Origin of the sequence: Catenulispora pinistramenti, assembly GCF_018274385.1 — a bacterium.
Taxonomy (GTDB): Bacteria; Actinomycetota; Actinomycetes; order Streptomycetales; family Catenulisporaceae; genus Catenulispora; species Catenulispora pinistramenti.
Genome location: NZ_JAAFYZ010000018.1, coordinates 1 through 57671, shown reverse-complemented (window position 1 = coordinate 57671; position 57671 = coordinate 1). Strand labels below are relative to the sequence as shown.

At 69.5% G+C, this 57671-nt stretch carries 49 protein-coding genes; 25 read left to right on the top strand and 24 right to left on the bottom strand.

All coding sequences use genetic code 11. From position 1 onward, the window contains the following. The first annotated feature begins 24 nt into the window (after positions 1-24). The 3 genes from KGQ19_RS08050 to KGQ19_RS52640 all read left to right on the top strand — a co-directional run bounded on the left by KGQ19_RS08050 (position 25) and on the right by KGQ19_RS52640 (position 3581). On the top strand, positions 25-1098 hold the full coding sequence (locus tag KGQ19_RS08050) for a hypothetical protein (RefSeq protein ID WP_212008461.1): 1074 nt from the start codon (positions 25-27) through the stop codon (positions 1096-1098). Between the two features lie 63 nt (positions 1099-1161). Beyond that, positions 1162-3027: a hypothetical protein gene (locus KGQ19_RS08045; RefSeq protein ID WP_212008460.1), complete on the top strand. Its 1866-nt coding sequence runs from the start codon at positions 1162-1164 to the stop codon at positions 3025-3027. Positions 3028-3242: 215 nt separating this feature from the next. Continuing rightward, positions 3243-3581: a nuclear transport factor 2 family protein gene (locus tag KGQ19_RS52640; protein WP_368862072.1), complete on the top strand. Its 339-nt coding sequence runs from the start codon at positions 3243-3245 to the stop codon at positions 3579-3581. Positions 3582-3703: 122 nt separating this feature from the next. Here the strand turns inward: KGQ19_RS52640 and KGQ19_RS08035 are convergent, their stop codons facing one another. Together KGQ19_RS08035 and KGQ19_RS08030 are read right to left on the bottom strand one after the other, a co-directional pair. Next, entirely contained in the window at positions 3704-5389 is a 1686-nt protein-coding gene (locus KGQ19_RS08035; RefSeq protein WP_212008458.1) for a carboxylesterase/lipase family protein, read from the bottom strand. A gap of 131 nt (positions 5390-5520) precedes the next feature. Next, the gene (locus KGQ19_RS08030) at positions 5521-6942 is read right to left on the bottom strand and encodes an MFS transporter (protein WP_268907747.1); all 1422 of its coding nucleotides are present in this window, start codon (positions 6940-6942) and stop codon (positions 5521-5523) included. 20 nt (positions 6943-6962) lie between these two features. On the opposite strand from KGQ19_RS08030, the gene KGQ19_RS08025 reads away from it, so the two are divergent. Continuing rightward, the gene (locus tag KGQ19_RS08025) at positions 6963-7103 is read left to right on the top strand and encodes a hypothetical protein (RefSeq protein WP_212008456.1); all 141 of its coding nucleotides are present in this window, start codon (positions 6963-6965) and stop codon (positions 7101-7103) included. Positions 7104-7205: 102 nt separating this feature from the next. Then, on the top strand, positions 7206-8294 hold the full coding sequence (locus KGQ19_RS08020) for a DUF5937 family protein (protein ID WP_212008455.1): 1089 nt from the start codon (positions 7206-7208) through the stop codon (positions 8292-8294). Positions 8295-8444: 150 nt separating this feature from the next. Here the strand turns inward: KGQ19_RS08020 and KGQ19_RS08015 are convergent, their stop codons facing one another. After that, on the bottom strand, positions 8445-9011 hold the full coding sequence (locus KGQ19_RS08015; RefSeq protein WP_212008454.1) for a TetR family transcriptional regulator: 567 nt from the start codon (positions 9009-9011) through the stop codon (positions 8445-8447). A 122-nt stretch (positions 9012-9133) separates the two neighbouring features. Here KGQ19_RS08015 and KGQ19_RS08010 point away from each other — a divergent pair, with 122 nt between their 5' ends. Beyond that, the gene (locus KGQ19_RS08010) at positions 9134-10060 is read left to right on the top strand and encodes an SDR family oxidoreductase (protein WP_212008453.1); all 927 of its coding nucleotides are present in this window, start codon (positions 9134-9136) and stop codon (positions 10058-10060) included. Between the two features lie 195 nt (positions 10061-10255). On the opposite strand, the gene KGQ19_RS08005 is transcribed toward KGQ19_RS08010, so the two are convergent. Next, the gene (locus tag KGQ19_RS08005) at positions 10256-11833 is read right to left on the bottom strand and encodes a purple acid phosphatase family protein (RefSeq protein WP_212008452.1); all 1578 of its coding nucleotides are present in this window, start codon (positions 11831-11833) and stop codon (positions 10256-10258) included. 270 nt (positions 11834-12103) lie between these two features. Between KGQ19_RS08005 and KGQ19_RS08000 the strand changes: the two genes are divergently transcribed. Next, positions 12104-12838: an alpha/beta hydrolase gene (locus KGQ19_RS08000; RefSeq protein ID WP_212008451.1), complete on the top strand. Its 735-nt coding sequence runs from the start codon at positions 12104-12106 to the stop codon at positions 12836-12838. Positions 12839-12971: 133 nt separating this feature from the next. Here KGQ19_RS08000 and KGQ19_RS07995 read toward each other — a convergent pair whose 3' ends face one another. Continuing rightward, a complete protein-coding gene (locus tag KGQ19_RS07995; RefSeq protein ID WP_212008450.1) occupies positions 12972-13592 on the bottom strand; it encodes a PadR family transcriptional regulator in 621 nt (206 codons plus the stop codon). Positions 13593-13751: 159 nt separating this feature from the next. On the opposite strand from KGQ19_RS07995, the gene KGQ19_RS07990 reads away from it, so the two are divergent. Further along, entirely contained in the window at positions 13752-15383 is a 1632-nt protein-coding gene (locus KGQ19_RS07990) for a purple acid phosphatase family protein (protein ID WP_212008449.1), read from the top strand. A 62-nt stretch (positions 15384-15445) separates the two neighbouring features. Here KGQ19_RS07990 and KGQ19_RS07985 read toward each other — a convergent pair whose 3' ends face one another. The 5 genes from KGQ19_RS07985 to KGQ19_RS07965 all read right to left on the bottom strand — a co-directional run bounded on the left by KGQ19_RS07985 (position 15446) and on the right by KGQ19_RS07965 (position 20552). Next, complete coding sequence (locus KGQ19_RS07985; RefSeq protein WP_212008448.1) at positions 15446-16960, bottom strand: ArnT family glycosyltransferase; 1515 nt, start codon at positions 16958-16960, stop codon at positions 15446-15448. A 122-nt stretch (positions 16961-17082) separates the two neighbouring features. Continuing rightward, a complete protein-coding gene (locus tag KGQ19_RS07980) occupies positions 17083-18180 on the bottom strand; it encodes an SIS domain-containing protein (RefSeq protein ID WP_212008447.1) in 1098 nt (365 codons plus the stop codon). Continuing rightward, positions 18177-18620, bottom strand: a complete 444-nt coding sequence (locus tag KGQ19_RS07975; RefSeq protein ID WP_212008446.1) for a GNAT family N-acetyltransferase — start codon at positions 18618-18620, stop codon at positions 18177-18179. Before KGQ19_RS07975 ends, KGQ19_RS07980 begins: the two co-directional genes overlap by 4 nt. A gap of 4 nt (positions 18621-18624) precedes the next feature. Then, positions 18625-19806, bottom strand: coding sequence for a glycosyltransferase family 4 protein (locus tag KGQ19_RS07970; RefSeq protein WP_212008445.1), 1182 nt, complete (start codon positions 19804-19806; stop codon positions 18625-18627). Between the two features lie 50 nt (positions 19807-19856). Beyond that, positions 19857-20552, bottom strand: a complete 696-nt coding sequence (locus KGQ19_RS07965; protein ID WP_212008444.1) for a TauD/TfdA family dioxygenase — start codon at positions 20550-20552, stop codon at positions 19857-19859. A gap of 228 nt (positions 20553-20780) precedes the next feature. Between KGQ19_RS07965 and KGQ19_RS07960 the strand changes: the two genes are divergently transcribed. Next, positions 20781-21719, top strand: a complete 939-nt coding sequence (locus KGQ19_RS07960; protein ID WP_212008443.1) for an LLM class F420-dependent oxidoreductase — start codon at positions 20781-20783, stop codon at positions 21717-21719. Here KGQ19_RS07960 and KGQ19_RS07955 read toward each other — a convergent pair. The 6 genes from KGQ19_RS07955 to KGQ19_RS07935 all read right to left on the bottom strand — a co-directional run bounded on the left by KGQ19_RS07955 (position 21700) and on the right by KGQ19_RS07935 (position 29877). Further along, the gene (locus KGQ19_RS07955; RefSeq protein WP_212008442.1) at positions 21700-23523 is read right to left on the bottom strand and encodes a condensation domain-containing protein; all 1824 of its coding nucleotides are present in this window, start codon (positions 23521-23523) and stop codon (positions 21700-21702) included. The genes KGQ19_RS07960 and KGQ19_RS07955 overlap by 20 nt on opposite strands. Before the next feature lie 40 nt (positions 23524-23563). Then, positions 23564-23692: a hypothetical protein gene (locus KGQ19_RS50925; RefSeq protein WP_268907745.1), complete on the bottom strand. Its 129-nt coding sequence runs from the start codon at positions 23690-23692 to the stop codon at positions 23564-23566. 39 nt (positions 23693-23731) lie between these two features. Further along, a complete protein-coding gene (locus tag KGQ19_RS07950) occupies positions 23732-25570 on the bottom strand; it encodes a carbamoyltransferase family protein (RefSeq protein ID WP_212008441.1) in 1839 nt (612 codons plus the stop codon). Further along, positions 25563-27800: an iron-containing redox enzyme family protein gene (locus KGQ19_RS07945; RefSeq protein ID WP_212008440.1), complete on the bottom strand. Its 2238-nt coding sequence runs from the start codon at positions 27798-27800 to the stop codon at positions 25563-25565. The genes KGQ19_RS07950 and KGQ19_RS07945 overlap by 8 nt, the downstream gene beginning before the upstream one ends. Positions 27801-27871: 71 nt before the next feature. Continuing rightward, on the bottom strand, positions 27872-28912 hold the full coding sequence (locus tag KGQ19_RS07940; protein WP_212008439.1) for an SGNH/GDSL hydrolase family protein: 1041 nt from the start codon (positions 28910-28912) through the stop codon (positions 27872-27874). Between the two features lie 98 nt (positions 28913-29010). Continuing rightward, entirely contained in the window at positions 29011-29877 is an 867-nt protein-coding gene (locus KGQ19_RS07935) for an isocitrate lyase/phosphoenolpyruvate mutase family protein (RefSeq protein WP_212008438.1), read from the bottom strand. Between the two features lie 412 nt (positions 29878-30289). On the opposite strand from KGQ19_RS07935, the gene KGQ19_RS07930 reads away from it, so the two are divergent. Both KGQ19_RS07930 and KGQ19_RS07925 read left to right on the top strand, forming a co-directional pair. Next, the gene (locus KGQ19_RS07930) at positions 30290-31141 is read left to right on the top strand and encodes a class I SAM-dependent methyltransferase (protein WP_268907744.1); all 852 of its coding nucleotides are present in this window, start codon (positions 30290-30292) and stop codon (positions 31139-31141) included. A gap of 92 nt (positions 31142-31233) precedes the next feature. Further along, entirely contained in the window at positions 31234-32112 is an 879-nt protein-coding gene (locus KGQ19_RS07925; protein WP_212008436.1) for a TauD/TfdA family dioxygenase, read from the top strand. Positions 32113-32165: 53 nt separating this feature from the next. On the opposite strand, the gene KGQ19_RS07920 is transcribed toward KGQ19_RS07925, so the two are convergent. After that, positions 32166-33167 (bottom strand): LLM class flavin-dependent oxidoreductase, encoded by a 1002-nt coding sequence (locus KGQ19_RS07920; RefSeq protein ID WP_212008435.1) that lies wholly within the window; start codon positions 33165-33167, stop codon positions 32166-32168. A 736-nt stretch (positions 33168-33903) separates the two neighbouring features. On the opposite strand from KGQ19_RS07920, the gene aepY reads away from it, so the two are divergent. From aepY to KGQ19_RS07905, 3 genes are read left to right on the top strand one after another with little or no spacing between them, the layout of a single operon-like run. Beyond that, positions 33904-35049: a phosphonopyruvate decarboxylase gene (gene aepY, locus KGQ19_RS07915; protein ID WP_212008434.1), complete on the top strand. Its 1146-nt coding sequence runs from the start codon at positions 33904-33906 to the stop codon at positions 35047-35049. Further along, a complete protein-coding gene (locus KGQ19_RS07910) occupies positions 35046-36191 on the top strand; it encodes an iron-containing alcohol dehydrogenase (protein ID WP_212008433.1) in 1146 nt (381 codons plus the stop codon). Before aepY ends, KGQ19_RS07910 begins: the two co-directional genes overlap by 4 nt. 44 nt (positions 36192-36235) lie before the next feature. Then, on the top strand, positions 36236-36988 hold the full coding sequence (locus KGQ19_RS07905) for a hypothetical protein (protein WP_212008432.1): 753 nt from the start codon (positions 36236-36238) through the stop codon (positions 36986-36988). Positions 36989-37086: 98 nt separating this feature from the next. Here KGQ19_RS07905 and KGQ19_RS07900 read toward each other — a convergent pair whose 3' ends face one another. Genes KGQ19_RS07900 through KGQ19_RS07885 form a run of 4 tightly spaced genes read right to left on the bottom strand, consistent with a single transcriptional unit; the run spans position 37087 to position 41122 of the window. Then, positions 37087-38520 (bottom strand): amino acid adenylation domain-containing protein, encoded by a 1434-nt coding sequence (locus KGQ19_RS07900; RefSeq protein WP_212008431.1) that lies wholly within the window; start codon positions 38518-38520, stop codon positions 37087-37089. Then, entirely contained in the window at positions 38510-38755 is a 246-nt protein-coding gene (locus KGQ19_RS07895; RefSeq protein ID WP_212008430.1) for a phosphopantetheine-binding protein, read from the bottom strand. Before KGQ19_RS07895 ends, KGQ19_RS07900 begins: the two co-directional genes overlap by 11 nt. Then, on the bottom strand, positions 38752-40065 hold the full coding sequence (locus KGQ19_RS07890) for an ATP-grasp domain-containing protein (RefSeq protein WP_212008429.1): 1314 nt from the start codon (positions 40063-40065) through the stop codon (positions 38752-38754). Before KGQ19_RS07890 ends, KGQ19_RS07895 begins: the two co-directional genes overlap by 4 nt. Then, on the bottom strand, positions 40055-41122 hold the full coding sequence (locus KGQ19_RS07885; RefSeq protein ID WP_212008428.1) for a hypothetical protein: 1068 nt from the start codon (positions 41120-41122) through the stop codon (positions 40055-40057). Before KGQ19_RS07885 ends, KGQ19_RS07890 begins: the two co-directional genes overlap by 11 nt. A 329-nt stretch (positions 41123-41451) precedes the next feature. Here KGQ19_RS07885 and KGQ19_RS07880 point away from each other — a divergent pair, with 329 nt between their 5' ends. The 5 genes from KGQ19_RS07880 (at position 41452) to KGQ19_RS07860 (ending at position 47124) form a co-directional block, all read left to right on the top strand. Then, on the top strand, positions 41452-42858 hold the full coding sequence (locus KGQ19_RS07880) for an MFS transporter (protein ID WP_212008427.1): 1407 nt from the start codon (positions 41452-41454) through the stop codon (positions 42856-42858). 75 nt (positions 42859-42933) lie between these two features. After that, the gene (locus tag KGQ19_RS07875) at positions 42934-44292 is read left to right on the top strand and encodes an LLM class flavin-dependent oxidoreductase (protein ID WP_212008426.1); all 1359 of its coding nucleotides are present in this window, start codon (positions 42934-42936) and stop codon (positions 44290-44292) included. 23 nt (positions 44293-44315) lie between these two features. Beyond that, positions 44316-45164 (top strand): thioesterase II family protein, encoded by an 849-nt coding sequence (locus KGQ19_RS07870; RefSeq protein ID WP_212008425.1) that lies wholly within the window; start codon positions 44316-44318, stop codon positions 45162-45164. Positions 45165-45177: 13 nt separating this feature from the next. After that, the gene (locus tag KGQ19_RS07865) at positions 45178-46791 is read left to right on the top strand and encodes a condensation domain-containing protein (protein WP_212008424.1); all 1614 of its coding nucleotides are present in this window, start codon (positions 45178-45180) and stop codon (positions 46789-46791) included. 78 nt (positions 46792-46869) lie between these two features. After that, complete coding sequence (locus tag KGQ19_RS07860; RefSeq protein ID WP_212008423.1) at positions 46870-47124, top strand: phosphopantetheine-binding protein; 255 nt, start codon at positions 46870-46872, stop codon at positions 47122-47124. Positions 47125-47757: 633 nt separating this feature from the next. On the opposite strand, the gene KGQ19_RS07855 is transcribed toward KGQ19_RS07860, so the two are convergent. Then, positions 47758-48237 carry an Hsp20/alpha crystallin family protein gene (locus tag KGQ19_RS07855; protein ID WP_212008422.1) on the bottom strand — a complete coding sequence of 160 codons (480 nt, stop codon included), beginning with the start codon at positions 48235-48237 and terminating at the stop codon, positions 47758-47760. Between the two features lie 185 nt (positions 48238-48422). On the opposite strand from KGQ19_RS07855, the gene KGQ19_RS07850 reads away from it, so the two are divergent. From KGQ19_RS07850 to KGQ19_RS07830, 5 genes are all read left to right on the top strand, one after another. Beyond that, entirely contained in the window at positions 48423-48578 is a 156-nt protein-coding gene (locus KGQ19_RS07850) for a hypothetical protein (protein ID WP_212008421.1), read from the top strand. A 96-nt stretch (positions 48579-48674) separates the two neighbouring features. Next, the gene (locus KGQ19_RS07845; RefSeq protein WP_212008420.1) at positions 48675-48881 is read left to right on the top strand and encodes a hypothetical protein; all 207 of its coding nucleotides are present in this window, start codon (positions 48675-48677) and stop codon (positions 48879-48881) included. A 78-nt stretch (positions 48882-48959) separates the two neighbouring features. Beyond that, positions 48960-50564: an FMN-binding glutamate synthase family protein gene (locus KGQ19_RS07840; protein ID WP_212008419.1), complete on the top strand. Its 1605-nt coding sequence runs from the start codon at positions 48960-48962 to the stop codon at positions 50562-50564. A gap of 75 nt (positions 50565-50639) precedes the next feature. Further along, the gene (locus tag KGQ19_RS07835) at positions 50640-50936 is read left to right on the top strand and encodes a CsbD family protein (protein WP_212008418.1); all 297 of its coding nucleotides are present in this window, start codon (positions 50640-50642) and stop codon (positions 50934-50936) included. Between the two features lie 626 nt (positions 50937-51562). Beyond that, positions 51563-52432: a class II glutamine amidotransferase gene (locus tag KGQ19_RS07830; RefSeq protein WP_212008417.1), complete on the top strand. Its 870-nt coding sequence runs from the start codon at positions 51563-51565 to the stop codon at positions 52430-52432. A 99-nt stretch (positions 52433-52531) separates the two neighbouring features. Here KGQ19_RS07830 and KGQ19_RS07825 read toward each other — a convergent pair whose 3' ends face one another. Together KGQ19_RS07825 and KGQ19_RS07820 are read right to left on the bottom strand one after the other, a co-directional pair. Continuing rightward, complete coding sequence (locus KGQ19_RS07825; protein ID WP_368862071.1) at positions 52532-52813, bottom strand: MerR family transcriptional regulator; 282 nt, start codon at positions 52811-52813, stop codon at positions 52532-52534. A gap of 1077 nt (positions 52814-53890) precedes the next feature. Further along, the gene (locus KGQ19_RS07820) at positions 53891-54844 is read right to left on the bottom strand and encodes a YsnF/AvaK domain-containing protein (protein WP_212008415.1); all 954 of its coding nucleotides are present in this window, start codon (positions 54842-54844) and stop codon (positions 53891-53893) included. Positions 54845-55356: 512 nt separating this feature from the next. Between KGQ19_RS07820 and KGQ19_RS07815 the strand changes: the two genes are divergently transcribed. Beyond that, entirely contained in the window at positions 55357-56934 is a 1578-nt protein-coding gene (locus KGQ19_RS07815; protein ID WP_212008469.1) for an alpha,alpha-trehalose-phosphate synthase (UDP-forming), read from the top strand. Positions 56935-57671: the final 737 nt, after the last annotated feature.

Sequence of the window (57671 nt, the reverse complement as noted above, 5' to 3'; positions counted from 1 at the left end):
AAATTCCCTGAGAGGCCCAGCACAGTGATAGACGAGCTCTCCGAGAACTGCCACGAGATGCTGCTGCGTCTGGCAGGCCGCGTAGCCGACAAGGCGCTGGCCGACGCCCGGTCTCTCCTGGCCGCGGAGGGACCGACCGCCCCGGCTCCGCTGATCGCGCGGGCCGTCACGGACGCGCGGGCCGCCCTCACGCCTGAGGACCACGCACTGATCCTCAGGGCACTGGCCGAGACGGGGGCGGACCCGGCCGTGCTGGACGGCGTCGCCACCGAGCCGGGCGTCCCGGCACCGGCGTTCCTGTTCGCTCCGGCGCCGATGAGCGTCCTGCGGGAGATCGGCGAGCGCGTCTCGGCGTCGCTGGACCTGACCTTCGGGTCGGACGCGATGCTCTCCGGCGACCTCACCGACGCCCTGGACGAGGCGGCGCAGACGGCCGCCGACGAGATCAAGGGACTGGTCGGGCTCTGGCGCACGTGGCGGTTCGCCGCGGACGGCGGGGACGACCCGGCGCCCCGGCGCGTCTACCTGGCCGAGGTGCGGCCGGACACGGCGCCGTGGACCGCCGCGGCCGAGCTCCAGCAGGTGCTGGCCGCGCACGGGGAGACGGACCCGCAGGTGGAGGCCTTCGCCTCGTGGCGCCCGGTGTTGCCGTACCAGGCCCATGCCCGGTCCTACTCCGCCCTGCTGTGGGCGGCCGCTCCCGGGCGTCCGTTCAATTCCGCCAAGGTCTTCGACACGATCGACGCGGCCACCGGCGTCGGCACCTTCGACGAGGCGCACCCGGTTCTGGAGGACGACGAGCGAGCAGTCGTCCTGGAGTACCTGGACTCGGGAATCGCGCTGGCGGTGACCGACGGCCGCATCGATGACGTCCTGGATCCCGGCCGCCGGGGCAGCGTCCCGCTGAGCCTGCGCACCGACGGCGAATGGATCTGGACCGACACCGTGCGGTACTACCTGGAAGAGCACGGACTGGCCCCCGACCCGGACCTGCTGACGCACATCTCGGACCGGGACGAGGCGCAGCCGGACGCCCTCGACGGCGTCGTGGTCTTCAGGGCCCTGACCCACCTGCAGCGAGTCCCGGCCGCCGGCTAGCCACCACCCGCCGCCCCGAACGGCGCATCGGCCGCCCTCCCCAAAGATGTGAAGGACCTCACGATGACACCTAGCGCGCAGCAGGCCGTTGCGTCGGCGAACAGCAGCGTCGGACTGGCCGCCGTCGGGCTCATGCTGGTCGTACTCACCGTCGGCTGGGCGGGCTTCGTCTACTTTCTGCGGCGTTCGCGCAATGAGACGCGCCGCACGACTGCGAGCCCGCGCCCGGCGGCCCCGACGGAAGCATCCTCGGCGAGCGCGAAGCCCGCGGACACTGCGGACACCATCGCCCTCCATCGCCCGACCGCGGACGAGGAGCAGGTGGTCGCGCCGCGCGTGGTTCCCTTGGGGCAGGCTTCGCCGACCCGAGGGGTGACCGCCTCGCTGAGCCAGACGCCGACACCAATGCCGGTGCCAGTGCCAGATCTGGAGCAAACGCCGAACGAGGCACCGGTGCCGGACGAAGCGCCGATCCTCGCGGAAGCCGGGGCCGAGCCCGGGTCCGAAGCCGAAGCCGAGCCCGAAGCCGAGCCCGAGCCCGAGCCCGAAGCCGAGCCCAGGTCCGAAGCGGAAGCCGAGCCCGAAGCCGAAGCCGAGTTCGAGCCCGCAGCCGCAGCCGAGCCCGGGTCCGAAGCCGAAATCGAGCCCGAAGCCACAGTCGAGCCCGAGTCCGAGTCCGAGTCCGAGTCCGAGTCCGCAACCGAGCCCGAAGCCGCGGCCGAGTCCGAGGGCCAGACCGATACCGTCCCGCAGCCCGTCGCCGCCGCGAACCTCATCGAAATCCTGCTCCCCGAATCCGAAGACACCGCTGCCCGGCCCGCACCAGAACCCGAACCCGAACCGACACCGTCCGGCGCATCGGCCTCCGCATCACCGGCCCCAGCGCCGACGGCCGGCGGTCCGGCCTCGGCCCCCCATCCCCCAGCAGCGCGCCGCAAGCGCCGCTCGGTGGCGGTGGCCGGCGTCGTCGCGGTTCCCGTCCTCGTCGCGATACCGGTGATAGCCGGCCTGAGCACCAGCGGGAACAAGTCGGCGCAGACGGCCCTGGACCATCCGGCCGCGAACGTCTCTTCCTCGGCACCGGGTGTCGGCGCCCCCTCCTACGGAGCGTTCGGGCCGGCGACCGACGGGCCCACTGACATCGTCCTCCCGTCCTCCTCGTCGCAGGGGTCCCGGCCCAAGCCGACGACCGGCACGGGCAGCGCGACATCAGGAATCCCTTCGCCCACCTCCGGGTCAGCATCGGGTGGCAATCTCAATCTCGGCCCCACGTCGGCTCCGACCTCCGGCCGCCAGCAGCCGTCGAGCCGTCAGCCCACGAGCGTCCCGGGCCACTCGGTGCCGCCGACCCAACCCTCCAGCGTCGGCATGCCGCCGCCGCCCCCGGTCACCACCTCGACCACTCAGGGGCCCACCTACTACGGCATGTCAGGGATCGGATGCCCGGCGGACAGCAGCCACGGTGTCTCGACGATCGGCTCCGGATCGGCCTCGGGCTGGAGCACCGAGGCCTCCGGCGGCTGGAACCAGGCCGGGTGCAACGGCCGCTTCTCCACCATGCCGATGAACGGCAGCGGCACCAAGTACGATTCGGTCAACTCGGTGACCTGGTGGTTCCACACCGGCCCGGTCGTCAGCGGCAGCTGCACCGTCTCCGTCTACGTCCCCAACGACGGCACCCCGAAGCACTCGGCGGGCTCTCCGGCGCTGTACCAAGTCTTCAGCGGGGCGAACAACCAGACCAACGTCGGGTCCTTCACGGTCCAGCAGCCCTCCTACCGCGGCCAGTGGACCTCCTACAGCCAACAGTGGTTCCCCACCAGCGACGGCACCATAGGGGTGCGGCTCACCGACGAGGGAATCGACTGGGGCTCCGGGGCCGGCGACCAGCTCGGCGCGGCGTCAGTGCAGGTCACCTGCCGCGGCTGATCCTGCGGGAAAGTATGGGGATGGTGGAGCGGACCGAAGCGGATCCGATCGAGCATGAGGATCGATGGATCCTGAACCTTCGAGGTCTGAGCGTCACCAGGATCGGCGTCGATTCTCAGCTGACGCTGGCCCTGGGGCTGGATGTGACCTGGCAAGTAGTCCTTGAGGCACCGTTCCAGCTCTCGCCGGGGTCGGTCCATCTGCCCGACCATGCGATGATCATGGACATGACCGATCCCCGTGAAGCCGTCGAGCAGCAACTCGCCGCCTACAACAGCCACGACCTCGACGCATTCGCCGCCACCTACGCCGAGGACGTCGTGGTCAATCGGCGTGATGGCAGCCGGCTCCAGGGCCGTCCGGCGCTGCGCGACCAGTACGCCGGACAGTTCGCCGAAGGCCGCTGCCGAGCCGAGATCCTGGCGCGGATCAGCGAGGGAGACTGGGTCGTCGACCACGAACTCGCCCACGGCCTGGCCGACGACCCGATCCGGGTGCTGGTGGCCTACCGGGTGCGTGACGGCCTGATCGACCGCGTCGACTTCCTCGGCTGAGGACCACGCTGAGCACCACGCTGAGCCGCACGGCGAGCACCACGCTGGGCACCACCGTCCGGACCGGCGAGGAGTCCGTGTCCGGCCGGTCCGGCGTCTCAGGACCTCAGGACCTCAGGACCTCACGACGCCCAAGGCGCGGTCCGGTTGACCGAGTCCCAGAACTGGCAGTTGTGCTGCGTCGCGATCGAGCCGGCCGGGACGAGCGTGCTGTCCCCGCCCGCTCGCAGCGACATGACCGGGTTGCCGGGTACTGAGAACAGCGCCCAGGGCGGCGTGCCGGGTGTGGTCGGCACGCCGGTGCGCGCGAAGCCGGTCCATTCGGACAACACCTGTTCCTGGAGCGCGAGTTGGTTCGGGTCCAGGGTTCCGGGCACGTCGTGGGCGAGCCGGTTGATGGCGCTGTGGTTGGCGCCGAGCGGCTGCGTCTGTCCCGGCGAGTCCGCGTCGTCGTCCTCGTAGGCGTAGACCGGGACGGCTCTGGCCAGCTTTGCGTAGCTTTCCAGGGACGGGCACACGCTGAAGGCGTCGGCCATCACTGTTCGGTAGGCGATGAACGGAGACGGCGACGGGTAGTGCTGCACCGGATAGAGCCTCAGCACCGTGGATGCCAGCGGGCCGAACTGCTGCCGCACCAGTTGCTCGTACTGCGCGGTCGTGTCGGCGACGACCGGGTGGCCGGGGGTGTTCGTGTAGACGCCGCCGTTGAATTCGTCGCGGCCGACCCCGATGACCACCTTGACCCGGTTGACCCGGCCGAGGGCGAACGCCTGGCTCGCCGACATGGTCAGCGTCGTGCCGTTGACGATCGGCCCGATCGCCCCGCCGCCGAACGGATCCAGGCCCTGACCGCCCTTCTCGACCAGGGTGTCGGCCGGCAACGCCCGCAGGCACGCGGCGACGTCGGCGGCGTTCCCGCAGCCGGCCTTGGCCGCGAACCGCGCGCCGAGGCCCTGCGCCTGGGCCTCGTCCGGCAGCGTCGACTTGCAGTCCGCGGGCCACCAGATGGTGTTGACGTCGAAGTTGTAGTACCCGCTGATGCTGATGCCCCGCTGGAACAGGCCGTTCGCGGTCGGCGAGGCGATCTGGTCGCAGACGCTGGCCCCGCCCGCCGACTCGCCGAAGATCGTCACGTTGCCCGGGTCTCCGCCGAACCCCGCGATGTTGTCCTTGACCCAGCTCAGCGCCGCCTGCTGATCCTGGAGCCCGAAGTCGCCGCTGTGCGGGCCGAGCGCCTGGTCGGCCAGGAACCCCATGACCCCCAGCCGATACCCGGCATACACGTAGATAGCCGGCCCGGCACCGACGAAATTCGTCCCGTCGTCATCGCGGGCCTCGCCGAGGAACCCGCCGCCGTGGATCTCGAACATCACCGGCAGCCGCTGCCCCGGCCGCGTCCCCGCCGGCTCCTGGACTTCCAGGAACAGGCAGTTCTCAGTGGTGCCGGGCTGCACCTGGCCCGGCGCCGTGTAGCTCGGCGCGAGACATCCCGGCCCGCGCTGGGTGGCCTGGTAGGTCGCCGTCCACGGCTGCACCGGCTGCGGCGGCGTCCAGCGCAGCTTCCCCAGCGGCGGGGCCGCGTACGGGATATCAAGGTACGAAGTCTGCCGGCCGGCGGTGATGCCGCACACCGGACCGCTGCCGGTCGGCACGAGGGTCCCCGCGGAGCAAGCAGGCGGCGCGGTCGAGGACTGGACCGGACGCGCGGCCGAATAACTGAGACCGGGCATCACGGCCACGGCGACCATCGCGACGGCGGTGACGATGCCGGCGATATAGGGCCGACGCCAAACGGTCCAAGCGTGCACGATGTGCTCCTCAGGACGCGAGGTCGATCGTCACTGAAGACACAGCGACTATTGACAGTATGTCATGGTTCGATGACTTTTGAAGGCTCGACCCTGGACCGCGCACACTCAGGCCTCTGACATCCGAACCATCACCGGGGACGCCGGTCCTTGATGCGCTCGGAACGGTAGCCGCCGGCGTACAGCCGACGCCCGAGTTCGGCCTGCTCGACCGCTCGTGCGCGGCGCCGAGCAGCCCATTCCCCGTATCTCCCGCGGTTGCCGACCAGGCCGGCACCTTGCTCCTGCCGTCCGGATTCGTGCCGGCCGGAACCGTCCCGCCCAGAATCTTGCCGTCCGGAATCGGTGGGAGCGTGGCGCACGATCACCGCGGCGCCGATGAGCGTCGCGACCGCCAACGGCAGCCAGAGCGCGGCCGGGGAGATGCTGAGGGCGAGGGTGATCGCCAGCGGGGCGATCGCCCTGCCGAGGCCGAGCGAGAGCTGCCAGCGGGCCAGTGCCGTGCCGCGCAGATGCGGTGGGGCGGCGTCGATCACGAGCGCCGTCCCCACGCCGGTGTAAAGCACCTCGCCCAGCGTGTAGAGCACTGACACCACGGCGATCGCCATCGCGCCGGCGGCCCCGTGTCCGGCCTCGGCGACCAGGAAGCCGAGGTAGGACGCGGCCAGGACCGCTCCGGCGATGCCGAACACGTGGCGACGCGGGCGGCGGGACATCCAGACCACGACGGGAAGCTGGATCAGGATCACCATCACCGTGTTGGCCACGAAGATGCCCGAGGACCAGGCCGGCGCGGCGGCGAGCTGGGTGACGATGACGACGGGGAGGGCGACTTCCAGGATGTCGAAGCACAACGCGAAGGGGAGGTTGCCCAGGTTCATGATCGTCAGGCGGTGCAGGACCGGCCGGTCCGCCGGGCCGATGGGTTGGCCGCGGCGATCCGCCCGCTGCCCGACCCGCAGCTGCCCGACCCGCCGCTGCCCCGACGGGACCTGCTCGTCCGGGAGCCGGACCGTCGCGATCAGCACGCCCGACACCAGATACCCGACGGCGGTCGCCACCGCCAGCCAGCGCATGCCCACCGCGCCCGAGCCCAGGGCGACGGTCGCCAGCAGCGCGCCGGCGCCCAGACCGGCGTTGCCCAAAGACCGCAGCGCCGCCAGGACCGCGTCCCGCTCGTAGCCGACGGCCAGACTCGACACGACGGCGCCCTGCGCCACCGGTCCGGTCTGGTTGCCGATGCCCTGCAGCAGGCACGCGCAGATGAAGCCGGCCGGGCCGGGAATCGCCAGCAGCAGCACCAGACCCAGCACTCGCAGCGCGATCGTGGTCACCACCACCGTGCGGCGGCCTCCGGCATCGACCCAGCGGCCGGCCAGCGGCACCAGCGCGAGCCCGGCCACGAATCCCGCCGACAGCGCCAGACCGGCGCGGCTCGGGCTGAGGTGGCTGATGGTGACCGCGTACAGGAGCAGGAACGGCCGGATGAGCCCCGCCCCGAGCGCGGACACCGCGGCGGCGAAGGCGTAGCGCCCGCCGCCGAGTCCGCGCAGCAGCCGGACGGTGGAGAGCTTTGACGGCGGAGCCGGAACCGGCCCGGTCGCGGCCGGTGGTGCAGGCGGTGCGGGTGGTCCAGGCGGTCCAGCAGGTTCAGCAGATCCAGAAGGTTCGGCAGATCCAGAAGTTCCAGGTGGCGTGGGGTTCGCAGCGGTGAGCATGCAGCCACCATGGAAGCCCTAGCCGCCCGGACCGTATGCGGTTGACGGTAATCGTCAACCGTCGCGGCGAACCGGCGCGCGCCTGCGACGATTCCCCTATGAGCGTGAGCATCGATGTGACCAACGTGTCCGCGGACCAGTACCTGTTCGCGCCGTCCCCGTTGGCCGAGCTCGGTTCCGCCCTGCACCTGCTCGTGGAGCCCGCGCACCACCAGGCGCAGAACAGCTGGGTCACCGCCGCCACCGCCGGGATCGCGCCGGACCTCATGGACCGTATCGTCGTCGCGGACTACCTGTGGCGCACCTCGCGTTCGGACATGCTGCTGCCCGCCGAGCCACAGGCGACGCTCGCCGCCGAACTCGACATCCTGGACGCGCTCGAAGACGAGACCTGGGTCCGCAATGCCCTGATGACCAGCAGCTGCGGTGTCGTCCCGATCCGCGACGACCTCGACTCACCGCTGGTCGACGACACCGCCCGCAAGGTCGCCCGCGACCGTGCCGCCGCGCGGGGTCCACGCGCGCTGGACTTCGTCGACCACATCCTCACCCGCCCGGCCGCCGCCCGGAGCTGGGTACGCCGCCTGCTCGAAGACTGCGACACCGGATTCTTCGCGGACGCCTGGGCCCGGGTCGTCGCCCGGCTCGCGGCGGACGCCCGCCACAAGCGCGACCTGCTGGCCCGGCACGGGCTGGAGGCGATGCTCGCCGCGGTGTCGCCGGCGCTGACACTGACGGCCTCCGGCGATCGCATCGTCGTCGACAAGCTGCAGGACCGGACCGCCTCGGCCAGCGGACGCGGACTGACGTTCCTGCCCAGCGCGTTCTCCCACCCGCACCTGCTCGTGGTCCACACCGCCGGCTGCCGACCGGTCCTCAACTACCCGATCCTGGCAGGCCTGGACGAAGCAGCCGTGTCCGTCACCGGAATCCAGGACCGGCTCCACGCTCTGGACCATCCGCTGCGGCTCCGGCTGATCCGCAGCATCCTGCGTACCCCGCAGACCACGGCACAACTCGCCGAGACCTGGAAGGTGAGCGCCCCGGAGGTCTCGCGGCATCTGGCCGTGTTGAAGAACGCGGGCATCCTCACCACCAGACGGCAGGGACGATATGTCCTCTACGAAGTGGACATCGCCCGCAGCGCCCGGCTCGGCATCGACTTGATCGAGGCACTGCTGCGCTAGTACCGATCGACCGCCCGGACGGGGTCATCAAAGCGATCATCAAAGCGATCCAGGACATGATCGCCGAAGTCGGCCGGACCTGACCCGGAACCACCGCCGAGGACCCCCTGGCCGTGAGTACCGCCGCCGGATTCGACGTCGCCGCGGCCGTCAGGCGCCCGCGGTCACGACCTTGAGCTCGTCGAACGCGTCCCGGAGGAGTTGCGGGAGCTCCGGCTGTCCGGCGTCTTCGAGCCAGTATCCGAACGTGACCTTGAAGACGGCGATCCCCGTTTCGGCGGCCAGGCTCGCGGTCCGGTCACCCACGCCTCGGCCGCGCAGCGTCTCGGCGAGCGCGGCGGCGATCTCGGCGAGTTCGGCGAGCTCCCGCTCCCGCAGTTCCGGAGTCGCGGCGATGACGACGTGCCGATTCCGGGCGCGCTCTTGGAACTCCTGCAGGACGGCCGCGCCAGCCTGGATCCCGGCCGCGACAGCGGCCAGGGGGGCCAGGGATTCCGGCGTCTCGGCGGCCGCTTTCACGATCAGGTCCCGCATGGCGTCGGCATCGGCGAACAGCACGTCGCACTTGTCGGTGAAGTGACGGAAGAAGGTCCGCTTCGTCAGCCCCGCGCGCTCGGCGATCTCTGCCGCGGTGGTCTGCTCGAAGCCGCGCTCCGCGTAGAGCTCCTGAGCCGCCTGCTCCAGTCGGCCGCGAGCGTTCGGCTCCCATCGTCCCATCCCCGCAGTCTAGTCATGACACTCGGAGTCATCACCTGCTACGGTAATGACACCAGGTGACATCACTCCTGTCCGCCGCGCGCCGCGTGGCCCCGGCGGCCGTTCATCCCGGAGGTTCTCCCATGCGCGTTCTCGTTACCGGCGCGTCCGGCCACATCGCCGCCGCCGTCATCCCCGAACTGCTCGGCGCCGGCCACCAGGTCGTCGGGCTGGCCCGCTCCGAGGCCTCGGCCGAACTGGTCGCCGCGCGCGGGGCCGAGGTCCGCCGCGGCGACCTCGACGACCCCGACAGCCTGCGCGCGGCCGCCGCCGACGCCCAGGGCGTGATCCACCTGGCCGCCAGGTCCCTGCGCGACGGCGACTTCGCCGCGGTACTGGCCGCCCACCTACGCGCCATCGAAGTCATCGGCGACACGCTCGCCGGCACCGATCAGCCCTTCGTGGTCGTCGGCGGAACCCTGATGCTCCCGTTCGCCGGCATCACCGGACGCCCGGGCACGGAGCAGGACGTACTGGAAACCGGACCGGGAGCCGCCCCCGAGGCCGCGATCATGGCGCTGGCCGGCCGCGGCGTGCGCTCCTCGGTCCTGCGGCTCCCGCCCGTCGTGCACAGCACGCTCGACCGCACCGGCTTCGTCCCGACGCTCATCGCCACCGCCCGCGCAAAAGGCGTGTCAGGCTACGTCGGGGACGGCGCCAACCGCTGGGCCGCCGTACACACCCTGGACGCGGCGCGCGCCCTGCGCCTGGCGCTGGAGAAGGCAAAGCCCGGCTCGCGACTGCACCCGGTCGCCGACACCGGCATCGCGTTCCGCGAGCTCGCCGAAGCCATCGGCCGGCACCTGGACCTGCCGGTGAAGTCCATCCCCGCCGAGGACGCGGCCGAGCACTTCGGCGGCATCGGCGCGTTCGTCGGAGTCGACAACCCCGTCTCCAGCACGCACACCCGGCAACTGCTCGGCTGGGAGCCGACCCATCCGGGCCTCATAGCCGACCTGGACGAGGGACACTACTTCGCCGGGTCGGCCGCAGACCGGCAGGCGCGCTAGACGATGACTGCCTTCGCCGAGGGCCGGAAGCCGGATCAGACATGTCGGCCATCTCAGTGGCCTGCCACAGCAGGTTGTCCTAGGAGGTGATCCAGGAGGTGCCGAAGACCTCCGCGAACGACAGCGGGATGTTCTGGTGCCCGCCGACGCCATCGATGCCGTCATTTTGCCGCCCTACCGACCGGTCACTCCCGTCTACCGCTGCTGATGTACCGCTGAGAGCCGCGTGAAGTCTCGGTTCGCTACGTGGTTCCGGTCGGTAGCCGAGCCCAGCGTGTAGGCCGGATACAGACCCAGGTACTCACCGCTGGTGGTCTGGCTCCATTGCCGGGCCAGGGCGCTGGAGGACTTGTAGAAGTTGGCCATGTATCCGCCCTCGTACACCTTCAGCAGCGCGAACCCTCCCGGATACTCCTTGGTCGCGGCGACTTCCAGGAAGTCGACCCCGGCCGCCACCGGCGAGGTGGTACGCAGGTTGCGGTGGGTGTGACCGGCGTGGTGCAGGAACACGCCCGGCGTCCTGGCGTACAGCGCCTGCAGCCGGGACGCGTCGGGACGGGCCAGGTCGAAGGCCGGGCCGGCGATCGTGGACACCGCGGAGGCGTCGGTGACCGGATGGTGGCCGAACACCAGCGTCGGGCAGTGCCGGTCGTCGGCCAGGGTCTCGGTCAGTTCCGCGAACTGCGCGTCGTCGAGGGCACCGCCGGGGGTGTTCAAGGTCGTGGTGTCCAGGCCGATGATCCGCAGACCGGCCAGGTGCGTGCTGGTGAGCCGGCCCTGCGGCAGGTCGTAGACGGTCGGCAGGCAGTCGTTGTATCCGGTGTCGCCGACCACCGGGCACGTCTGATACCCGGCGCCGGTCTTCGGCTGGTCATGGTTGCCGCGGGCGACCACATACCGGCCCGCGTCCAGCCGGCCGGCCAGGGTCAGGCGCCCGAACCGGTCGAGCAGCTGCTTGGAGCCCGACAGCTCGGCCGGCAGCGCGGCCGAGCTGAGGTCGCCCGCGACGAGCAGCACATCGGCGCCGCGCCGGCCGGCGTCGGCGATCATCGACTCCGCCATCACCTCCGGATACGGCGGCAGACCCGGCACCTGGCTGAACCCGGGCGGGAAGTCCGCCGTGGCCAGCCCGCTCACGGTCTCCCCGATGTGCAGGTCGTTGGCCAGCGCCAGCGAGAACAAGTGCCGACCGCGCGGCGGAACCAGGGTCGTGACCTGACCCGGGGCGGCGGACTGCACGACACCGGAGGACAGCAGCTGCGCGAGAATCGCCAACAGCTGACCGTTGGTGGGGTTGGGCGGGATGACCAGTCCCCCGGCCGGAAACGTCAGCTGCGGCACCATACGCGGCGTCGCCGGCACCCCTGCGGACAGGGCCTGGTAGTAGTACGTCGCCCCGGGCCGCAGCCCGTCGACCTCCACCTGGTGGTAGGCGGTGTCGCCGTGCCGCTGCACCGCGAGCCGATCCAGGCGATCCGGGTGCGTGCCGTACCGCACGGCGCCGTCGCAGGCCACCGCGGCCGGCTCCTGGCCGGGCTGGTACGGGATCGCAGGCGGCGGCGCGGCGGCGGTGTACCAGGTCAGCACAAAACCGGTATCGGTGACGGTCACCATCTCCAGGTCCTGCGGAAACACCCCCTGAGCGGCCGCGGCGGCGGCTGGTGCGGGCAGCAGGCCCGGCAGGACCATTCCCGCTCCGGCTCCCGCGGCGGCGAGCCGGGCAAGGTCGCGACGGGTGAGACCACAGCAGTCCTGCGCAGCCGGATCAGTCATGGCAGCGAGCATGACAGAAGCCTGTTAATGGGTCGAGGATCCGCGGCGAACAGTCTCGGAAGACTTGCGCTTCCTGGTGGCGGCAGTCCAGCTTGACCAGGGCTGGGTCGGGGTGGACGGCGATCGCTGCTAGAGTTCCGGAAGCCGTGCGACATGATGAGGAGGTGGTACCCGTGAACGCGACATCGACATGGGTGCTCCCCTCTGGGGTCACGGCCGGGCGATAGGTCGTCCGGGAGCGCCATCTCCGCACTCCCGAAAGGCACGACCATGCAGTTCACCTCTGAACAGCGTCTTGACGGCGACATCACCGAACGCCGCTTCACCCTCGGCGAGATCCCCGGCATCCTGTGGACGCCCCCATCGGCGTCGCCGACACCGCTGATCCTGCTCGGACACCCCGGCGGGCTGGGACTGGACAGGATGTACCCGCGGCTGGCGGCGCGAGCCCGGTACGCCGCGGCGAACGGCTTCGCCGCAGCCACCATCGAGCTCCCCGGAAACGGCGACCGGCCCGTTCTGGACGTCGTCGCCCAGGCCCGCGCCGACTTGCGGCAAGCCCTGGCCGCCGGCGAACCGGTCAGCGACGACATCATCGACCGGCTCGTCCTACCGCTGGTGGAACAGGCCGTCCCGGAATGGCAGGCCACCCTGGACGCACTGCTCGCGCTGCCGGAGATCGGCGGCCCGGTCGGCTTCGCGGGAGGAGTGATCGCCATCGGCATCCGGCTGGCGACGATCGACCCGCGCATCGTGGCGGCCGATCTCTTCGCCGGAAGCTACGTACCCCGGGCCACGCTCGAGGAGGCCCGCCAGATCACCATCCCACTGCACGTCCTGTTGCAGTGGGACGACGAAGGAAACGACCGGCAGACGGCACTGGACCTGTTCGACGCCTTCGGATCCAAGGAGAAGACCCTGTGCGCCAACATGGGCGGCCACACCGGCGTTCCGCAGTCAGCGGCTGATTCCGCCGCCGCCTTCTTCGCCCGGCACCTCAAGTGAGGCCGGGCCGTAAGGCCGACAGACGGTAGGCGCTGTCAGCCGCTTTTCGAGGACACCTCCCAGCCCCGCACGACCGCGGAGGCTGGGAGGTACCGATGGGATCCACTGATCAGCATTCATCGGTCCAGCATGCTCACGCATCCTCGGCGAGCAGCTTGTACAGGGCCTTGCGAGCCTCAACGAGGATCGTGGTGGCCTTGGCCTTCTGCTCCTCGGTGCCGACCTGCGCGACCTGGCGGGCGGCGGTGCCGATCTGGTGGACGCCGTCCCTCAGCGCCATGTGGGCTTCCGGCACGCCGGTGCCGAAGTTCTCCCACGGCCGGTTGTCCGGAGCCTCGGCCACGGCGGCCCGGCCGGCCTCGGTCAGCTCCAGCAGCCGCTTGCCGCTGGTCGCGTCGGCGGTGACCTTTCCCTCGTCCTCCAGCAACTGCAAGGCGGGGTAGAGGGCACCCGGGCTCGGACGCCACAATCCGCCAGTGCGGGTCTCCAGTTCCTGGATCATCTCGTAGCCGTGCATGGGGCGCTCGGCCAGCAGGGCCAGGACCGCCGCGCGCACGTCGCCGCGCCGGGCCCGTCCGCCCCGCCCGCCGCGGAGCTCGCCGGCGTCGTCCCAGCGGCTGCGCGACTCCCCTCGGCGTCCCCAGCCGCCGGGCGGTCCCCCGAACCCACGGTCCGAACGCTCGAAGCGCTCGCGGCCCTCGCCGCGGCCTCGGCCACCGCGTCCGCCACGTCCTCGGTACTCGTCGCCATACATGATCGGGTTCCTCTCGCTTACTGTCTGGATGCGATAAAGATATATCTAGATCCATCTAGATACAACTCGATAGCCCCGCGAGAACCGGTGACCGCGCCGGCCACCCAGCGTTCATCCGGCGAACATTTCCTGACTACGCCGCGTGACTACCATCCAGCCATGACCCCCAAGATGACGCCTGAGCAGGCCGCGAGCCTGTCGATGGCCGAACAACACGAATGGTTCCAGCAGCTCACCGCCGGCCGCCGTTCGCTGCTGCGCGGCGGGCTGGTCGGCGCCGGCGTGCTGGCCGCCGGCTCCGGCGTGCTCTCCGGCCGGGCCGACGCCGCCGTCGCGAGCAGCGCGAGCGTCGCGGGCGCCGCGAGCACCCCGACCGTGCCGACCCGACCGACCGCCGCGCCCCTGCTCGCCACGGCCGCCCGCCCGGCGGGCCGCTCGGTCGTCCCGTTCGGCCGTCACATCTCCTACGGCGCCGACCCGACCACCCAGATCTCGGTGGTCTGGCAGGTCCCCGCCGCGGTCACCAATCCCTACGTCCGGATCGGCTACTCGCCGCTGGACTTCGGCGAGAAGATCAAGGCCCAGCTCTCGGTGCTCAGCACCCCGTTCACCGACATCAGCGCGGTGGACTCGGTTCCGCTGGTCCACCCGGCCGCCGTCGAGCAGTACTACATACAGGCCCGTATCAGCCATCTGCTGCCCGGCCAGACCTACTACTACGCCGTCGGGCACGACGGGTACGACCCGGCCGCGAGCCCCCACTTCGAGCCGGCCCGCCCCTTCACCACCGCGCCCTGCGGACAGCCGGACTACACCTTCACCGCCTTCGGCGACCAGGGCGTGAGCTACGACGCGGTCGCCCTGGCCACCACGGTCCGGTCCCAGAACCCGGCCTTCCACCTGCACGCCGGCGACCTGTCCTACGCCAACGACGGCGGCAGCGGCCAGATCACCAACAGCTACGACCCGCGGGTCTGGGACTCCTTCCTGGTCCAGAACGAGCTGTTCGCCGCCTCGATCCCGTGGCAGCCGGTGGTCGGCAACCACGAGATGGAGCCCTGGTACTCCCCCGACGGCTACGGCGGCATCTTCGACCGCTTCGCCCAGCCGACCGAGCACCAGGCCTACTACTCCTTCACCTATGGCAACGTCGCGTTCATCGCCCTGGACGCCAACGACGTGACCTACGAGTACAAGGCGAACTTCGGCTACAGCCAGGGCAAGCAGACCGCCTGGCTGAACAAGCAGCTCGCCGCCCACCGCGCGAACCGCGCCATCGACTTCATCGTCGTGTACTTCCACGAGTGCGCGTACTGCACCGCCGACGCCCACGCCTCCGACGGCGGTGTGCGCGCCGCGTGGACCCCGCTGTTCGACCAGTTCGGCGTCGACCTGGTCATCAACGGCCACAACCACGTCTACGAGCGGACCGACCCGCTGCGCGGCGGCACGGTGACCACGGCCGCCCCCACCGGCTCGACGGTCCGGTCCAAGACCTACGGCACCACCTACGTGGTGGCCGGCAGCTCCGGCAACAGCCTCTACCAGTTCCCGGTCGCCGACAGCTACGAGAACGACGTCGACGACGTCGCGCCGTTCAAGTCCTGGGTGCGCAACTCCACCGGCGGTCAGACCCCGGAGACGGTCGACTGGTCGCGGGTGCGTTACACGGGCTACGCGCTGCTGGCCGTGGACGTCAAGCCCGGCCGACACGGCCGTCCCGCGCAGCTGGTGCTGCGCGCGGTGAACGAGTACGGCGCCGAGGTCGACAAGCTCACGATCGAGCGCTGAGCCGACGGCCCGGCCCGGGCGGCGGCCCGGACTCCACGCCGCCGCCCGGGCCGAGTCCAGCGTCACCCGATCAAGAACGACGTCCGGCTGCTCAGCGCGGGCCCGAGCGCGAACACCCCGGACGTCGCGAGCAGCATCACCGTCAGACCCAGCCCGGTGAACGCCACCCCGCTGCGTGACAGCCCTTTGCGACTGGCCACGACCGCCAGGCAGGCGATCGCCCACGGCAGGAAGCTCAGCGCGTACCGCCCGCTGACGATCGCGAAGTACCGCCCGCTGGTCGCCAACACCTGGGTCTGCACGACCAGCGCGATCACCGAGATGCCGGCCGCGGTGCCGACCGCCAGCTGCCAGCTCCAGGACCGGGTACGACTGGTGGCCATCAACACGAACGGTGCGGCACCGAGCACGACGCACAGCAGGGTCGCCCAGATCACCACCGTCTCGCCGTTGACCGGATCGGCGAGCCAGTAGCTGGTCGTCAGATGCTGGAACGTGCCGAACAGGTTGCTGAGCAGATCGCCCGCGGCGGATCCGGTGAGCGGCTGGCCGTCGGCCAGGTTCGGGTTCACCCAGCCCTCCTGGCCGCGTCCGCTCTGGAACACGGTCCAGCCGCCGTAGACACCGCAGAACGCGACGACGACCGCGAGCGCGATCAGACCGGTCCGCACCGCGGCGCCCCGGTCGCCGCGCCGCCAGGCCGCCACCGCGAGGACCAGGACCACCGCGCCGACCACCAGCATCGGCACGCCGTTGAGGATCTTCGTTCCGGTGGCCAGCGCTGTGACGACGAACGGCAACACCCAGCCGGTCCGGCGTTCCACTGTCACCCGCGCCAGTAAGTACAGCGCCGCCGCCCCGCACAACGCGGACGGCACGTCGCTGCTGAGCGAGCTCGCGGCGGCCAGCACACCAGGGCACAACGGCAGCAGCACCGCGCCCAGACAGGCATAGCACCGCTCCACGCGGAACGCACGCAGCGCGCCGTAGAGCATGAGCATCCCGGCGAACAGCCACAGCGCGCCGACGACCCGGCCCGCGGTGATGAAGTCGTGCCCGCCCGGCACGAGGGGACCCAGCGCCCGGCCCAGATAGCCGGTGACCAAGTAATAGAGCGGAGGATCGCCGAACGTGTAGTCCTGCGCGTCGGCCTGGAAGCCGTCGGTGAACCCCGCGGCGCAGTCCGCCGACGCCACCGCGGCGCCGAGATCGTGGCAGTACCACTCGTAGCGGATCTCGGCGTCGACGATCGTGCCCTTGGCCGGGAGCCGGCCGTGCGAGACCTGGTAGGCGTAGTCGGCGTGCGCCGGCTCGTCGACGATCGAGAGCTGCGGTGCCCGGACGACCACGAGCGCCACCAGCGAACAGGCGAGCGCCAGCAGCCCGAGCACGACCGGCAGCACCCCCCGCAGCGGCTCGCCGAGGACGGTGAACCGACGGGTGTACCGACCGGCGAACGGACGGGTGACCGTCCGCGCCCGCGGCACCACCCCGGCGACTACCGGGGAGACTGTGGTGTCGAGCCGCCGCGGGCCCAGACCGCCGCCGACCGGAAGACCGTTTTCATGCACTCGCATCCGGTGCATCGTGGATCTCGGCCTTTAAGCCGCCGTGAAAGGTTCCTTAGGAAAATTCACGTTCCGCGGATTCACACTGATTCCAGCCCGAGAACCCGCCGCCCCCGCAGAGCCGGAGCGGTTCAGCCGACCAGCCTGTTCAGCTCGGCGATCAGCTCGATCTCCGACGGGTCGACCCCGGACAGGGCAGCGGTGTAGACGCTGACGAAGTCGGCCAGCAACACCAGGGAGAGCATTCTCTGGGTCCGCGTTTCGCCCTGGGCGGAGATCCAGTGCGTCGAGCCTCCGGCGCCGGCGATCAGTTCGGCTGTGAGCTCCATGCGGCGCACGGCCGCGGGGTGCTGGTCCGCTCGGTCCTCCAAGAACAGTGCCGACCATGACCCCGGTTCGTTCAGGTGTCCCCACACGCACAGTTCGTGGTGGTCGGCCTCCAGCAGTTCGGAGGAGAAGGCCAGTCGCTTGCCGGTCTCGTTGAGCTGGGTCTTCCATCGGTGTGCGGCCGCCGTCGTGGGGCCGCTCCCGTAGATCATCACGCCTTTGTCGTGGAAGGCGTGCGCGAGTGACTTGGCCAACGAGTCCGCGGGGGACTCCGGACCCCAGGCCTGGACCAGGCCGTCGAGGAAGTCCGCGGCTTCGGCGACTTCCCCTCGCAGGTCCGGCGCCACATCGGCCGCGGCGGCGCAACAGAGCGCTGTGACGATCGCGTACGACGTCAGCGCTCGTGGCTGAAAGCCGGCCGGGACCCGCACCAGCGGCAGGTCCCGCTCAGCGGCCATCTCGACCAGACGGCCGCCGCTGGTCAGCGGGACCACGGTGGCCCCGGCCGTGTGGGCGGCCGCGAAGTATTCCAGCGTGATATCCGTGTTCCCGGAGTAGCTCGGGCAGAAGACGAACGTCCCCGGGCCCACCCAGGGATCGGGAAGATAGCCGCGCACGGTCTGGATCGGCCGGCGGGCGCGGGGGCCCACGATGGCGGCGGTGATGTCCCCGGCGAGCCCGGAGCCGCCGACGCCGCAGATCACCAGCCCGCCCGGGAAGTCGCCGCGCGGAAGGTCCACTCCGTTCAGGAGTGTCAGAGCTTCGCGGATGTGTCTCGGCTGCGCGACGACATCGTTGATCATGAGCCGCGCGTCCGCACGCTCGACCGCGGGGCGGGCCAGCGGGTCAGCCGGGTGCGCTTCGCCGGGTGCCTTCTCGTTGGTCTCGGACTGACCGATCATGAGTTCTCCCCGCCCTGCGAGTCGATGTCGCGCACGAAGCGATGGGTCTGCGGATCGTGACGGAAGCCGGATCGCTCCCAGATCCGTTGTGCCTCGGCGGTTCCGGCGACCGGGGCGCCGACCCGCACCGTACCGAATCGGCTCAGCCAGTCCACGGCGGCCGCGATCAGTGCCGAACCGGTCTGCTCCTGCTGGTGCCACCGCGGATGCAGCACCACGCGGTGCACGGTGCCGCGCCACCCGTCCCAGGCAGGAAGCGCGGACCCCACCACCAGGTCCGCGTCGAGGGCGACGAGCACGGTCGCGTAAGGGTGGGCGAGTACGCCGGCCAGGCTCTCGAGGTTGTCGGTCACGCTCTTGCTGTGCCCGGCCGCCTCCCACAGGTCGAGTACGGCATCAAGATGTGCGGGCTCCGCGATGCGGACAGCGATGTCCTGCATAGTCCTAGGCAACCTGCTTGAGGATGTCCAGCAACTGATCGGCGATGGCCGGCCAGGCCTTGGCGGCGACGCGGGCCGGCCCTTCCGGTCCGCGGGAGGCCTTCCAGTCGTCCCGCAACGCCTCCTGGACCCGGTCGGCGATGGCCTGCGTGTCACCGCCTGGGTACACGGCACCCGCCACGTCGGCGACGATGTCCGTGACACCGCACTGATCGCTGGTCAGCACGGGCGTGCCACAGGCCAGGGTCTCGATCGCGGTCATGGGATAGGGGTCGAACTCGCTGGGCAGCACCAGCAGGTCGATGGCGTTGAAGACGTCCGCCAGCCGGTGCCGGTCGGCGATGTGCCCGGCGAAGACCGCCTCGGGCATGCCGATCCGCTTCGCCGCGTCCATCGCGTCCGACAGGGCCGGGCCGTCCCCGACCACCAGCGCTTGCGGGCGCCGCCCAGCGGGAATCGCGGCCAGCCCGGCCAACATGTCCGGCACGCGCTTGTACGCGACGATCCGTCCGACGTAAGCGACGCACGGCCTGGCCGCCGACAGGCCGAACGGTTCCAGAACCGCTGCCCGGTCGACCGGGGCGGGTTGGAACACGTCCGGGTCGTAGCCCGGGGAGACGATGTGGATCCGTTCCAGACCGATGTCGCCCGCTTCGGCCATCAGCGCCGCGATGGCCGGCGCCACGGCCACCACTTCGCGCGCCGCCTGCAGGCCCTGGCGCCGATACCGGTCGAAGGCGGCGCTCTTGCGCGGTCGGAGGAACTCGCTGCCGTGGGAGACCACGACGTAAGGAAGCGTCGGGATGCTCGCCGCGGCACAGGCGATGAGGAATGCGTGGTTCACGACCAGCACATCCGGTTTGAACTCCTGCGCGAGGTCGGTCAGCGCCGAGGTCCACACATCGAGGTATGTCGCTATACCGGCTTCGTCGACGTCGTCGTAAAGAAGGTGACTGTCGCGGTGGCCGCTGAAATTGGGGAAGTCGAAGGGGAGATTCCATCGCGAGGGGCGCCCCGGGGTTCCGATGGTCTCCTGACGGAACGCAAAGGTGTCGACGGCGCTTCCAGCGAGACACAAGACCAGTGCCTCATGCCCTTCCGAGAGCAGATGTTCGGCGACCTTTCGGAGATAGATGCCACTGCCCGAGGCGTCAAGCGGAGTGTGGGTGGCAAAAAGGATGCGCATGGGTCCTCTTCAATCGCGGCCGGCCGGATGGGAGTCGATCTGGCGGTCGTTCAGGCGACCATGATTCGGGACATCTCCCGGTCGCCGGTGTACGCGGTCCGGCTGTGGAACCAGATCCGGTTGTCGAGCAGGTAGCCCTGTCCGGCCTGGAGCGCGAATCGACGCTCGACGGATCTCAGGGCGGCCTGAAACGCGGGCATGGTGCGGGTGACGTCCCAGGAGAAGTAGACGAGATGGTCGAACCGCAGCCGCAGGCCCACGACCTCGCCGTCCTCGATCTGGATGATCGGGCCGACGTGCTCGTCGGTCCCGGTCCGGAAGATCGCCGCCTGCGACGAGGTCACCGCCCGCAGGGCGGCCGGGTCGTGTTCGGCCAGGTGGCGCACGACGTCGCGACCGCGGTAGAGAACCGTCTCACCACCCTGGTCGGAGGCCTGCTTGCACCACAGGAACAGATATCGGGGCGGTACCTTCGTCGCCGGCCGGTCGGTGTGGGCCAGCAGATCCCCGGTGGTGAGCCCGACGTCCACCCGCCCCTCGGTCAGCCGGATCGGCGTGACGCCCCGGGCGTCGCCGTGCGGGTGGATCATCACCTCGCCGACGCCCCGCGCGGCTTTCAGAAGGGCTTCCTCATCGGGACAGGCGAAGGTCAGCAGGCCGTCGGAATCATTGATCCGATCCTCGAGGCCGACGTCCGGGATATCACCGATGAAGTGCGGAAGTTGAACCGCTGAAGACTTCGACATATGCGAACCCCCCGATACATGAAATGTGCGCTCATCGCCTTGACCTGTCGAGCCTTCTAGATCATCAGCGATTACCCGTATCAAACCACGAAGTTCGGTACGGCACAAGGGATTGAAGCATTCTGCTTTAGATCCGGGCACGCCGGGGAACGTCAGGGATGGAACGGCCGTGTTCGATGTGGAACAGTGCCGAAGCCGAACGCCACCATCGGACACAAGGGAGTGAGTATGCGACTTCGGATCTTCACCGAACCGCACCGGGGTGCCGACTACTCGACGTTGCTGACCCTGGCCAAGGCAGCCGAAGCCCTCGGCTTCGACGGGTTCTTCCGCTCGGACCACTACCTGAGCAGCGGACCGGTCAGAGAGCTGCCCGGCCCGACCGACGCCTGGATCACGTTGGCCGGCCTGGCCCGCGAGACCGAGCGCATCCGGCTCGGGACCCTGGTGAGCCCCGCCACGTTCCGCTTCCCGGGCCCGCTGGCGGTCAGCGTGGCCCAGGTCGACCAGATGAGCGGCGGCCGCATCGAATTCGGCTTCGGTGCCGGATGGTTCGACGGGGAGCACGCCGCCTACGGCATCCCGTTTCCCGAGCTGCGCGAACGGTTCGAGCGCTATGAGGAGCAGCTGGAGATCATCACCGGCCTGTGGGAGACGCCCGAGGGCGAGCGGTACTCCTTCGCCGGCAAGCACTACACCGTGACCGACTCGCCCGCGCTGCCCAAGCCGGCGCAGCGGCCCCGGCCGCCGCTGCTGGTCGGCGGCTTCGGCACCAAGCGCACGCCGCGGCTGGCGGCACGTTTCGCCGACGAGTTCAACGTGCCGTTCTGCGACGTCCCGGAGACGGCTGAGGCGTTCGGCCGGGTCCGGAAGGCCTGCGCCGCCGCCGGTCGCGAGCCGGCCTCGATGGTGTACTCGGCGGCGCAGGTCGTGTGCTGCGGGCGGGACGAGGCCGAACTGGCCAGGCGGGCAGCGGCGATCGGACACCAGCCGGCGGACCTGCGCCGCCGGGGACTGGCCGGAACGCCCGTCGAGATCGCCGAGCGGATCGCCGAGTTCGCCGGGATCGGTACCGACACGATCTACCTGCAGGTGCTCGACCTGAGCGACATCGATCACCTGGAGCTCCTCGCGGAGCTGCTGCCGCTCACGAGCCGGATGTCATAGCGGGCGCGCCCACCATGTCAGGGAGCTGTCTGTGCTCGGCCCGCGCCGTACAAGGCGCCGGGCCGGATGCCGCCATGGGACGGTCGGGGTCCTCGGCGAACCTGCCCAGGACGAGCATCAGCGTCTCCCCGAATTCGCGGACAAGGCTCCGCGGATACAGCTGATCCGGCACGACCATGTTCACGACGAGCTCGTTGTCGTCGTCTGCGATGAAGACCATGAGGTTGGACACGTTGGGATCGCCGCCCAGCTCCTGCTCGACGAAGGTCGCCGTCGCCGCGCCCATGGTCCGCGAGGACACACCCGTTTTCGTGTAGTTGCACCACAACCACGGCACGGCGTTCATGTCGGCTCTCGCCTCGGCGACGTCCGTCGGTCGGCTCTGCTCTTCCTGGGCCGCGCGCAGGGTGGAGCCGATCATCGCCCTGGACGGGGTGCCGCCGTCGTCCTGGGAGAACGCCATGACCGCCTTGCGGGGCATCTCCAATTCACTCGCCCTCGCCTGGCTGTCGGCCGCCATGGCCGCGACCTCGGCCAGGGTCAGGCGACACGGGCATGACGCCCCCGACGGTCGCACCCTGATGACGGTCGGCTCGGCGAAGTCGTTGACGATGCGCATCTCGCCGGCGCCGTTGCGCCGGGAGCGCGGATTGATCAGACAGATGTCCTGCAAGCCGCTCACGATGTGCGCGGCGAGGTACATGGCGCCGAGCACGACGGACAACGGCGACAACCCGAGCCGCCGGTACGTCGCCTTGAGTTTCGCAACAGTCTGAGCCGGAACGACGAAGTTCGTCAGGGTGGTGGGGCTCGGGACGGTCGGTCCGTAGTCGCGGCCGCCGAACGGCCCGAGCAGGTCGAACGCCGGCGGCTCGGGGTACCCCGCGAAGTACTCCCGCCACTTGGCAGCCAGGGTCGGCCAGCCGGCGGCACCGTACCGTTCCTTCTCAACCAAAGCGGCGTGCACCGACGTCAGCTGCTCGGAGGGATCGCAGGGACGTCCCTCGACCTTGGCGGAGTAGATCTGAGCCAGGTCCTCGTACAGCACCCCGAGGGACTCCGCGTCGCTCACCAGGTGGTCGATCACGAGGACCGCGAAGGTGAGGTCCGGCCGGACAGCCGCCACGGCACCCAGGATGACCGGCGTGGTGTCGTAGGCCAGCCCCGCCTGCGCGACCTCGCCGATGTGCTCCCAGATCCGCGCCAAGGCCTCCTGCCGCGAGAACGCGGTGAGGTCCATTCTCTCCGGCTTCCAGGTGTCCGCGAAGTCGGTCCGGGTCGGGGCCACCTCTCCGTGCGCGTCGATGAAGCCGGTGGTCAAGACGTCGTGCCGGCGCACGAGATCGACCAGGGACTGGCTGAGCAGGTCGTGGTCGACGTCGCCGCTGATCTCCAGGACCAGCGGGACCGGCTTGGCGCTGGCGACGCCCTGCGCCTTGATCTGCCTCCTGATCCGGGCCAACTGGAGTTCCTGCTTCGCGGTCAGGACACTGTCCTGGATCGCGTCGGCTTGCTCGGCCCGGCCCGATGTGAACAGTGCGAGCTGCTCTCCGAACGTCCGGCAGGCGATGAGCTCGGACAGACGTGCTTGGAAGCCCTTCTCGAGCAGCTTGGCCAGCAGCAGCATGGAGGTGACCGACGTGCCGCCTTCGGAGTAGAAGTTGCTGGCCGGTGTCACGCCGTCGATGTCCAGTAGCTCGTGCCAGGCCTCGGACAGGATGACCCGGACGTCGTCGGGCCCTGAGTCCCCGGTGATCTCGCGGATCCCGCCGGACTCGTCGGGTTCGGAATCGAGCCTGGTCAACGTTCTCGCACCTCGTTCTTCTCAGTCGGTCGTACAGAGGTCAGGCGGACCAGTAGGTCTGCGCACGCCGGTCGCGCCGCCGCGACAGCGGGTCGTGGATGAGCCGGCTCGCCCAGCCGACAGGGGTGGCCACCAGGAAATAGGCGACGGAAAGCAGGAGTTTGCTCATCGTTTTCACAGCCTCGCGGTTCGTGAGCCGGCAGGACACTCAGTCCAGGGGGATCTCCGTACGCCAGTCACCCTCCTCGGTCCACGCGGGCTGCTCGCTCTTGTGCAGGAGGAAGTTCCCCATGGCCAGCATGTCGATGTTGGTCCGCATGAAGCAGGTGTAGGCGTCGTGCGGCGAGTTCACGATCGGCTCGCCGCGGACGTTGAACGAGGTGTTGACCAGTACCGGGCAGCCGGTACGGGCTTTGAAGGCGGACAGCAGTTCGTGGTAGCCGGGATTGCCGACCGCGGACACCGTCTGCACCCGCGCCGAACAGTCGACGTGCGTCACGGCGGGAATGGTGGAGCGCTGCACGTGGAGCAGGTCGATACCGGTGGCGCCGCTGTCGGTCACCGGCAGTTGCTGGGCCGCGGCCACCTGCGCCACCAGAAGCATGTACGGGCTCTCCTGGGAGAGGTCGAAGTAGTCCTTGGCGTCCTGGGCCAGCACCGCCGGCGCGAACGGACGGAACGATTCACGGAACTTGGTCTTGAGATTGATCGCCGACTGCATCGCCGGATCGCGCGGATCGCCCAGGATGGAACGGGCGCCGAGGGCACGGGGGCCGAACTCCATGCGATTCTGGAACCAGCCGATGATCTTCCCGTCGGCCAGTGCGGCCGCGACCTCGCCGGCCAGGTCCGCCGGATCGAGGCGGTGGTGCGGGATCCCGCGGCTTCGCAGGTAGTCGGCGATCTGCGCGTCGCTGAAGGCGGGACCGAGCAACGCGCCGGACATGGCGTCCTGCCCGGTGCCGACGTGGTCGCGTCCGGCTCCGCGCTCCATCGCCACGGCCAGAGCGGCCCCCAACGCGCCCCCGGCGTCGCCGGCGGCGGGCTGGATCCACAGTTCGTCGAAGATCCCGCTGTCGACGATCTTCCCGTTGGCGACACAGTTCAGCGCCACGCCGCCGGCCAGACAGAGCGTGGATTCCCCGGTGCGCTCCCGCGCGGTGCGGGCAAGGCCCAGCATGACCTCTTCGGTGACCTGCTGAACGGACGCCGCCAGGTCGAATTCGCGCTCTGTCAGCGGTCCCTCCGCCTCGCGACGCGGTCCGTCGAAGAGCTTCTCGAACGCCCGACCGGTCATCACGTGCCCGCGCAGGTATTCGAAGTAGCGCATGTCCAGGTGGAACGAACCGTCCGGCTTGATGTCGATCAGCCGTTCCCTGATGAGGTCCGCATAGCGGGGCTCGCCGTATGGGGCCAGGCCCATGAGCTTGTACTCGCCGGAGTCGACCTTGAAGCCGCAGAAGTAGGTGAAGGCGGAGTACAGCAGACCGAGCGAGTGCGGGAAGCGGATCTCGGCCAGCGACGTGAGCTCGCTGCCCCGGCCGTGCCACAACGTCGTCGTGGCCCACTCCCCCACGCCGTCCACACACAGCACGGCGGCAGACTGATAAGGGCTGGGGAAGAAGGCCGAGGCCGCGTGGGACTCGTGATGCCGCCGGGCCACGATGGCCGGCACCGCTCCCCGGTCCAGGGACTCCAGTTCCCGCCGGACGACCTCAAGCGTGCGCAGCTTGCCGCCCTTGCCCAGCCAGCGCGGCACTGTATCGCTGAAGGAGGAGACGCTGGTGGGTGCGGCACCCACCAGCGTGGCGAGCACTCTGCGGAACTTCAGTCGCGGGTCCTCGTAGTAGGCGACCGCGGAGACGTCCTCGAGCGAGGCGCCCAGTTCGTCCAGGCAGTAGCCGACAGCCTGCGCGGGGAACGACGAGTCGTGCCGCTTCCTGCTGAAACGCTCCTCCTGCGCCGCCGCGGCCGGGACTCCGTCGCGCACGATCGCCGCCGCACTGTCGTGGTAGTAGGCCGAGATCCCGAGAACCAGCTCAGACACCGAAGTACTCCTCCCCTGCCGATGTGACCGCCTTCGTATGCCGCCACCGGCGCTCCGCGCGGTGACCGGCCCTGCGGGCCAGGAATCCGCGGGGCGGATTGAGCGACCGGTACCCGGACCGCACCCGTTCCCAGACCTCGGAACGCCCGTCCGGCCCGGAGGAATCCGGCAGGCCCGCCATCAGGGTGTCGACCGCGTCGGTCGCCCACGCGGAATGCCCGGTCGCGACGTTGTCGATGGTGTTGTGGATGTCCACGAAGCGGGTGTCGAAGCCGTACTCGCGCAGCGCCATCGCCGCCCTGCGGTAGGTGCCGCCCACGCCGGACAGTTCCATGGCCAGATTGAGGCCGAGCACCTCGGGCAGGAACGTCCGCGGAAACCGCCCGATGCACAGCCAATAGACGGGCAGCTCGAAGGATGTGTCGCGAAAGCCGGGCCACCCGGCGAACTCCCGCGACGCCGTGGGCGGCAGGTCGACGTCCATCCCCTTCAGGACCTCACGGTAGATCAGGGGATGGTTGAGCTTGGGCTCCCCGTTGCCGAGCTCGTCCCAGTAGGTCTCGAACAGCGAGTGGCCGATGCCCGAAGACGCGAGCTCGTAGTCGGTGAAGCCCTGGAGCCAGCTTCCGTCGATCAACGTGAGCGGAGCCGTCTGCACGGCGTCGTCCACCACGGCCTGCCGCGACGGCAGCTCGGTTTCCGCGCTCAAAGCGAACTGCTCGGCGTGTCCGTCGTGCTGCGCCTGGAGCCAGGGACGCAAGCCCTCGGGTTTCCACCGCTGCGGCAGCGACACGGACTCAGGGCCCATGCGATGCCGCGTCCGGCCCAGCCATCCCATGACGTAGCGCAGGCTCCAATCGCGCAGGTCGGCGCTGGCGGTGCGCATCATCAGCAGGTGATAGGCCTCACGCAGGTCCCTCGGACCGGTTCCGGTCACCGGCGCGGAGGTCAGCAGATACGGAAGCCGCGCCAGCCGGTCCGGTTCGGCCGCTCGGCCCGGAACGGGCCGTGAACCGGTCGGCTCCCCGTCGCGGGCGGCCCTGCCCGGGCCGGTCTCGGCCCCGAGAGAGTCGATCCACCGGCTGATGATGCCGAGGTCGTCCGGAGAGAAGACCCTGAACATCGGGCCGCGTTCGCCGACCAGACTGTTGATCAGAGGGCTGATGCCCGATCGTCCCGGCTTTATCAGCCTGCTGCGCGCCAGGACTTCGAGGAATGGGTACGGATCACGCAGGCAGTCCTTCAGCCATGCCGCCACCGGCCGCTCTTCGAGCATCACCTGTCCGTGATACACAGAGCCTTCCCTGGCCCGGAGCATCATCAGCTGCGCCATGTCGTAGGCGGGATCCAGCGCGGCGGACAGCTCGTCGTGCAACGCCTCAGCCTGGCCGCGCAGTGCGCTCAGCGCCCAGGCGAAGCCCGCGTACACCCGGTCCTGCGACTCCGGGCCGGCCTGGATGAGGGCATCGGCGATGGCAGCACACTGAGCGGTCGGCGAAGGGCCGTCGCCTCGGGTCCCCGAGTAGTCGATCGCCTCCCAGTCGGCCCGCGCCTCAGGTCCGACAAGGACGAGCGGCGGCGGAAACGCCACCGCACGCAGGCAGAGATCCGCACCGATGAGTTCGGCACAGAAATCGCCGGGGCGCCGGCTCATCACCAAGAGCAAGGCCGGAAGGCGGAACGCCTCGTCACTGATGCGCGGATCGGTGGCCAGCCGAGCCAGGGGGACCGCGTTCTCCGACAGCCGCAGCTGCCGCAGCAGACCGAGGTAGGCGCTCCCCCGGGCGGCACCCGGGTGACCGACGCCGATGTCGGACGCGTAGAGCGCGAGGGCCCGCAGGAACAGCGGATCGTCCCCGGATCCCGGGCTGGTCAGCCATTGCAGCCAGGCCCCGGATGCGAGTCCGAGCGGAGCCCACCCGAGGGCAGCCCGGCGGGCGAGGAGCCGGCGGCCCTCGCTGTCGGCGTTCTTCCCCAAAGCCGCGAAGTGCTCCGCCGAGCTCGCGGACCAGTCCGCGGCCTGCCGGACCAACGTATCAAGCTGCTGTTCACCGCCGAACGCGGACCGCGACACCTCAGCGCGGACCACGTCGACCAACTCGCCGGCGGGAACGAACGCCTCCGGGTCGGCCACGCGGGCGTAGATCCTCCGGAAGGCCGAACCGCCACCATCGCCCGGCGTGGACGCGGCGGACGCTCGCACGCCAACAGACATCGCGTTCTTGGGCATCGCCACTCCCGTCATGGACCAAGGACACGCACTTCGCGGAACTCGACTGTGCGTTCATTCGGGATGAAGGCCTAAGCGAGCTCGAGCGCCTCCGCCGTGATCCTGGCGACGAGGTCGTGACCGGCATCGTTGTAGTGGACGCGGTCGACGAACAGCCAATCCTGATCGGCGATCGCCGCGGCCACGACCGGGTTCAGGTCGAAGAAGCGGACACCCTGCTGCTCGCAGCCGACGCGGAGTGACTTGGCGTACGCCTCCACGAACTCCTGGGTGGCGATGTCCCCGTACACGTCGTCCCAGGGACCCAACTCGGCCATCCGGTCGTTCTCCTCGAACAGCGTCTTCTCCTGCGGCGCGGGACGCTTACCCATCCATCGCGACATCGGCTGGAGAACATAGGAGATTCGCGTGTCCGGCCCGGCCATGCGGCGCCAGAGGTCGAGCTGGCGGATCGTCATCTCAGCGGCGCTGTCGATCACCGTGGGCATGTCGCGGCGCACATCGTCGAGCGTGGAGACAGTGGGTCTGCCGCCGTCGGACCCCGATCGGCGGCCGAAGAGCCTGGACCCGCCGCGGCTCTGTTCCCGCAGCTCCTCCATCTTCGTGAAGTAGTCGCCGCAGAAGAAGAACGCGCCGTGGTCGCCCTGCTGCCATTCGGGCAGCCTGGCCACCACCACGGCGTTGATCCCCGAGAAGATGACGATCTCATCGATGTCGCCGAGCAGGTGGCGGTACAGCGTGAGCAGCAGCACCTCTTGCGTCGGGGTGAAGCAGTAGCTGCCGAAATTCAGCCACGGCCTCGAGGGCGCGTACTTGCTCCACAACAACGAGGACAGCGTGTGCGAGTCACTGCTCGCGCCCACGCCCAGCGCGGTGGAACCGCCCGCGAGGATGCGGACCGGCCCCGGCGGGAGCGGACCCGCGGCCGACGCGGTGGCCCCGCCGGGTCCGGTGCTTATCCTGAAGCCGGACCGGTCGGTGTTGACCGCCTGGGTCGCGAAGTCGGTGCGGTGGAAGAACATGAGATAGGGCAGGTAATTGCGCTGACCAGGGTCCTTCATGTCGTCGTAGTCCCGCATCTGCGGGGTCAGCTCGTATCGCTTGAGTTTCACGGGTTCCCGTTTCGCCGGCTGTTCGGATCGTGGGGATGCAAGTGCGGGCATGGCGAGGACACCGATGTCCTCGCCGAATCGAGGACCTCGGCGAGGACTCAGCGCGCTTCGACCGAGTCGGCCGCGCCTTCCCAGGGCACGTCGTTCAGCACGTCGTTCATGCCGATCAGGCCGAACAGGTCGCTCAAGGAGGCCAGCGAGTACTCGATCGGGGCCGTCGAGTCGTGCTTGGCGATGGACGCCAGCACCTCGGTGACCGCCTTGACGGAGACCCGGATCGCGTGGTTGGCGTAGATGATGCCGCGGATGCCCATGTCGCCCAGCTCCGTCGCGGTGGTGCCCGCGTACGTGGTGGGTACGCACAGCACGGGCACATTCCGGCCCGTGGCCTGCCAGCGCCGGCAGAACTCCCGGATCTCGCCGGCGTCCGAGAGCCGGCTGTGAATGAGCACCGCGTCCGCGCCCGCGTCGTGGTAGAGCTCGGCACGCGAGAGCGCGTCGTCCATACCGGCCCCGGCGATGAGTGACTCCAGCCGCGCGACGACGACGAAATCGGTGTCGCACTGGGCCGCCTTCGCGGTCGCGATCTTCTGGGCGAACGCCCGCGGCTCCTCCAAGTGCTGGCCGCCGCGGAAGCTGTTGCGCTTGGGATACTGCTTGTCCTCGATGCAGACCGCGTCGATCCCGGCCGCCTCGTAGAGCCGCACCATCCGGCGTACGACGTTGACGTCTCCGAATCCGGCGTCCACGTCGGCGATGATCGGCAGCGTGCACGCGGCGCGCATCTGCGCGGCGGCGTTGACGAACTCGGTCATCGTCAGCAGGCCGGCATCGGGGACCAGGTAGGACGAGGAGATACCGAGGCCGCCGGCCCAGATGGCCTCGAATCCGGCGTTCTCGGCGAGCTTCGCGGTCAGCCCGTCATGCGCTCCCATGATCCGGAAGTGGCTCGGTCCGCTCAGCATGTGACGAAGTGTGTTGCCCACAGTCTTGTGCTCTCCCCGTAGTCGGCTCGGATGACATCGCACCGGTCATCGCGCCCTGCGAACAGGAGGGTGAGCCGGCCGACTCGTGCTCGGTCGGCCCCCGCCGGCGAGGGCTGTACGTACGGACGAACTCCGCAAACGTGTACGAACACAGATACTCTCAGCATCGCAGGACATCGTCAAGACCATTCTCAGACCTCTGACATACACTGGCTGTTCACCTGGACTCGCCAGCGCCCGCCGGTCCTGGGGCCGCGGTGTAGACGAACCCTGATTTGCCCCGGCCATGACCGGCTGAAACCAGAACCCGCCGGCGGAATATGCGGAACTATGCAAAGACTTTGACGCAGCTTGCGTTGACAAGGACGCTATGCGCGATAATCATTCGACCATGGCCACAGGTGAGACACCATCTCCGCCAGGGGCGCGGCCTGCGCGTCCGGACTTCAAACACTTCGACGGCGACGCAGCCCTTTATGACTCTTCCAAACCCGTATATCCCGACGCCCTGATCACGCGTATCGTCACCGCGATGCGGGGACGCGAAGTCTTGAATGCCGGGTGCGGCACCGGCATCGAGGCCCGCCAGTTCCAGGCACACGGATGTGCCGTCCTCGGCGTCGACCCCGACGCCGGATTGGCGCGGTTCGCCCGCGGCACCGGCGTGCCCGTCGAAGTCTCGGCCTTCGAGACGTGGGAGCCCGCGGACCGGGCGTTCGACGCGGTCGTCGCCGGGACGGCCTGGCACTGGATAGACCCGGCCGCCGGCGTGGCGAAAGCCGCTCAGGCACTCAGACCGGGGGGTCTGCTCGCACCGTTCCACCACGCGATGCACACACCGCCGCAGTTGGCCGACGCCATCGGGGAAGGCCTTCCGGCCTGGACGACGCGTTCCGCGGCGGCCTACCAAAAGGTGGCGCCGCACTCCACGCTCGACGGCGAGGGCCGGCGCAAGCCGTCCACGGAGCTGTACCAACCGCTGTTCGACGGCATCGCCGACGGGATCCGCCAGGCCGGCGGGTTCGACGAACCCGAACAGTGGCGCTTCGAGTGGGAGCAGCGGTACTCGCGCGAGGAGTGGCTGGATCTGCTGCCCACCTTCGGTGCCGTCGCGAAGCTTCCGCCCGAGGAACTGGCGAAGGCCTTGGACGCGGTGGGCACCGTCATCGACACGATGGGAGGCGGTTTCAGCATGCCCTACACCACCGTCGCCGTTGTGGCGGTACGGAGAGATTCTGATTGAGAAAGCCGAACAACCCAGGGTTGCCATGGGGGCGGCACAGAGATTCCTCCACATTTTCAGGGAACCTCGATCGACCGGCAAAAGGGGAAAGTATGAGCTACGGTTCGGCCACCGATTTCGCCAAATTCGAGACGATTCTCGACGCCGACGCTCTGCGCGGCGTCGCCGCGTCGACCGCCGAGACCTGCGGGGACCAAGTACAGCAGATGCTTGACAACGCCCAGGTGGCCGACCGACTGCGCACCGACGGCCTGGTGGTGCTTTCCGGGCTGGACGCGCTGCCTTCGCAGGACTGGTCACGGGTCTTCCTCGCGATCTGTGGCGCCCTGGGCAAGCTCCTGCCGCAGGGGGCAAAAGACAGCGGCCAGGTCGTCAGAGAGGTCCGCTACCGCCGGGGCAGCCTCGAGGAGAGGACCGTCCGGTACTCCGACAGCCGCTCGGGCGGCAGCTACCACAGCGACGGCGTCCCCGTCCCCGGTCCGCTCCCCGACGTGTTGGCGCTGCTGTGCGTGCGGCCCGCGCCCCGCGGCGGCGAGCTGGTCTTCGTGGACTCGACCTGCGCACTGGAGGTCGCCACGCACCGAATGCCCGGGCTGCCGGCCGCCCTCGGCCGCGACTTCCACTTCGACCAGCGGCGCGAGGACGACCCCACGGCGACGGTGGTCCGCCGGATCGTCGAGCGGCATGAGGGCGAGGACCGGCTTGTCTACTTGCGGGACTACGTGGAGTCCGGCCACCGGATCGCCGGCGTCCGCCCGCTCGCCGCGGACGAGATCGAGGCCATGGACGTCCTCGATGAAGCGCTCGCCGACGAGGGGCTGCACATCGAGGGCAGGCTGGCGCCGGGGCAGATCGCGATCAACGACAACCACCGGTTCGTCCACGGGCGGCATGAGTTCCCCGACGAGCAGGACGAGCAGGGCGGCCGGTTGATGCTCCGCTGCTGGATCAGGACATCGACGGGCCAGTGAGGACGTCCGCCTGACGCGGCGCCGGTGGGACAACGCCGGCGCCGGCGCGGCGTTCAGGACACCAGGTGCGCGCGCTCGGCAAGACGGAGCGCGCGCCCGGCGTGGTGCAGATCGTCCTCGTCGTGCGGCACGTCGAGAATCAGGGCACTGATCCCGAGTCGCAGGTACCGGCCGAACAGCTGCGCCACCTCCTGGTAACTGCCGACCAGGTAAGGGCAGAACGTCTTGTACGCGCGGAACGGGTAGAGCCAGTAGCCCTCACGCGGCGCGGAGGAGCGCTGGGCCTCGGCGGAGAGCTTGCGGTGCCAGGCCGACTCCACCGCGTCGGCGGCCAGGTCGTGCAGCTGTTCGCCCAGCTGGTCGTCGGGAAAGCGGCCGTGGGCGACCCGCCAGGCCTGCTCGGTGCTCTCGCGGGCGATGATGCCGAGCCTGATGCCGTTGCCGCGCAGGACGTCGGGCGCCTGGGCATAGTCGGCGATGAACCGCGGGTAGAACAGCCGGGCCGCGCCCAGCAGCCGCGCCGCCTCGATGCAGGCCTCTGATGAGCCCGACAGGTAGGTACGCGGGGTCAGATCGCCGGGCAGTGGGATCGTCAGCCGCGCCGTCTTCAGATCGTAGAACTCGCCTTGATGAGTGAGCGCGGGGCGGCCGGCCAGCAACTGCCCGATGATCCGGCCGTACTCGAGCAGCCGCAGGTAACGCCCGTCGTGGTCGAGCGTGTCGCCCAGCTCGTACATGTGCCGGGCGAAACCGCCGGTGACCAGGTTGAGGTCGACTTGCCGGCCGTACTGGAAGCCGAGCGAGCTGACCGCCCGCGCCACGTCGAACGGATGGCGGAACAGCGGCTGTACCGCGACCAGCGGCACGATCGACTCGGTGTGCTCGATCATGAGCTGCGCGACCTGCCACGGGTCGACAAGCGTGTTGTCCGTGTAGACGAGCAGCCCGCGGTAGCCGGCCGCCTCGGTCCACCGGGCCGCGTCGACGGCCAGTCGACGGAACCGGCTCCCGGACACCCCGTCGCAGGACGGAGCGGTCGTGTAGACGGTCAGCACGACGTCAGGCCGCCTTCGGTGCGCGAAGTCGGCACACCGGGTCAGAACATCGGATAGATCGAGGCGTCATTCTTTCGTTTACCGCGCTTCTTACGGCGAAAGACGCGGACGATCCGGCGCATGAAAGCCATGCTGGATACCCCCTTGAACAGTGGTTCACAGGTACGTTTCGCCGGTCGGCGATTACCTCCCCCATGATGATCAGACGCATCGCATTCGTATCACTGTGCCACGGCGGGCCATGGTCGGCAAGCACCGTGTCGTAGGGCCCTGATAGACAAGCATGGACACTGATTCACTGTCAGGGCTCGAAGATACCGCGATCGATCACCGTGCGTCACCGCAGGTCCAGCCCGATTGGTCTCGTATCATGAGATGCCAGATGACTCGCGGGTAGCGCATCAGTGAACTGTCGCTTATGGTGCCGGGATGGGGACAAGCCAGAACGACTCGTTTGTTGATGCCGACGGCGCCTTCCAGCGAACGCCGAGACTGGCTTTCTGAAGACCGCTCTTTCGCGCAGGTCTTCAATTCACCTCCGAACGGCTCGATTCCGTGCTGTGGCGCACGTTCTCATCGCCGATCCGCGGGACCGGCGACCCGAGCCGGACGGCCCGAACCCCGATATCCGCATCAACGTCCTCGGCGATGTCCCGCCGGTGGTGGGCTGAGCCTGTGCGCCCAGCCGAACCCACCCGCACACCACACGCCGACAACGGCTGGAAGGGACCCTAGTGTGACGATCAGCGCACAAGGCATGGTGGAAACGCTGACAGCCCACGGCTATCAGCTGGCCACCGGCGTGCCTTGCTCGTACTTCGCCGGGCCGCTGCGGCTGCTGGAGCAGGGAGCCGGGCCGCCGTACGTCGCCGCGGCGAACGAGGGAGGCGCCGTCGCGATCGCCGCCGGCGCGCAGTTGGGCGGACACCGGCCGGTGGTACTGGCGCAGAACTCCGGCTTCGGCAACATGATCAACCCGCTCACTTCGCTGGTCCTGCCCTACGGCATCGCGATGACCGTGATGGTCAGCATGCGCGGCTGGCCGACCGCGAGCGCCGGCGAGCCTCAGCACCGCTGGATGGGTCAGGTGGTGCCGGGCTGGCTGGACTCGATGGGCATCGCGCACTGGATGCTCACCGCGGACGGGCCGGCACTGGAGGAGCTATTGCTGCGGGCGCAGCCTGTCCTGGACGCCGGGCTGCCGGCGTTCGTCCTGGTCGCGAAGGGCGCCATCGCGGACGACGCGCCGGCCGGGAAGCCGGCGGCACCCCCGGCCGAACTGCCGACCCGGGACGACGTGGTGTCGGCGGTCCTCCAGGAGGCGGGCGACGCGCACCTGCTGAGCACGACCGGCTACCTGTCGCGCAGCCTGTTCAACCTGGGCGACAGCGACCGGAACTTCTATATGCAGGGCTCGATGGGCCACGTCGCGAGCGTGGCGCTGGGAGCCGCGCTGGCGAACCCGCGGCGGCGGTTCGTCGTCCTGGACGGCGACGGCGCCGTGTTGATGCACGCGGGCTCCCTGGCGACGATCGGCGATCTGGCCCCGGCCAATCTGACGCACGTCGTCTTCGACAACGGCGTCTACGACTCGACCGGCGGACAGCGGACCGGCGGGCAGCAGACCGACTTCGCCGGGATGGCGCTGGCGTGCGGCTATCGCCGGGCGTGGCGCGTCGATTCCACGGACGAGCTGCGCTCGGCCCTGCGTACGGCCCTCACGAACGACGGACCTTGCGCCATCGTGGTGCGCTGCGCGTCCGGCGCGCCCACGGGCGAGCGGGCGTCGAACTCGGTGAGCGTCCAGGAGCTGAGCGACCGCTTCAGGAAGAGCCTCGCGACAGCTCCTGTCGCCGAGGCCGGCGACGGGAGCGCGTCATGAACCCGCACGTACGCATCGGCCCTGGCGTGCTGGACCAACTGCCCGAAGTACTCGGCACAGCCCGCCGGGTGCTCGTCGTCCACGGCCGCAGATCCTTCCGGGCCGGCGCCGCCGCGGCGGTGGTCGACCGCATCGACGCGGAGGTCCGCTGCTTCGCCGGCGTGCGCCCGAATCCGGCCGTGGCCCAGGTCTGTGACGCGGTGGCGCTGGCCCGGGAGTACTCCCCCGACGCCGTGCTCGGCATCGGCGGCGGCAGCGCGATGGACGTCGCCAAATGCGTCGCGGTACTGGCCGCGGGCACCGACGACCCGGCAACGTATCTGCTCGGCCCCCGCCCGATACCGGACAGCAGATCCGCCCTGCTGATCCAGATCCCGACGATATCCGGCTCCGGCAGCGAACTCACCTGCTTCGCGACGGTCTACAGCGGCCACCGCAAGCTGTCGCTCGACCACCCGAGCGCCCAGGCGGACCACGTCCTCATCGATCCGGACCTGGCCGCCACGGTGCCGACCCGCACCGCCGCCGCGAGCGCCCTGGACGCCCTGGCGCAAGCGGTCGAGTCGGCGTGGGCGGTCCGCGCCACCGCCGAGTCTCGGGACACGGCGGTCCGCGCGCTGCGGACGCTCACCCCGGTCCTGGACGCCGCGACGAGCCGCGGGGACTTCGCCGATCCGCACCTGCGCACCGAACTGGCCCGCGGTGCCGCACTGGCCGGCGCCGCGATCAACACCTCCCGCACCACCGCCGCGCACGCGCTGTCCTACGCCCTGACCGCGCGCTACGGCATCGCCCACGGCGCGGCCGTGGGCCTGCACCTGCGATGGCTGATCGGGCACAACGCGGCGGCGACCGACGCCGACGTCCGCCATCCCGACGGCCCCGAGGCGCTGCGGTCCATCATCGGCGACCTGCAGCAGATCTGTCTGGACGGCACCGGCGCGCGGCTCGAGACGCTGATCGACCGCCTGCTCGACCTGCACGGCCTGGGCGACTTCCACGTTCCACACCGTGACTGGCAGGACGACCTGTCCGGCAGCAGAGCGGAGAACAACCCGCGTTCGGTGAGTTCGCAGGACGTCCTGGCCGGTACCGCCACAGCCGCGAAACGGACCAGGTCGACGGTGATCGCAGATGCCTGACACAAGGCGGCCGGCCGCGTCGAACGGAAAGCCGGGGTGCTCCGATGCCTGAGTCATCGCGAACGGCGACGGTCGCCGTCCTGGACTATCCCGGACCCTCCATGCCCGCCCGGACCAAGTCCATCCTCCTGGGCGACGACCGCTTCAGCTGTACGTATCCGCTGGATCTGCACCTGCCGCACACGACGAGCCTGCCCGAATACGCCGCCGCCGTCGTAGAGCACATCGGCGACCGCCCGGACGTGGTCGTGGCCTACTGCGCGGCGGCGCCGATCGCCCGCGAGGCGGCCCGCCGGTTCGCGATGACGCCGCGGCTGGTACTGGTCAATCCGGAAGTGCCCGACGCGGACCGCGTGGTGCGGGAGCTGGCATCCTTCCTCGCCGGAGACGCCCGGCCGACCGAATCCGAGGACCGGCAAGCGGCCGCGGCCTGGCTGGCCGACGGCGCCGACCCCGACCGCCTGCAGCAGATCCTCGGAGATCAGCATCTCGCCCGGCTGGAGGACCAGTTCGGCGGCCCGCAGCCACACCTGCGACCGATCGCGCTCCAACTCGCCTCGATGCAGGTCGCCTGGATCCATCACCTGGCCGCCGGATCCGGCGGACCGACCGACGACGCCGCCAGCATCGCCATCGCCGACGAATACCACCTGGTGTCCGCGGATCACCCGTGCAGGCCGGACTGCACGGCGCGCCACGAGGTGTTCGGCGAGTCGGCGGAGGAGATCTTCTCAGGCCGGCGCCTGGCCGACGCCGTCGCCGCCGCCGGTTCCCGGTCGGTGCCGGATCGGGGCTGATCCGCGCTGATCCACGCTGATCCACGCTGATCGGCTCCCGCCACGGAAATGTGGCGGGAGCCGGTCAGCTTATGGCTGAGAAGCCATCACGAAAGCCGTCACGGAGCCGCCAACAGCACCCGATCGACCTTCCCCGCCGCAGTCCGCGGCAGCGCGTCCATCAGGACGATCCGCGCCGGCCGCATCGCGCTCGGCAGCCGTTCGGCGACCCAGCGACGGATCGCCTTCTCGGTCGTCGGCGCCGCGGCCACCACGAAGGCGACGAGGTGAGCGCGCTCCGGCTGGTCCGCGGACCGGACGAGCACGGTCGCCTCGGACACGCCGGGGCACTCCTGGACGACCGCCTCGATCTCACCGGGCTCGATGCGGTGCCCCCGCAGCTTCACCTGGGCATCGGTGCGTCCCAGGAACTCCAGCGTGCCGTCCGGCCGGTACCGTCCGCGGTCGCCGGTGTAGTAGCAGAGCACTGAGCCGTCCGGCGTCATCCCGGTCCGGAACCGCTGCGCGGTCAGCTCGGGGCGTTCCAGGTAGCCGTCGGCCAGACCCGCACCGTATATCAGGATCTCGCCCTCGCGGCCCGGCTCGGCCGAGGACGGCACCGATCGGCCGTCGGGGTCGGCCAGGCACAGGCCGGTGCCCGGCAGGGCCTCGCCCAGCGAGATGGCCTCGCCGTCCCGGACCAGCGCGGCCGAAGCCCAGATGGTCGCCTCGGTCGGGCCGTACACGTTCCACAGTTGGGCGCAGCGGGGCACCAAAGCCCGCGCCAGCACCGGGGTGAGAGCCTCGCCGCCGCACCAGATCCGGCTGGCGGGCGCGCCCTCCCAGCCGGCGGCCAGGGCGAGCCGCAGGAAACTCGGCGTGGCCTGGATGACAGAGGGCTTATACGTGCTGACCGCCGCGGCGAAGATCGTCGGATCCAACCGGCTGCCGAACGGCGCGGCGACGACCGTCGCGCCCACGGTCAGGGCGAGCAGGATCTCGGCCATCGAGATGTCGAAGGACAGCGCCGTCATGGCGAGCATGGATTCGCCGGCGCTCAGACCGGGCGTCCTGGCCAGTCCGGCCAGCCGGGCAACGAGGGCATCCTGGGACACCAGGACGCCTTTCGGGCGCCCCGTCGAGCCCGACGTGTACAGGACGTAGGCGATGCCGGTCAGATCCGTCCGGCCCGGGCCGAGCGGCTCCACGGCGAACCCGCCGTCCGCGGCCTGGCCGATCACGGCCGTGGGCCGCGCGTCCGCGGCCACCATGTCGCGATGGTGGGGCGGGCTGTCGGCGATGACCGGCATCAGCGCGCAGCCGGCGCGCGCCGCCGCCAACATCGCCACCACGCCGGCCAACGGTGCGTCGGCCTCGAGCGCGACCAGGCTGCCGGGGCGGGCGACGGCCGCGACGCGATCGGCGAGTTCGGCGACGGCGGCGCCGAGCCGGGCGTAGGTCAGGCCGGCGGTACCGCCGACCGCGACGGCGTCGGGGTCTTCGGCGAGCCGCGCCGCGACCAGGTCCCAGACGGTGACCGTCTCACTCACCACCAGCGGCCCCCACCTCGGCGGCCTGCCGGGCCAGCAGCCCGCTCACGTCCACCGCGGTCGGCGCGCGGACCACGTCGAGCAGGCTCAGCATGATCCCGGTCCGCTCATGGATGCGGGCCAGCAGGGTGAGGGCGAGGAAGGAGTTCCCACCGACCTCGAAGAAACTGGCCTCGACGCCGACCTCGTCGAGGTCGACGATCTCCTGCATCAGTTCTGCGATCTCACTCGGGGTCATACCTGCTCGCTTTCCTTTCCGGCGATCTGGTCAAGCCATGCCCGGTCCAGTGTCCGCGCGCCGTCCGGCCCGACGAACACGAAGGTCTCGGTGAGGTACTCGGCCACCTGGAGCAGACGGGTGTGCAGCGCGTCGGCCGAGTCCGCGCCGATCCACACAGTGGCGACGGCGCTGTCGCTCCCGGCGCGCCAGTCGACGTTGGTCCCGGCGGTCGCCAGGGCCTCCACGCCGATCACCCCGGGCAGCTTGGCGACGGCCGAGCGCTCGGGCACCGCCGCTATCCGCCGCGCCGATGTCGGCGGCTGGAACAGCAGCACCAGGACACAGCGGCGCCAGGCCAGGTCCAGCTCCGGCGGGCGCCCGATCGCCGCGGCGATGGCCGCCGCGCCCAGATCGGCGCCGGCCCCGTAGGCGGCGAGCTTGGTGATGAACCCCCCGAGCCGGCCGTTCACCTCGACGATCTCCGAGCCGGTCGCGCGCGGTTTCAGCTCGACGTGGAACGCGCCGTCGGCGGCACCGACGGCGTCCAGCGCCGCCGATGCGGTGCCGATCACTTCCGCGGCCGCGTCCGGGGCGAGCAGGCTCGGCAGCACCAGGCCGGTCTCGCGGCACGGGTCCATCGGCCGGAGGCGGTCGGTGACGAAGGCCGCCGCGACCCGTCCATCGCACCGGAAGACTTCGGCCGATACGTAGTCGGCCAGGTGCGGCTGCGCCCGGGTGTCCCCGACGAGGAACCGTTCGACGAGCATCGCAGGGCCCGGTGTCCCGTCCGGCCACAGCGCGGCCACGGCGGCTGCCGCCTCGGCCGGGTCGCGCAGCAGCCAGATGTCCCGGCTGCTGACCCCGCCGACCGGTTTGAGGATCGCCGGCATGCCGTGGGCGTCCAGGAAGCGCGTCAGATCGGCGGCGCCGGCGACCCGGGCCGCCGGGACCCGCGACACCCCGCTCTCGCGCAGCAGGGCGCGCTGGACGTCCTTCTTCCCCCAGGTCGGCGGCCGGTCGGCGGCGATCCCCAGACCCCGGTTGAGGGCCGCGGCCAGTGCGCACAGCCGGTCCACGAAGGAGATCGCACGGTCGGCGCCGGCGGACCGGGCCGCCGACAGACAACCGTCGACGTCGCCGAAGTCGACCACGGCGGTCGGGCCCAACGCGGTGGCGACGGCTTGGAGATCGGGATATCGGGCAGCCTCCCGCGCGTCCACCAGGAACACCAGATCGGCCAGGTCGGCCGCGGCCGCGGCGCTGTCCAGCGTGGACAGCGAACCACCGACGCCGGTCAGCACCGCCAAGCGGGGTCGGCTAGCCGGCATCGGCGAGCTCCCGGGTCGCCTCGGCCGTCAGCAGGCCGCCGGACAAGTCCTCGAACACCGCGCCGCGGGAGCTCTTCGGCGTCTCGGCGGCCGTACCGGCGCGGATGTGCCTGAGCCCGCGCCGACGCGCGTAAGCCAGCGGCTGGTGGAACATCAAGTCCAGATACACGGCGATCCGTTCGCTGTCCTGGCTCTGCGGCAACCCGATCTCGTAGAGCTCCAACTGGTCGTGCCAGACGATCGCGGTCAAGACGCCGGCCACCGACGCCGTGGCGGCGGAGAAGACGACGAGTTCGACGTCGGGGCACTCGGTCCACTGCCGGTAGCGCATCCGGACGAACTCCGCGTGGTCCGGCACGTCCTTGCGGGTGTTGTGCTCGGCGATGAGCGGTGCCGCGACCGCCTCGGCCGTTGCCCAGTCCGTGACCGAGGTGTCCAGCCCCGCCGCCTCGATCAGCCGCAGATCGCGACGCAGCACGCCGCGCACCCGTGAGCTCATCGGCCGGTCCGGATCCTCGACGTCCCGGAAGTGCGACTCGCGGGCCAGGCCGGTCCAGTGGAATCCGTCGGTGACCGCGTCAAGCGCGCGCCGGGCGCGGTTGTAGGCATAGGGGAAGACCAGTGCGCGCTGCTCGGCGGCGGCGACCCCGGCGATGGCGACGAGCACGTCGCGGGCGTTCTGGCCGGCCGGGTCCAGCCGGACCGGGAAGCCCGACCGCTGGTCGTAGACACCGCCGACGACCAGGCATCGGTCCGCGGGCAGCGAGTCGGTCAGGCCGGGGTCCAGGCCCCAGTTCCGTGGGTCGTAGGCGGCGTCCGGCCAGGAGGAGCCGACGGGTGTGTATACGGGTACCGCGGCTACCAACTCGGACCCGCGCACTCCCCGCACGTACCGCGCACGCCATCGGCGGTCCAGCTCGACCTGGCGCAGCCGGCTCAGGCCGCCGGCGGCGCCGGCCGACCGGTCCAGCCCCTGGAATCCGGCGGGCTCGAAGCGCGCACGGTCGAGCACGTGGTAGCTGCGATCATGGATCGGATGCGGTGATGTGATCGACAATCCTGCCTCCCCCAGCGGCAACAGCCCCCCGGACGCGAGCAGCACCGGTGTGCCCGCATCAGAGCTCTGCTGTACATCGAGTCGAAGGTTCGCCCCGGGTGCCGGTGCGTGAACCGCGCGGCGAGCCGCGTCCAAACCGCCCACTCGCCCCAACGGCACCCAAACAGTATTCGAACACTGATCTTTGCAGAGGCCCCAGCGGGCGTCAAGGCATGTATCGCAGGGTATGCATTCACCCGGCGCGGACCGGCCCGAACGCGGAGGCGGACGTGAACCGGGCCCGGATCCGACGGGTGTCGATCGAATCAGAAGTTTGATACGTTTTTCAGATGCGTTTCGCCACCGCACTGCGTCCGTTGGCCCACAAGACGTTCCGGCGACAGTTCACGGCGCAGGCGGTGTCGATGACCGGCACGGCGCTGGCCCCGGTGGCGATGACCTTCGGCGTGCTGAACGTCACCGGTTCGGCGGCGGCGCTGAGCCTGGTGCTCGCTTCGTATTCCGCGCCCCAGCTCGCGCTGATGGTGGTGGGCGGGGTGTGGGCCGACCGGCTGCCGCGGCACCGGGTGATGATGACGACCGACGCGACGCGGTTCCTCGCCCAGACCACGTTCGGCATCTGCCTGCTGACCGGCCACGCCCCGCTCGCGGCCCTGATGGCCTTGCAGGTCCTCAACGGGGTGGCCAGCGCGTTCAACGCCCCGGCGCGGCTGGGCCTGACGAAGGCGACGGCGCCGCCGGGGATGTTCCAGCAGGCCAGTGCGCTGCTCGCGGTGACCAACGATGTCACCACCAGCATCGGCCCGCTCATCGCCGGCGTACTGGCGGTGTCGATCGGCCCCGGCTGGGCCCTGATAATCGACGGCGGGACCTACCTGGGCAGCTCCCTGTTGCTGTCGAGCCTGCGCCTGCCGAGTTCGCAGCGCACCGGGGGCCGGTTCGGCGAAGACGTCCGCGAAGGCTGGCAAGAGGTGCGAAAGCGCACCTGGCTGTGGACGAGTGTCGCCTACTTCTCGCTGTTCAACCTGGTCTACGCCATCTTCGTGGTCCTCGGCCCGGCACAGCTGCACAGCAAGCATGGCAGCGCTCTGCAATGGGGCGTCGTGGTGGCCGCTATGAGCATCGGCTCCCTGTGCGGCAACGCCCTCGCGCTCCGGCTCACCACCCGCTACTTGCTGCGGTGGCCGCGCGCTATGCAGTTCGCGGCGATCCCGCTGATCGTGGCGCTGGCCCTGAACGCGCCCTCGCCGGTGCTCACCGGCGCCGCTTTCCTGATGGGGCTGGTCATCTCCTTCCCCGACGCGCTGTGGTACACCGCGCTCCAGCAAGAGGTGCCCGGGCCGGCGCTGTCCCGGGTGTCGTCGTTCGACATGCTCGGCTCGACCGCCGGCCGCCCGCTGGGCTACGCGCTGGCGGCCGTGCTCCTGCGGATCGGTTCGGCGACGTCGCTGCTGGCCGTCGCCGCCGTGTTCTTCCTGGCGACCGCGGCGACGCTGGCCGTGCGCGACACCCGGCACCTCGCCCGCGCCCCGGCCGTCGAGCCCGCACCTGAGCAGGATTCGCCCGGCAGCGGCGAGATCGACCGGATCGCGCCTCCCCAGCCGCAGCCGAGCGAAGGCCCGACTCATCGACAGGTAGACCAGCCGCAACGCCATGGTTCATCATCACCGCAGGTCGCACCGGTTATCAGCACCCTCAATCGCTCTTCCCAGGATGGCGGCAGCGGCCGACAATGATCACCACTTCTCCCGGGCCATGCCGGTGGTCGCGGCCCCGGACTTCACGTCACTCCAGGGAAGGACCAGCCTGTCATGCACCTGAACGTATTCGTGATGACCACGGGGCACCACGAGGCGTCCTGGCGACTGCCGGAGAGCGACCCGTACGCCAGCATTGACCTCGCGCACTACCAGAATGTGGCCCGCATCGCCGAGGACGCGGCGTTCGACTCCCTGTTCCTGGCCGACTCCCCCCATCTGCCGGGGCCGGTGCGGCGGCGCCCGTGGGGGATGCTCGAGCCCCTGACGCTGGCGACCGCGCTGGCCGCGGTCACCGAGCGGATCGGGCTGATCGCGACGGTGTCCACCTCCTACAACGAGCCGTACAACGTGGCCAGGACACTGGCCTCGCTCGACCACTTGTCGGGCGGGCGCTTCGGGTGGAACGTGGTCACCTCGCCGGACCTGCCCGCGGCACGGAACTTCGGGTTGTCGGACCTGCCCTCGCACGCGTCGCGGTACGCCCGCGCGGCCGAGTTCGTCGAGGTGGCGTTCAAGCTCTGGGACTCTTGGGCCGACGACGCCATCGTGGGCGACAAGGCCGCGGCGATATGGGCCGACGAGTCGAAGGTCTGCCCCATCGACCACGTGGGCGAGTACTTCTCGGTCGCCGGGCCGCTCAACGTCCCGCGCCCGCCGCAGGGGCACCCGCTGCTCGTGCAGGCGGGATCCTCGGAGGAGGGCAGGCAGTTCGCCGGGCGGTACGCCGAAGCGGTGTTCACCGCCCAACAGACGCTGCCCGGGGCCCGGGCGTTCGCCGAGGACCTGAAGGCGCGGGCGGCCGCGTTCGGGCGGGATCCGTCGAAGGTGAAGATCCTGCCGGGGCTGGTGCCGATCATCGGGTCCACCACGGCCGAGGCCCGGGCGCTGGAGGCCTCGCTGAGCGAGCTGATCAGCCAGGAGTACGCGCAGGGGCAACTGGCGTCCCTGCTCCAAGTGCCGGTGTCGGCACTGCCGCTGGACGGCCCGCTGCCGTTCGCCGACCTGCCGCCCGAGGAATCGGTCGAGGGGGCCAGGAGCCGCTTCTCGCTCGTGGTCGACCTGGCCAGGCGGGAGAACCTGACCGTGCGGCAGCTCATCGGCCGCCTCGGTGGCGGCCGCGGGCACCTGACGATCACCGGCACACCCGAACAGGTCGCGGACGAAATGGAGGCGTGGTACTCCGCTGGCGCGGCGGACGGGTTCAACATCATGCCGGCGGTGCTGCCCTCGGGGCTTTCCGTGTTCTGCGCCGAGGTGGTGCCGCTCCTGCGGAAAAGAGGGCTGTTCCGTTCGGAGTACGCCGGAAGGACCCTGCGCGAGCATTACGGGCTCGACCGGCCCGCGGTCGCGGTTCCAGCGGGGAACGGGGACCAGCGCCAGCCACGGCTCGGCAGCGAACGCCTGGTGTGACGGCGTGGATCCAGCGGGCGAGAGTGGTGATCCGGTTCGGGCTGATCCGCACGCGATCGGCCGTCGAGATCAGTTTACTGGGGGGAAAGGCCATGGTGCGTAAGGAAAAGAGTCTTGTCAGGCTGGATCGCCAGTCGGACAACTCGATCTCGGTCATCTGCATCGCCCATGCGGGCGCGGGCGCGTCCGCGTTCAACAGTTGGCGCGGCCAGCCGGTCGCGGGAGCGTCGATATGGGCTGCCCGGCTGCCCGGCCGGGAAAGCAGGATAATCGAGGAGCCGCTGACGACCATCGAGGCGATGGCGGACTCCCTTTACGACCCGGTCTGCGCCCTACAGGCGGAGAGCATCCTCGTCGTCGGCCACTGCAGCGGTGCCCTGATCGCATACGAGCTCACGTGCAGGCTGGCGGAGACCTACGACGCTGAACACAATTTGGGCCTGGTCGTGAGCTCGCAGCACTTCCCCGCGACCGCGGATTCGGACGCCCTGGAATTCGCCGGTCTTCCGCTGCCGCAGTTCAAGAAGGAACTGTCGGGCATGGAGGGGGTGAGCGAGTCGTATCTCGCCGATGAAAGCATCGCAGAGCTGGTGGTCGCCAGCATGCGGGCAGACTTCCGGGCGGCGGGAAGCTATGTGTTCCCGTCCGGGCGGACGCGGCAGAAGTTCGCGATCACCGCTTTCGGGAGCGACGAGGACGACGCGATCGCTCCCGGCCGGCTGGCGGAGTGGCAACACGCGACGAGCGGCCGCTTCGACGTGCGGACGTTCCCCGGAGGGCATTTCTACATCTACGAGCAGGGGTCGGCGGTCTGCCGGGCCCTGCCGGAGGTTCTGCCCTCGGCCGGCTCCTCACAGGCGCGCAAGAGCTGAAAGGCTAAGGGAAGTGACTCAGTCGGCAAAGCGGGCGCGGGAAACCCTGGCGCAGATCTGGAGGGAGATCTTCGGGCTGCCCGAGGTGAGCCTCGACGACAGCTTCTACGACCTGGGCGGCGACAGCCGGTCGGCCGTCCACCTCGTGGCGCGGGCCCGGCGGGCGGGCTTCGACTTCACCGTCAAGGACCTGATGGTCTGGCAGACCATCGACGCCCTGGCCGAGCTGAGCCCGGCCGGCGCCGCGACAGGCCCGGCGAGCGAGGTGCACACGGAGAGCACCTACCCGCTCATGCCGCTCCAGGCACGCTTCTTCGACTCGCGCTTCGACGATCCGACGTACTTCGACCCGGCGCATTTCAACCTCACGGTCCCGCTCGAAGTCGATCCGGGCTTCTCCTTCGAGATGTTCCGCGACGGCACCGAGCGCGTGCTGAGCCGGCATGAGGCCCTGCGAATGCGGTTCGCGCAGTCGGCGGACGGCTGGCGGCAGCAGCCCGCCGGCTCCGCAGAGGCCTGGTACGAGGAAGTCGCCATCGACACGCGCTCGACCGGGTGGCTCCAGGAAATGGACCTCCGGGTCGACAGGTTCCACCACCGATTCGACCTGGCCACCGGACCCCTCATCCGCTTCCTGTTCCTGAACCGCGGCGAGACGGAGCCCGGCTGGCTCGTGATGGACGTGCACCACCTCGTCTGCGACGGCATCTCCATCTCGGTCCTGCTGGAGGAGATCCAGGACGAGTACCTGGCGCGGCTGGCCGGCCGGCCGACGGCCGGCCTCCCCGAGCCATGCTCGTACCTCGGCCACCTGCAGGACCTGCACCGCCAGGTGAACAGCCCCGCCGCCGACGCGATCAGCCGGTTCTGGGCCGCGCAGCCCTGGAACTCCATCGCCCCGCTCCCCAAAGACCAGCCAGACGGCTCGCGCCAGTTGCGCCACATCAAGCAGATCAAGGCCTCCCTCGATCAGGGGAGAACCCGGGTCCTGACGACGTCGGTCGCCCGCTTCGACTGCTCGGTCGAGGACATGCTGCTCGCCTCGCTCGCCCAGTCGCTCCGAGAGACAGGCTGGGCGACCACGTTCGCCATCGACATATGCCGCCACGGCCGTGACCCGCTGCCCTCAGGCACGGACACCTCACGCCTGGTCGGCTGGCTGAACACCGCGGACCCGCACATCATCTCCTCGGACGGCATCGCCGACGGACTGCCGATGCTGCGCTCCGTCGTCAGCCAGGTCCGCACGTTCCGTCAACACGAGACAGGCTGGTCGGAACTCAGGTACCTGTCACGCGACCCCGAACTGCGCAACAGGCTCTCCGCCTGGCCACGCCGCGAGCTCTACCTGAACTACCAAGGCCGGGACATCAGCAACGACATCATGCAGGCCCCGTTCCATCCGGCCAAACTGCCCGCGGGAAGTCCGGTGGCGCAGGTCGGCGAGCAGCCCTACCAAATCAAGATATCGGCCGAGATACGCGACGGGCGCCTGGCCTTCGGGCTCGCATTCAGCACCGAAGTCTACGAGGAAGCCACCATCGAGCAGCTTTCACAGGCACTGTCGGACAATCTCACCCGGCTGGCCGCGGAGCTCTCGGCTCAGGAGGCCGCCGCGATCCGCTGAGCAGCCGATCGCGATGCTGGACCTTGAGCACACCGGCAAGCCGGCCCGTGAGGCCTGACCCGCAGCAGGAGGCACCAGGTGACAGCACCGGAGATATCAGCGTTGATAGGCGAACTCCTGGAGGTCAGCGACGTGGCCCCCGACGACGACTTCTTCGATATCGGCGGAAACTCGCTCCTCGCACTGGACCTGCTGGCACGCCTGGAAGAGCGCACGGGCATGAACTTCACCCTGCTCGACATCTTCCGCGCCGCCTCGCCCGATCAACTGGCGGCCCTCATCGCCGACCAGAGCCGGGAAGGCAGCGGCGCCGAAGCCGCCGGCCCGCGGTGACAGGGCAGGCGACCGTGATGACGGTATGGGCGGGCAGCGCTCGCGCACCAGGCACGGCGACGACTTTCGGCGGCGGCGATCACCAGCGCTGCCGCACTCACCTGCCGCGAGCTGGAGGATCGGGCGCTCAATGCGGCGCATGAGTCGCGGGAGAACTGCGGGCCGGGAGCCGGTCGGGTCCGGCTGAGTCCGGCTGAGTCCGGCTGAGTCCGGCCCGATCTGCGACCGGCGGGCGCTCACTTGCTGCTCCCGTCGCACGGGGCGTCGATCTTCCGTCATCTCGCGCCGCGTGCGCAGTGGGCTCCGGCTGTCCGTGACCGAGCTCACCCGACCGAGCGCCGTTGCGCGCCGGATTCGTTCACGAGTCCTGGTTACTCGACGGCTACGTGGTCATAAGGGGCCGGTTCGAACGCAGAGACGGAAACCAGATGCCCAGGAGGCTCAGATGTACATCAGCGTAGGCACCGTGGTCTTGATACTCATCATCGTCCTTGTCGTGATGATGATGCGGCGGCGCTAGCACGCCCCGGCTGCCGTCTGTGCTTTCCGGGATCGCGCGCCCGCCGTCGCCCAGGCTCCCTTGCCTGGGCGACGGCGGGCGCGGCGTACGTCGGTCGGCCGGACGCCGAACCGTCACTTACCGCTGATCGGGACTGTCGTGCGCGACGTCGGTCCGGAGCGGGGCACCGTGACGGTCAGGACGCCGTCTGCCAGATCGGCACGCACGTCTTCACGATCCGCATCGGCCGGAAGCGTTGTGCGGAACGCGAAGCTTCCCGCCCGGGCTGCCAAGTAGCTGTTCGCGCCCGCCGCGCCCTCTTCCAGGTCGCCACGGACACACAGCTGGTGACCCTCGACTTCGACGAAGACCCGGTCACGCGGGATCCCGGGCAGCTCCACGCGGACCCGATAAGTGCCCGCGGTCTCGTCCTCCTCGACGACAGGCGTCCAGCGTGCACCCCGGCCTCGTCCTCCGGTGGCCCGATCGACCCATCGGCCCAGGCGGTCGACCAGCTCGTCAAGCTCCGCCGGCGGACCCCAGGGCAGACCCAGACCCCAGGTCCGGTCGGAGTGCTCTTCGCTTCCGGAATTGTGGGAAAAAGGCGAATTCATGATGGTTTCTCCCTCACCGCTGACAATGTTCCTGAATCCGCCTTATGGCCGCAGCGGTGGCCGCCAAACAACTCCGGCCGGCGAATCGGGATATTCTCGGCGGGATATCAGGACTCTGCCGGAACCCTGTCCGCGGCGAGCAGGGCGATGTCATCGCCCTGCTCCCGGCCGAAGGTGTCCGGTCCGTGCGGGATTCGGTGGAGGGCTTCGTCGAAGCGGTGCGGCCGTTCGCCCAGGCCGGCTTCGCCGAGGTGGCGCTCGCGCAGGTCGGCGGCGACACCCGGCAGCCTTTTCTGGCCTGGGCCGAAAAGTCACTGATCCCGGCTCACCACGACCTGTGAGCCGGCCACGACGTCATCCCCGAAGTGCGGCACCGCCGCGGCGTACGACCTGGCCCCTGGTTTAACCCCGCAGTCTGCGGACACACGGAGCCCCTCATGAGAGTGGAGACAACCGTGAGCAGGCAACACGGTTCGGTGTCCACACCCATCGTGCCCTGCACCGTGGCCGCGGTACTCATTTTCGGGACGGGTGTCCTCGTCCTCGGCAGCACTGCCCTGGCGGCGAGCGTCACCGTCCTGACCTTCGGGATAGTTCTGGTCGTTTCGGCCCTGGTGCGCATGGTGGCGCTCACGCGGCACTGAGTGCGGCAGAGACCCCGGCCTTGAACGCGGGGCGTGCGTCGGCCGGGCGCCCGCCGTCCATGCGGAAAGAGGTTGGTTATGCGAATGCGGTTCTCGGTCGGCAGTGTCCCCGTCGTCTTCTTCCTTGTCGCGGCGGTGAGCGTTTGGGCCACCGTCGCTGTTTCGCTGTGGTGGCTGTTCGCTGTAGTGCTGTTCGGCGCGCTCGCCTCGGTGGCTGTTTACGACGTCCTCCAGCGACGCCACGCGGTGCTGCGGAACTATCCGCTACTGGGGCATCTGCGCTATCTGCTGGAGGCGATCCGGCCGGAGGCGCAGCAGTACTTCATCGAGCGCGACTACGACGGCCGGCCTTTCGACCGCGACACCCGCACTGTCGTGTACGAGCAGGCCAAAGGCATCCACGAGGAGACGTCGTTCGGTACCGAGCTGGACGTGACGCAGCCCGGTTACGAGTTCGTCGAACACGCCACCGTCCCCCTCACTCCCGATGACGACCCGCCGCGGGTCCGCGTGGGCGGCCCGGACTGCACTCAGCCGTACGACATGGCGCTGCTGAACGTATCGGCGATGAGCTTCGGCTCGCTGAGCGCGAACGCCATCCGGGCCATGAACGCCGGCGCGAAAGGCGGTGGTTTCGCGCACGACACCGGCGAGGGCGGGCTGACGCCCTACCACCTGGAAGGCGGCGGCGATCTGATCTGGGAGATCGGCAGCGGCTATTTCAGCGTCCGTACCCCCGACGGTGACTTCGATCCCGCACAGTTCCGCGACAAGGTCGCCCATCCGCACGTCAAGTGCGCCGAGCTGAAGCTGAGCCAGGGTGCCAAGCCGGGCCTGGGCGGCGTGCTGCCGGCTGACAAGGTGAGTGCGGAGATCGCTCGCTTCCGTGAGGTGCCCCGGGGGGAGAAGTGCATCAGTCCGCCCGCGCACAAGGTGTTCCGTACTCCCCGCGAACTGGTGCTGTTCCTGGCGGGGATGCGTGAGCTGGCCGACGGCAAGCCGGTCGGCTTCAAGCTGTGCCTCGGCCGCCGCAGCGAGTTCCTCGCGATCTGCAAGGCCATGGTCGCCGAGGGCGTCACGCCGGACTTCATCACGGTCGACGGAGCCGAGGGCGGAACCGGCGCGGCGCCGCTGGAATTCCAGGACGGTGTCGGCAAGCCCCTGACCGATGGGCTCATGACCGTGCACAACGCCTTGGTCGGCACCGGGTTGCGGGACCGGATCCGGATCGGCGCCAGCGGCAAGGTGGCCACCGGGATGGACATCGTCAAGCGTGTCGCCCAGGGCGCGGACTACACCAACTCGGCCCGGGCGATGATGATGGCCGCCGGCTGCATCCAGTCACGCCTGTGCCACACCAACCACTGCCCCGTCGGGGTGGCCACCCAGGACCCGGGGCGTGCGCGGGCGCTCGATGTCGCCGACAAGACCGAGCGCGTCCGCCGCTACCAGCAGAACACTGTGGCCCAGGCTCAGCAGATCATCGCGGCCATGGGACTGCGAGAACCGCGTGACCTCCGCCCGGCGCATCTGCTTCGCCGCACCGACCAGAACACCGTGCGGACCTACGCCGAGCTGTTCGACTGGCTCGAACCGGGCGAACTGCTGGCCGAGGTGCCACGGGACTGGTCCGCGGACTGGCTGGCCGCCGACCCGGACAGCTTTTCGAGACCTCGTGCGTGAATCCGGCGGATACCCCGTTTCACACCCGCCGGCCGGGTTACGAGGACGCTCCGCAGGGATGAGAAGGGATTCGTTATGAGTATCGCCGATAAGGCCAAGCATGCCGCCAAGGACGCGAAGGGCAAGGCCAAGGAGGCTGCCGGCAAGGTCACGGGCAACGAGCGCGTGCAGGCTGAGGGCCGGGCCGATCAAACCGAGGCCCACGCCGCGCATGCGGCCGACAAGGCCAAGGACACCGCGAAGAACGTGGGCCACGAAGCCAAGGGCAAAGCCAAGGAAGTAGCCGGGGCCGTCACCGACGACGAAAGCCTGGAGGTCAAGGGCAAGGCCGAGCAGGTGGCTGCGCGAGCCAAGCAGCATCTCAACAAGTAGCCGACGTGTGAACCGGGCCCCGGACATTGCCCTTGTCCGGGGCCCGGTTCGCTGGTCTGAACCCCGGTGTGACTCCCGCTCGCGATCCCGCTCGCCGGCGGCGCGGCGCGGTTCTACCGCGGTATGCGCCATCCGGCGTCACGTGACGTCGCGCCGCTTGGCGTGGTGCGGCTGCGTCACCCGCAGCAGCGGCAGCGATGAAGGCCAGCCGGTGACGGCTACCGGCCCGCTGTGAGGCACGTCCGCCCCTACTCCTCTGCAAGAACTCGGTGGCCGCGGCCCCGAATGCCACGTCGGCCGCGAGTCGGGGTTCGTCGGCGATCAGGCCGCCGGCGATGTCGTGGCGCGCGATCTGCTCGTGCACCGCATCACCGGGTGACCCCGTTGCCGGGTTCCAAACCGGAATCTCGCCACCGCGTCTCCGGAGGATCCGCCGCCTGGGTCCGGTGGCCGGCGTCGGTGGTACGGCAGATGGTGATTCCGAGATAGCCGGCCGAAGGTCGAGGAACGGTTCACCAGGTAAGTCGGTGCCCAGGGTGCCGAGCGCAGCGGCCACGTAGCGGGTACAGGTTCTCTAGAACCTGTGCCGGTGTGGTCGCCGAAGCCGTTGTCGTCAGGAGATCGTGATGTGCCGCTTGTTCGGTTTGGCAAGTTCCCCGCAGCGGGTCCGGGCGACGTTCTGGCTGCTGGAGGCGCCTGACAGTCTCACAGACCAGAGCCGACGCGATCCCGACGGGACCGGGCTGGGATATTTCGAGCCCGACGGCACCCCCGTGGTCCGCAAGGCGCCCATCGCGGCCTACGCGGACAGGCAATTCGCTGAGGCGGCGCAGACCGCCAGCTCCTCGACGTTCATCGCGCACGTCCGATACGCCACTACCGGTGGGCTACAAGAACGGAACACGCATCCGTTCAGCGCGCATGGACGGATGCTGGCCCACAACGGTGTCATCGAGGGGATGGACCTGCTTGAGCGGCACCTCGGCTCGTCGATGGACGAAGTGCGGGGCGATACCGACTCCGAGCGGTTCTTCGCTCTCGTCAACCGCGAGACGGAGGCTGCCGGCGGCGATGTGACGACCGGCCTGGAAACCGCGGCCCGGTGGGTGGCCGGCCACCTGCCGCTGTTCGCTCTCAACATCGTCATGATCAGCGGCGAGGACCTGTGGGCGCTGCGCTATCCGGATGCCCACGGCTTGTATGTCCTGGACCGCCAGGCCGGTGGTCAGCATGGACGCCGGCATCTGGACCAGGCCGGGAGCGACGGTCGGCTGCGGGTCCACGCCGACGACCTCAGCGACGCCGCGTCGGTGGTCGTGGCCAGCGAGCGGCTGGACGAGGACCCCGCATGGCGACTGCTGCGTTCCGGCGAACTCCTGCACGTCAGCCCCGGCCCGGGCATTACCTCCCGAGTGGTGCTGCCCGACCCGCCGGCACACCGCCTTTCACCTGCCGACCTCACGTCCGGCGCCACAGTCGCGCCGGACGTGTTCTGACGCCGGACGGATGGTGTGCAGTCGATCGGTGGTTCATTCCCGGTCTCTCGGTCCGCCACTCCATCAGCAGGTCCGCGCCGTATCACGTATCCGTTGAGGTCAGGCGCTTCCGGAAGTCTGCGGGTCGCCGCTGTTCTGGCGTAGTTCCTCGTTGACCCGGAGGGCTTCTTCGAGTTGGTCTTCCAGGATGATGATGCGGCAGGCCGTGTCGATGGGGGTGCCCGCGTCGACGAGCTCGCGGGCGCGGGCGGCGATCCGCAGCTGGTAGCGGGAGTAGCGGCGATGGCCGCCATCGGAGCGCAGCGGGGTGATCAGTTTCGCCTCGCCCAGGGCCCGCAGGAACGCGGGGGTGGCGCCGATCATCTCCGCGGCCCGGCCCATGGTGAAGGCGGGGTAGTCGTCGTCGTCCAGCCGGCCGGCCGGGGTGGTTCCTGCACTGCCTGTCACTTGCACCTCTTCTGTCTGCTATGCGGCAGGACACCATGAGGGGCCCGGTGCCGAATGGCACCGGGCCCTAGGGAATTTCAACACCATCTACGTACCGACAAAACACGCCGGCTTACTGATCCGCGGATCCGCCTTGATATAGCGCGGGCGCGGGGATCTCGGACTGCTGACCGGGGACCACCTTCCAATCCGGGGCCTGAACTGCCCACCCGGACACGACATGCCGTCCGGGCGATCCTGATGGTGTTCGCTCCTGTTCTCTCGTGTCGTACCAACCGGATACTGCGACTTCACTTGCGGTACTGCGTACTGCACTTGCGGTACTTCTCGGCAGCCCCGGGTCTTGTTCGACCCGGCCGTCGGTCCCGGCGCCCACCAGCACTGCTGGCGCCAGAACCCCATTGCCGTCCTGCTCGCGCGCCAGTTCGTGTCTGCCGCGCATCTTTGATGCTGTGGTTACGTCACAAACACTACCCACGTAGGTGCACCATGTCTACCTCAGCCACGATAGATTTTTGCCTGCCGGTGCGGGAGGTGTGCTGCGGTGAACCCGTCACACGGCTCTTTGCTTGGTGACGGCGGCAGCCCACTGAAGGCGCTGAGCAGGCTCAATACCGCTCGGCAGAGCGCGCTGAGTGCGGGGCCCGGGGCCGGCGAAGCGAGCTCGACGCTCTTAGCGGCGTTGCGCCGATCCGGTGACGCGTGTCGCCGAACCCGCGCGGTGGCGACCGAGAATCAACGACGATTCGGATATGCCGGGCACCCCATGCCCGGCGAACTCAGATTCGGCTGCTCTTTGCGTCAACTCGCACCGTCAGGGTCCAGCGCGGACGGCTGGACCCTGAGCGAGATCGATCGGATCAGATCGGATCAGACCGGATCGGATCAGACCAGATCAGACCGGATCGGATGGTGACCACCCCATGACCAGGTCCGGCTCCCGCTAGACGAGGATCTCGGTGTGAGCCGTGTCAGGGGGCTGTTGAGCGGTGACTCCGCGAGTCCGAACCCTCAGCTTCGCTTCGGCTCGTCTGCCATCGCCTGCTTGTCAGCCTGCTTGTCAGCGCCCATCACACCGGCCCTGCCCCGAGCACTGTCCGGTTCGATGATCTCGAACTGCTCGGTGCGGACGGTGTCCCGGATGACCTTCTCCTCGCTGATCACCTTCTTCCTGATGACGATCCGCTCCAGCGGCACGACCTCCTTGGTGGCGTGGACCTGCTCGTCGAAGAGCACGAGTTCCTCGACCTGCTCGCTCCAGTCGCCATGCTTCCCCGGGCCCTGGGCTGGGTCGTCGATCGCGACACGCACCACTTCATAGGTCTCGTGGTGCAGTTCCACGCGTTGCTCCACGGGGGTCTGCTCCGCGTATTTACGCAGCCTGACCCGTCCGGCTTCTCTGTTCTCCTTGGCCACGTGGAGGCGCTCACCGTAGCGCGTCGCGTCGAGTGTCGCTTCGCGGTGAAGGTCCTGCGGGACCTGGATGTTCTCAGCGGTCCGTTCCCCGCTCGTGCCCCCACTCATGTCCCCGCTCGTGCCGCTTCGCACGTCCTGCCGGGTCTGGCCGCCCGTCTCCGCCGCGGCCCTGGACCGCATCTGGCCTTCCGTCCGCTGCGGCGACCCGCCGTTCATGCTCTCCTCGGGGGACGCAGCCGTGGTGCCGTAGTGCTTGGCGAGTGCCGCGACGTCCTCCGGGCCTAGGTGGTCGTCGAAGTCCAGCTTCGGGGAGTTCTTGATCGTGGCCTCGAAATGCGGAACCCGGATCGCGTCGCCGCTCAGCTGAGCGCCCTCCAGCGGCACCACGTGTTCACGGCGGAGCACGCCGATGCGCACCGTGGCCCAGTCCGGTTCGCCCGTGATGTCGTTGACGAATACGCGGTCGATGGCACCGATCTCTTGTCCATCGCGCCCCACCATCTGTTTTCCGAGGAACTGCTCTCTACCCGTCATGACGTCGACCTCCAACTAGCGACGGTCCCGCGGCTTCATCGCGGATCCCGGATTCCCCGCGTCACAGTCAAGGCCGGGCGTACTGGCGGCGCATCCACTCGTACTCCCTTTGGGCTAACTATCGCGATCCCTGCCGGTCAGAAGACCCGGATCGGCGGGCCACGGTGGCGCCGCGGGGTTGGAAGAAGACGGCCGAGTGCGTGGCCGCCGCAGCACCTACCACGCGACGGCTGGCATTTCTACCGTTTAGCCGGCAGCGAACCGGGCAGCAGATCGTCTCCAGTGACCTGCCGAAGGCACGATGGGAACGACGATGAAGCCGCAACCATCCGCCGACTCCTTCGCACATCGGGCCAGTCCGGTGTGCCGACCCGCTGGCTGAAAGCGCGGTCGGCTCACAGGCACCTTCTGCACTGCTGGAGCACGCAATTCACATAGTGCGAGTCGCATCCGCAGCGGCCCGCCGGTTCCCGGTGCACGCCGGGGAGACGAACTGAGAGGCGTTTGGTTTCGTGGGTGTGAAGACGATGGACGGTGCGGATTTCCTGGTGGTCGCCAACCGGCTGCCGGTCGATCTGGATCAGCTTGACGACGGTACCCAGAGATGGCGTCCCAGCCCCGGCGGTCTGGTGAGCGCGCTGGAGCCGTTCCTGCGCGGCCGGCACGGTGCCTGGGTCGGCTGGCCCGGCCGCGCCGACATGGACCTGGCCCCGTTCGAGGACAAGGGCCTGGCTATCCATCCGGTCAAGCTGTCCCACGCCGAGGTCCGGGACTACTACGAGGGCTTCTCCAACGCCACGCTCTGGCCGCTCTACCACGACGTCGTCGTCCCGCCGGTTTTCAAGAAGTCCTGGTGGGACAGCTACGTGGCGGTCAACCAGCGGTTCGCCGACGCCGCCGCGGCCGCCGCCGCCAAGGGCGCGACCGTGTGGGTGCAGGACTACCAGCTCCAACTGGTTCCGGCCATGCTCCGGGAGCAGCGCCCCGACCTGCGCATCGGCTTCTTCCTGCACATACCGTTCCCGCCCGTCGAGCTGTTCATGCAGCTGCCCTGGCGGACGGAGCTCGTACGCGGGCTGCTGGGCGCCGACGTCATCGGATTCCAGATGCCCCAGGGGGCCCAGAACTTCCTGTGGCTCGCCGGGCGGCTGCTCGGTCTGGAACCGACCAAGGCCGCTGTCAGGGTCCGGAATCGCCCCGGGTCGGTGCCGTTCGACGGCCGTCAGGTCCGGGTCGGGGCCTTCCCCATCTCCATAGACGCCGCAGGCTTCGACGAACTGGCACAAAGCCCCCGGACCACCGACCGCGCCCAGCAGATCCGTTCGGACATGGGCAATCCCCGCCGCCTCCTCCTCGGGGTGGACCGGCTGGACTACACCAAGGGCATCGACGTCCGGCTACGGGCCCTGCGCGAATTGCTGGCATCGGGCCGGGTGGATCCGGAGTCGGTGGCCATGGTCCAGCTCGCCATCCCGAGCCGCGAGCGGGTCGGCCAGTACCAGGCGATGCGACGCAGCATCGAGGAACAGGTCGGGCAGCTCAACGGCGACTTCGGCCGGGTCGGCCGCCCGATCGTGCACTACCTCCACCAGTCGATGGACCGGGACGAGCTCGTCGCGCTGTACAGCGCGGCCGACGTCATGGTGGTCACGCCGCTGCGGGACGGCATGAATCTGGTGTGCAAGGAGTACGTCGCCACCCGGCACGGACTGGACGGGGCACTGGTGCTCTCCGAGTTCGCCGGAGCGGCGGCCGAACTGGCCGAGGGTGCCCTGCTGGTCAACCCACACGACTTGGACGGTGTCGCAGACGCTCTGGAACAGGCCTTGACCATGGACCCGGAGCAAGAGCGGAAGCGTATGCGGACCCTGCACCGACAGGTGATGACCCACGACGTGGGCCTGTGGGCCCGCTCCTTCCTCGACTTCCTCGACCCGAGCGCCGCCACGGCGACCAGCGCGGAGGCGGTACACCTGATCGACGGCCGCGCTGGACCCAGCGTGAACGCCCCCCGACGGCCGAAGAGAAGCCTGATGAAACTGGACGCCCGGCTAAGGGAAGCGGGCTTCACCCCTGCATCCAGACCGGCCACTACCAATCTCTAGTGCCGTGTCAGGCAACGTTTGCCTGGGAGTTCGCGCTTTGCTCGGGAGTGCGCGATGTGGTTCGCGATGTGGTTCGCGATGTGGTTCGCGATGTGCCGATCGGCGGGCGGGATCCGTTGGCGGGTGGAGTTTGTTGGGGGCTGGGGTTTGTGAGCCGGGTTGCGGTTAGGGTGTGGGTTGAAAGGCGATTTTTACGGCCTTCGGTCATAGTTGTGCCGGTTCGGGGTTCGGGGCGGCGAGTCTGTGTGTCGGCTGCCGGTTCCGGTGTTCACAACCCCGCCCCGCCTCAGGCCTCTTCAACTCCAGCAAGTCAGAACAAGGGGTACAAGCAAGATCAACAGCACGGGCAAGATCAAGAGCAAGATCAAGAGCCACAAGCAAGATCAAGATCAAAAACTGTGATGAAGAGCCGGGCCTCCGGCGGGCCTCGACAACCTCAGGGAAACTAGCGCGGTTCCCTCGGGTGGCCGGGTGAGTCTCAGCGGCTGCGGTCCCTGAGGTGGTGCGGTCCGTTCCCCACGGCCGCGTCGTCAGCCCGATGGGTACAGCACCGGTGTCCGGGGGTAAAGTCCGCGCGCTTGCGGTCATGCAGGTAGGCGGCGGTTTTGATAGCGCGAACTTGACCCCCGGCCACCGGCACTGTAGGCGAAGCCCTGCCGACGCGACCGAGGGGAACGAACCGAAAACCAGCCGGAGAAATACAAAACGCAGGGAACGAGGACACCGGTTGGTTGATG

Bases quoted from the DNA above. Each gene is read 5' to 3' on its own strand.
- KGQ19_RS08045 (WP_212008460.1), top strand. From the start codon at position 1,162: ATGACACCTAGCGCGCAGCAGGCCGTTGCGTCGGCGAACAGCAGCGTC.
- KGQ19_RS52640 (WP_368862072.1), top strand. From the start codon at position 3,243: ATGATCATGGACATGACCGATCCCCGTGAAGCCGTCGAGCAGCAACTC.
- KGQ19_RS08020 (WP_212008455.1), top strand. From the start codon at position 7,206: ATGAGCGTGAGCATCGATGTGACCAACGTGTCCGCGGACCAGTACCTG.
- KGQ19_RS08015 (WP_212008454.1), bottom strand. From the start codon at position 9,011: ATGGGACGATGGGAGCCGAACGCTCGCGGCCGACTGGAGCAGGCGGCT.
- KGQ19_RS08010 (WP_212008453.1), top strand. From the start codon at position 9,134: ATGCGCGTTCTCGTTACCGGCGCGTCCGGCCACATCGCCGCCGCCGTC.
- KGQ19_RS08005 (WP_212008452.1), bottom strand. From the start codon at position 11,833: ATGACTGATCCGGCTGCGCAGGACTGCTGTGGTCTCACCCGTCGCGAC.
- KGQ19_RS08000 (WP_212008451.1), top strand. From the start codon at position 12,104: ATGCAGTTCACCTCTGAACAGCGTCTTGACGGCGACATCACCGAACGC.
- KGQ19_RS07995 (WP_212008450.1), bottom strand. From the start codon at position 13,592: ATGTATGGCGACGAGTACCGAGGACGTGGCGGACGCGGTGGCCGAGGC.
- KGQ19_RS07990 (WP_212008449.1), top strand. From the start codon at position 13,752: ATGACCCCCAAGATGACGCCTGAGCAGGCCGCGAGCCTGTCGATGGCC.
- KGQ19_RS07985 (WP_212008448.1), bottom strand. From the start codon at position 16,960: ATGCGAGTGCATGAAAACGGTCTTCCGGTCGGCGGCGGTCTGGGCCCG.
- KGQ19_RS07980 (WP_212008447.1), bottom strand. From the start codon at position 18,180: ATGATCGGTCAGTCCGAGACCAACGAGAAGGCACCCGGCGAAGCGCAC.
- KGQ19_RS07975 (WP_212008446.1), bottom strand. From the start codon at position 18,620: ATGCAGGACATCGCTGTCCGCATCGCGGAGCCCGCACATCTTGATGCC.
- KGQ19_RS07970 (WP_212008445.1), bottom strand. From the start codon at position 19,806: ATGCGCATCCTTTTTGCCACCCACACTCCGCTTGACGCCTCGGGCAGT.
- KGQ19_RS07965 (WP_212008444.1), bottom strand. From the start codon at position 20,552: ATGTCGAAGTCTTCAGCGGTTCAACTTCCGCACTTCATCGGTGATATC.
- KGQ19_RS07960 (WP_212008443.1), top strand. From the start codon at position 20,781: ATGCGACTTCGGATCTTCACCGAACCGCACCGGGGTGCCGACTACTCG.
- KGQ19_RS50925 (WP_268907745.1), bottom strand. From the start codon at position 23,692: ATGAGCAAACTCCTGCTTTCCGTCGCCTATTTCCTGGTGGCCACCCCT.
- KGQ19_RS07945 (WP_212008440.1), bottom strand. From the start codon at position 27,800: ATGCCCAAGAACGCGATGTCTGTTGGCGTGCGAGCGTCCGCCGCGTCC.
- KGQ19_RS07935 (WP_212008438.1), bottom strand. From the start codon at position 29,877: ATGCTGAGCGGACCGAGCCACTTCCGGATCATGGGAGCGCATGACGGG.
- KGQ19_RS07930 (WP_268907744.1), top strand. From the start codon at position 30,290: ATGGCCACAGGTGAGACACCATCTCCGCCAGGGGCGCGGCCTGCGCGT.
- KGQ19_RS07925 (WP_212008436.1), top strand. From the start codon at position 31,234: ATGAGCTACGGTTCGGCCACCGATTTCGCCAAATTCGAGACGATTCTC.
- KGQ19_RS07910 (WP_212008433.1), top strand. From the start codon at position 35,046: ATGAACCCGCACGTACGCATCGGCCCTGGCGTGCTGGACCAACTGCCC.
- KGQ19_RS07905 (WP_212008432.1), top strand. From the start codon at position 36,236: ATGCCTGAGTCATCGCGAACGGCGACGGTCGCCGTCCTGGACTATCCC.
- KGQ19_RS07895 (WP_212008430.1), bottom strand. From the start codon at position 38,755: ATGACCCCGAGTGAGATCGCAGAACTGATGCAGGAGATCGTCGACCTC.
- KGQ19_RS07890 (WP_212008429.1), bottom strand. From the start codon at position 40,065: ATGCCGGCTAGCCGACCCCGCTTGGCGGTGCTGACCGGCGTCGGTGGT.
- KGQ19_RS07880 (WP_212008427.1), top strand. From the start codon at position 41,452: ATGCGTTTCGCCACCGCACTGCGTCCGTTGGCCCACAAGACGTTCCGG.
- KGQ19_RS07875 (WP_212008426.1), top strand. From the start codon at position 42,934: ATGCACCTGAACGTATTCGTGATGACCACGGGGCACCACGAGGCGTCC.
- KGQ19_RS07855 (WP_212008422.1), bottom strand. From the start codon at position 48,237: ATGAATTCGCCTTTTTCCCACAATTCCGGAAGCGAAGAGCACTCCGAC.
- KGQ19_RS07845 (WP_212008420.1), top strand. From the start codon at position 48,675: ATGAGAGTGGAGACAACCGTGAGCAGGCAACACGGTTCGGTGTCCACA.
- KGQ19_RS07840 (WP_212008419.1), top strand. From the start codon at position 48,960: ATGCGAATGCGGTTCTCGGTCGGCAGTGTCCCCGTCGTCTTCTTCCTT.
- KGQ19_RS07835 (WP_212008418.1), top strand. From the start codon at position 50,640: ATGAGTATCGCCGATAAGGCCAAGCATGCCGCCAAGGACGCGAAGGGC.
- KGQ19_RS07830 (WP_212008417.1), top strand. From the start codon at position 51,563: ATGTGCCGCTTGTTCGGTTTGGCAAGTTCCCCGCAGCGGGTCCGGGCG.
- KGQ19_RS07825 (WP_368862071.1), bottom strand. From the start codon at position 52,813: ATGGGCCGGGCCGCGGAGATGATCGGCGCCACCCCCGCGTTCCTGCGG.
- KGQ19_RS07815 (WP_212008469.1), top strand. From the start codon at position 55,357: ATGGACGGTGCGGATTTCCTGGTGGTCGCCAACCGGCTGCCGGTCGAT.